At 68.6% G+C, this 56,764-nt stretch carries 55 protein-coding genes (1 of these 55 cut by a window edge); 34 read left to right on the top strand and 21 right to left on the bottom strand.

The genetic code is table 11. The features are described from left to right. On the top strand, positions 1-1,074 hold the 3' portion of the coding sequence (locus MOQ72_RS31125) for a DUF885 domain-containing protein (protein WP_242189320.1). 606 nt of this gene lie to the left of the window's left edge; 1,074 of the gene's 1,680 nt are visible here — the last part of the coding sequence; the start codon falls outside the window, past its left edge; its stop codon occupies positions 1,072-1,074. Between the two features lie 68 nt (positions 1,075-1,142). Here MOQ72_RS31125 and MOQ72_RS31120 read toward each other — a convergent pair whose 3' ends face one another. Then, positions 1,143-1,769, bottom strand: coding sequence for a GNAT family N-acetyltransferase (locus tag MOQ72_RS31120; protein WP_242189319.1), 627 nt, complete (start codon positions 1,767-1,769; stop codon positions 1,143-1,145). 318 nt (positions 1,770-2,087) lie between these two features. Here MOQ72_RS31120 and MOQ72_RS31115 point away from each other — a divergent pair, with 318 nt between their 5' ends. The 3 genes from MOQ72_RS31115 (at position 2,088) to MOQ72_RS31105 (ending at position 3,961) form a co-directional block, all read left to right on the top strand. Further along, entirely contained in the window at positions 2,088-2,534 is a 447-nt protein-coding gene (locus MOQ72_RS31115; RefSeq protein ID WP_242189318.1) for an SAV_6107 family HEPN domain-containing protein, read from the top strand. Beyond that, on the top strand, positions 2,531-3,301 hold the full coding sequence (locus MOQ72_RS31110) for a maleylpyruvate isomerase N-terminal domain-containing protein (RefSeq protein ID WP_242189317.1): 771 nt from the start codon (positions 2,531-2,533) through the stop codon (positions 3,299-3,301). The genes MOQ72_RS31115 and MOQ72_RS31110 overlap by 4 nt, the downstream gene beginning before the upstream one ends. Positions 3,302-3,442: 141 nt before the next feature. Next, on the top strand, positions 3,443-3,961 hold the full coding sequence (locus tag MOQ72_RS31105) for a GNAT family N-acetyltransferase (RefSeq protein WP_242189316.1): 519 nt from the start codon (positions 3,443-3,445) through the stop codon (positions 3,959-3,961). Here MOQ72_RS31105 and MOQ72_RS31100 read toward each other — a convergent pair. After that, positions 3,948-4,160, bottom strand: a complete 213-nt coding sequence (locus MOQ72_RS31100) for a hypothetical protein (RefSeq protein WP_242189315.1) — start codon at positions 4,158-4,160, stop codon at positions 3,948-3,950. The two genes, MOQ72_RS31105 and MOQ72_RS31100, sit on opposite strands and share 14 nt — an antisense overlap. A 78-nt stretch (positions 4,161-4,238) precedes the next feature. Further along, complete coding sequence (locus MOQ72_RS31095; protein ID WP_242189314.1) at positions 4,239-8,810, bottom strand: ATP-dependent helicase; 4,572 nt, start codon at positions 8,808-8,810, stop codon at positions 4,239-4,241. A gap of 155 nt (positions 8,811-8,965) precedes the next feature. Between MOQ72_RS31095 and MOQ72_RS31090 the strand changes: the two genes are divergently transcribed. After that, a complete protein-coding gene (locus MOQ72_RS31090) occupies positions 8,966-10,780 on the top strand; it encodes an Hsp70 family protein (RefSeq protein ID WP_242189313.1) in 1,815 nt (604 codons plus the stop codon). Between the two features lie 4 nt (positions 10,781-10,784). Here MOQ72_RS31090 and MOQ72_RS44725 read toward each other — a convergent pair whose 3' ends face one another. Then, the gene (locus MOQ72_RS44725) at positions 10,785-10,916 is read right to left on the bottom strand and encodes a hypothetical protein (RefSeq protein ID WP_277954949.1); all 132 of its coding nucleotides are present in this window, start codon (positions 10,914-10,916) and stop codon (positions 10,785-10,787) included. Between the two features lie 37 nt (positions 10,917-10,953). On the opposite strand from MOQ72_RS44725, the gene MOQ72_RS31085 reads away from it, so the two are divergent. Continuing rightward, positions 10,954-11,148, top strand: coding sequence for a DUF3046 domain-containing protein (locus MOQ72_RS31085; protein WP_242189312.1), 195 nt, complete (start codon positions 10,954-10,956; stop codon positions 11,146-11,148). A 33-nt stretch (positions 11,149-11,181) separates the two neighbouring features. Here the strand turns inward: MOQ72_RS31085 and MOQ72_RS31080 are convergent, their stop codons facing one another. Continuing rightward, positions 11,182-11,928, bottom strand: coding sequence for a DUF4383 domain-containing protein (locus MOQ72_RS31080; RefSeq protein ID WP_242189311.1), 747 nt, complete (start codon positions 11,926-11,928; stop codon positions 11,182-11,184). Positions 11,929-12,171: 243 nt separating this feature from the next. Between MOQ72_RS31080 and recA the strand changes: the two genes are divergently transcribed. Both recA and MOQ72_RS31070 read left to right on the top strand, forming a co-directional pair. Further along, a complete protein-coding gene (gene recA / locus MOQ72_RS31075; RefSeq protein ID WP_242189310.1) occupies positions 12,172-13,212 on the top strand; it encodes a recombinase RecA in 1,041 nt (346 codons plus the stop codon). A 19-nt stretch (positions 13,213-13,231) separates the two neighbouring features. After that, positions 13,232-13,852 (top strand): regulatory protein RecX, encoded by a 621-nt coding sequence (locus tag MOQ72_RS31070; protein ID WP_242189309.1) that lies wholly within the window; start codon positions 13,232-13,234, stop codon positions 13,850-13,852. A 199-nt stretch (positions 13,853-14,051) separates the two neighbouring features. Here the strand turns inward: MOQ72_RS31070 and MOQ72_RS31065 are convergent, their stop codons facing one another. Next, positions 14,052-14,561, bottom strand: a complete 510-nt coding sequence (locus MOQ72_RS31065) for a nuclear transport factor 2 family protein (RefSeq protein WP_242189308.1) — start codon at positions 14,559-14,561, stop codon at positions 14,052-14,054. On the opposite strand from MOQ72_RS31065, the gene MOQ72_RS31060 reads away from it, so the two are divergent. After that, positions 14,535-15,191 carry an HAD family hydrolase gene (locus MOQ72_RS31060; RefSeq protein WP_242189307.1) on the top strand — a complete coding sequence of 219 codons (657 nt, stop codon included), beginning with the start codon at positions 14,535-14,537 and terminating at the stop codon, positions 15,189-15,191. The genes MOQ72_RS31065 and MOQ72_RS31060 overlap by 27 nt on opposite strands. Positions 15,192-15,386: 195 nt before the next feature. On the opposite strand, the gene eda is transcribed toward MOQ72_RS31060, so the two are convergent. Together eda and edd are read right to left on the bottom strand one after the other, a co-directional pair. Beyond that, entirely contained in the window at positions 15,387-16,010 is a 624-nt protein-coding gene (gene eda, locus MOQ72_RS31055) for a bifunctional 4-hydroxy-2-oxoglutarate aldolase/2-dehydro-3-deoxy-phosphogluconate aldolase (RefSeq protein WP_242189306.1), read from the bottom strand. Between the two features lie 67 nt (positions 16,011-16,077). Continuing rightward, positions 16,078-17,925 (bottom strand): phosphogluconate dehydratase, encoded by a 1,848-nt coding sequence (edd, locus tag MOQ72_RS31050; RefSeq protein WP_242189305.1) that lies wholly within the window; start codon positions 17,923-17,925, stop codon positions 16,078-16,080. Between the two features lie 180 nt (positions 17,926-18,105). On the opposite strand from edd, the gene MOQ72_RS31045 reads away from it, so the two are divergent. Beyond that, on the top strand, positions 18,106-18,723 hold the full coding sequence (locus MOQ72_RS31045; protein ID WP_242189304.1) for a transporter substrate-binding domain-containing protein: 618 nt from the start codon (positions 18,106-18,108) through the stop codon (positions 18,721-18,723). Positions 18,724-18,840: 117 nt separating this feature from the next. Here MOQ72_RS31045 and MOQ72_RS31040 read toward each other — a convergent pair whose 3' ends face one another. Then, positions 18,841-19,572, bottom strand: coding sequence for a TetR/AcrR family transcriptional regulator C-terminal domain-containing protein (locus tag MOQ72_RS31040; protein ID WP_242189303.1), 732 nt, complete (start codon positions 19,570-19,572; stop codon positions 18,841-18,843). A 37-nt stretch (positions 19,573-19,609) separates the two neighbouring features. Between MOQ72_RS31040 and MOQ72_RS31035 the strand changes: the two genes are divergently transcribed. Beyond that, a complete protein-coding gene (locus MOQ72_RS31035) occupies positions 19,610-21,073 on the top strand; it encodes an FAD-dependent oxidoreductase (RefSeq protein ID WP_242189302.1) in 1,464 nt (487 codons plus the stop codon). A 196-nt stretch (positions 21,074-21,269) separates the two neighbouring features. Beyond that, positions 21,270-22,730, top strand: coding sequence for a DHA2 family efflux MFS transporter permease subunit (locus MOQ72_RS31030; protein WP_242189301.1), 1,461 nt, complete (start codon positions 21,270-21,272; stop codon positions 22,728-22,730). 110 nt (positions 22,731-22,840) lie between these two features. Here MOQ72_RS31030 and MOQ72_RS31025 read toward each other — a convergent pair whose 3' ends face one another. The 4 genes from MOQ72_RS31025 to MOQ72_RS31010 all read right to left on the bottom strand — a co-directional run bounded on the left by MOQ72_RS31025 (position 22,841) and on the right by MOQ72_RS31010 (position 26,171). Beyond that, positions 22,841-23,713: an amino acid ABC transporter permease gene (locus tag MOQ72_RS31025; protein WP_242189300.1), complete on the bottom strand. Its 873-nt coding sequence runs from the start codon at positions 23,711-23,713 to the stop codon at positions 22,841-22,843. After that, positions 23,710-24,360, bottom strand: a complete 651-nt coding sequence (locus MOQ72_RS31020) for an amino acid ABC transporter permease (protein ID WP_242189299.1) — start codon at positions 24,358-24,360, stop codon at positions 23,710-23,712. The genes MOQ72_RS31025 and MOQ72_RS31020 overlap by 4 nt, the downstream gene beginning before the upstream one ends. 153 nt (positions 24,361-24,513) lie before the next feature. Next, positions 24,514-25,413 carry a glutamate ABC transporter substrate-binding protein gene (locus tag MOQ72_RS31015; protein ID WP_242189298.1) on the bottom strand — a complete coding sequence of 300 codons (900 nt, stop codon included), beginning with the start codon at positions 25,411-25,413 and terminating at the stop codon, positions 24,514-24,516. Positions 25,414-25,442: 29 nt separating this feature from the next. After that, positions 25,443-26,171 carry an amino acid ABC transporter ATP-binding protein gene (locus tag MOQ72_RS31010; RefSeq protein WP_242189333.1) on the bottom strand — a complete coding sequence of 243 codons (729 nt, stop codon included), beginning with the start codon at positions 26,169-26,171 and terminating at the stop codon, positions 25,443-25,445. Between the two features lie 249 nt (positions 26,172-26,420). Between MOQ72_RS31010 and miaB the strand changes: the two genes are divergently transcribed. From miaB to MOQ72_RS30995, 3 genes are read left to right on the top strand one after another with little or no spacing between them, the layout of a single operon-like run. Beyond that, positions 26,421-27,896 carry a tRNA (N6-isopentenyl adenosine(37)-C2)-methylthiotransferase MiaB gene (miaB, locus tag MOQ72_RS31005; RefSeq protein ID WP_308198000.1) on the top strand — a complete coding sequence of 492 codons (1,476 nt, stop codon included), beginning with the start codon at positions 26,421-26,423 and terminating at the stop codon, positions 27,894-27,896. After that, positions 27,893-28,363 (top strand): Rv2732c family membrane protein, encoded by a 471-nt coding sequence (locus tag MOQ72_RS31000; protein WP_242189297.1) that lies wholly within the window; start codon positions 27,893-27,895, stop codon positions 28,361-28,363. The genes miaB and MOQ72_RS31000 overlap by 4 nt, the downstream gene beginning before the upstream one ends. Continuing rightward, the gene (locus tag MOQ72_RS30995) at positions 28,333-28,551 is read left to right on the top strand and encodes a hypothetical protein (RefSeq protein WP_242189334.1); all 219 of its coding nucleotides are present in this window, start codon (positions 28,333-28,335) and stop codon (positions 28,549-28,551) included. Before MOQ72_RS31000 ends, MOQ72_RS30995 begins: the two co-directional genes overlap by 31 nt. Before the next feature lie 21 nt (positions 28,552-28,572). Here MOQ72_RS30995 and MOQ72_RS30990 read toward each other — a convergent pair whose 3' ends face one another. Further along, a complete protein-coding gene (locus tag MOQ72_RS30990; protein WP_242189296.1) occupies positions 28,573-29,898 on the bottom strand; it encodes a DUF349 domain-containing protein in 1,326 nt (441 codons plus the stop codon). A gap of 358 nt (positions 29,899-30,256) precedes the next feature. Between MOQ72_RS30990 and MOQ72_RS30985 the strand changes: the two genes are divergently transcribed. The 5 genes from MOQ72_RS30985 to MOQ72_RS30965 all read left to right on the top strand — a co-directional run bounded on the left by MOQ72_RS30985 (position 30,257) and on the right by MOQ72_RS30965 (position 35,577). After that, positions 30,257-30,967, top strand: coding sequence for a class III extradiol ring-cleavage dioxygenase family protein (locus MOQ72_RS30985; RefSeq protein ID WP_242189295.1), 711 nt, complete (start codon positions 30,257-30,259; stop codon positions 30,965-30,967). An 87-nt stretch (positions 30,968-31,054) separates the two neighbouring features. Next, positions 31,055-31,966, top strand: coding sequence for a tRNA (adenosine(37)-N6)-dimethylallyltransferase MiaA (gene miaA / locus MOQ72_RS30980; protein WP_242189294.1), 912 nt, complete (start codon positions 31,055-31,057; stop codon positions 31,964-31,966). A gap of 9 nt (positions 31,967-31,975) precedes the next feature. After that, positions 31,976-32,818, top strand: coding sequence for a diaminopimelate epimerase (gene dapF, locus MOQ72_RS30975; RefSeq protein WP_242189293.1), 843 nt, complete (start codon positions 31,976-31,978; stop codon positions 32,816-32,818). A 330-nt stretch (positions 32,819-33,148) separates the two neighbouring features. Further along, on the top strand, positions 33,149-34,516 hold the full coding sequence (hflX, locus tag MOQ72_RS30970) for a GTPase HflX (RefSeq protein WP_242189331.1): 1,368 nt from the start codon (positions 33,149-33,151) through the stop codon (positions 34,514-34,516). Beyond that, a complete protein-coding gene (locus MOQ72_RS30965; RefSeq protein WP_242189292.1) occupies positions 34,513-35,577 on the top strand; it encodes an NHL repeat-containing protein in 1,065 nt (354 codons plus the stop codon). Before hflX ends, MOQ72_RS30965 begins: the two co-directional genes overlap by 4 nt. A gap of 61 nt (positions 35,578-35,638) precedes the next feature. Here MOQ72_RS30965 and lexA read toward each other — a convergent pair whose 3' ends face one another. After that, positions 35,639-36,361 carry a transcriptional repressor LexA gene (lexA, locus tag MOQ72_RS30960; RefSeq protein WP_242189291.1) on the bottom strand — a complete coding sequence of 241 codons (723 nt, stop codon included), beginning with the start codon at positions 36,359-36,361 and terminating at the stop codon, positions 35,639-35,641. A gap of 217 nt (positions 36,362-36,578) precedes the next feature. Between lexA and MOQ72_RS30955 the strand changes: the two genes are divergently transcribed. From MOQ72_RS30955 to MOQ72_RS30945, 3 genes are all read left to right on the top strand, one after another. Next, positions 36,579-37,043, top strand: a complete 465-nt coding sequence (locus MOQ72_RS30955; RefSeq protein WP_242189290.1) for a LysM peptidoglycan-binding domain-containing protein — start codon at positions 36,579-36,581, stop codon at positions 37,041-37,043. Positions 37,044-37,303: 260 nt separating this feature from the next. Continuing rightward, positions 37,304-37,798 carry a transcriptional regulator NrdR gene (nrdR, locus tag MOQ72_RS30950; protein WP_242189289.1) on the top strand — a complete coding sequence of 165 codons (495 nt, stop codon included), beginning with the start codon at positions 37,304-37,306 and terminating at the stop codon, positions 37,796-37,798. A 163-nt stretch (positions 37,799-37,961) separates the two neighbouring features. Then, on the top strand, positions 37,962-40,781 hold the full coding sequence (locus tag MOQ72_RS30945) for a vitamin B12-dependent ribonucleotide reductase (RefSeq protein WP_242189288.1): 2,820 nt from the start codon (positions 37,962-37,964) through the stop codon (positions 40,779-40,781). Positions 40,782-40,953: 172 nt separating this feature from the next. Here the strand turns inward: MOQ72_RS30945 and MOQ72_RS30940 are convergent, their stop codons facing one another. Then, positions 40,954-41,991, bottom strand: a complete 1,038-nt coding sequence (locus MOQ72_RS30940) for a saccharopine dehydrogenase family protein (protein WP_242189287.1) — start codon at positions 41,989-41,991, stop codon at positions 40,954-40,956. A gap of 102 nt (positions 41,992-42,093) precedes the next feature. Here MOQ72_RS30940 and MOQ72_RS30935 point away from each other — a divergent pair, with 102 nt between their 5' ends. Continuing rightward, positions 42,094-43,005, top strand: a complete 912-nt coding sequence (locus MOQ72_RS30935; RefSeq protein WP_242189286.1) for an AraC family transcriptional regulator — start codon at positions 42,094-42,096, stop codon at positions 43,003-43,005. Between the two features lie 7 nt (positions 43,006-43,012). Here the strand turns inward: MOQ72_RS30935 and MOQ72_RS30930 are convergent, their stop codons facing one another. Then, a complete protein-coding gene (locus tag MOQ72_RS30930; RefSeq protein WP_242189285.1) occupies positions 43,013-43,945 on the bottom strand; it encodes an NAD-dependent epimerase/dehydratase family protein in 933 nt (310 codons plus the stop codon). A gap of 164 nt (positions 43,946-44,109) precedes the next feature. On the opposite strand from MOQ72_RS30930, the gene MOQ72_RS30925 reads away from it, so the two are divergent. The 7 genes from MOQ72_RS30925 (at position 44,110) to MOQ72_RS30895 (ending at position 49,728) form a co-directional block, all read left to right on the top strand. Beyond that, complete coding sequence (locus tag MOQ72_RS30925; protein WP_242189284.1) at positions 44,110-44,838, top strand: nucleotidyltransferase domain-containing protein; 729 nt, start codon at positions 44,110-44,112, stop codon at positions 44,836-44,838. Between the two features lie 51 nt (positions 44,839-44,889). Further along, positions 44,890-45,486: a TetR/AcrR family transcriptional regulator gene (locus tag MOQ72_RS30920; RefSeq protein ID WP_242189283.1), complete on the top strand. Its 597-nt coding sequence runs from the start codon at positions 44,890-44,892 to the stop codon at positions 45,484-45,486. Positions 45,487-45,560: 74 nt separating this feature from the next. Beyond that, positions 45,561-46,760: an MFS transporter gene (locus tag MOQ72_RS30915; RefSeq protein ID WP_242189282.1), complete on the top strand. Its 1,200-nt coding sequence runs from the start codon at positions 45,561-45,563 to the stop codon at positions 46,758-46,760. 483 nt (positions 46,761-47,243) lie between these two features. Next, the gene (locus MOQ72_RS30910) at positions 47,244-48,272 is read left to right on the top strand and encodes a methyltransferase (RefSeq protein ID WP_242189281.1); all 1,029 of its coding nucleotides are present in this window, start codon (positions 47,244-47,246) and stop codon (positions 48,270-48,272) included. Between the two features lie 29 nt (positions 48,273-48,301). Next, the gene (locus tag MOQ72_RS30905) at positions 48,302-48,496 is read left to right on the top strand and encodes a hypothetical protein (protein ID WP_242189280.1); all 195 of its coding nucleotides are present in this window, start codon (positions 48,302-48,304) and stop codon (positions 48,494-48,496) included. A 51-nt stretch (positions 48,497-48,547) separates the two neighbouring features. After that, complete coding sequence (locus MOQ72_RS30900; RefSeq protein WP_242189279.1) at positions 48,548-49,309, top strand: SDR family oxidoreductase; 762 nt, start codon at positions 48,548-48,550, stop codon at positions 49,307-49,309. Between the two features lie 2 nt (positions 49,310-49,311). Then, positions 49,312-49,728, top strand: coding sequence for a hypothetical protein (locus MOQ72_RS30895; protein ID WP_242189278.1), 417 nt, complete (start codon positions 49,312-49,314; stop codon positions 49,726-49,728). Here the strand turns inward: MOQ72_RS30895 and MOQ72_RS30890 are convergent. Next, on the bottom strand, positions 49,673-49,975 hold the full coding sequence (locus MOQ72_RS30890; protein WP_242189277.1) for a hypothetical protein: 303 nt from the start codon (positions 49,973-49,975) through the stop codon (positions 49,673-49,675). The genes MOQ72_RS30895 and MOQ72_RS30890 overlap by 56 nt on opposite strands. A 154-nt stretch (positions 49,976-50,129) precedes the next feature. Here MOQ72_RS30890 and MOQ72_RS30885 point away from each other — a divergent pair, with 154 nt between their 5' ends. After that, positions 50,130-51,911, top strand: a complete 1,782-nt coding sequence (locus tag MOQ72_RS30885) for a Xaa-Pro dipeptidyl-peptidase (protein WP_242189276.1) — start codon at positions 50,130-50,132, stop codon at positions 51,909-51,911. Positions 51,912-52,114: 203 nt separating this feature from the next. After that, positions 52,115-53,230, top strand: coding sequence for a DUF4192 domain-containing protein (locus MOQ72_RS30880; protein WP_242189275.1), 1,116 nt, complete (start codon positions 52,115-52,117; stop codon positions 53,228-53,230). 38 nt (positions 53,231-53,268) lie between these two features. On the opposite strand, the gene galE is transcribed toward MOQ72_RS30880, so the two are convergent. The 3 genes from galE to MOQ72_RS30865 all read right to left on the bottom strand — a co-directional run bounded on the left by galE (position 53,269) and on the right by MOQ72_RS30865 (position 56,174). After that, on the bottom strand, positions 53,269-54,231 hold the full coding sequence (gene galE, locus MOQ72_RS30875; RefSeq protein ID WP_242189274.1) for a UDP-glucose 4-epimerase GalE: 963 nt from the start codon (positions 54,229-54,231) through the stop codon (positions 53,269-53,271). 72 nt (positions 54,232-54,303) lie between these two features. Continuing rightward, positions 54,304-55,482 carry a galactokinase gene (gene galK / locus MOQ72_RS30870; RefSeq protein WP_242189273.1) on the bottom strand — a complete coding sequence of 393 codons (1,179 nt, stop codon included), beginning with the start codon at positions 55,480-55,482 and terminating at the stop codon, positions 54,304-54,306. Next, positions 55,479-56,174 carry an iron-dependent transcriptional repressor DtxR gene (locus MOQ72_RS30865; RefSeq protein ID WP_242189272.1) on the bottom strand — a complete coding sequence of 232 codons (696 nt, stop codon included), beginning with the start codon at positions 56,172-56,174 and terminating at the stop codon, positions 55,479-55,481. Before MOQ72_RS30865 ends, galK begins: the two co-directional genes overlap by 4 nt. Before the next feature lie 122 nt (positions 56,175-56,296). On the opposite strand from MOQ72_RS30865, the gene MOQ72_RS30860 reads away from it, so the two are divergent. Continuing rightward, positions 56,297-56,764, top strand: a 468-nt coding sequence (locus MOQ72_RS30860) for a sulfurtransferase (protein WP_277954929.1), incomplete at its 3' end; no start/stop codon positions are given.

Below are 56,764 nucleotides of genomic sequence, written 5' to 3'. Positions count from 1 at the left end.
GCGGCCGAGGCATACGCCGGACTCGCGGACTTCCTGCGCAGCGAACTGTTGCCGAAGGCACCGCAGCAGGACGCGGTGGGTGAACAGCGGTACCGGTTGTGGTCGCGGTACTTCACCGGCGCCCGGCTGGACCTGCGGGAAGCGTACGAGTGGGGCTGGCAGGAGTTCTCCGGCATCGAGGCGGAGATGAAGCAGATCGCGAACCGGATCAAGCCGGGCGCGACGCTGGCCGAGGCCGCCGCGGCGCTGGACGCCGACCCGCGCTACCAGGTGCACGGGCAGGACGCGTTCCAGGCGTGGATGCAGCAGCTGTCCGACCAGGCGTTGCAGGACCTGCGCGGCAGTCACTTCGAGATCCCGGATCCGCTGATGCGGCTGGAGTGCCGGATCGCCCCGCCCGGTGGTGGCGTCGGTGCCTACTACACCGGCCCGACCGACGACTTCTCGCGGCCCGGCCGGATGTGGTGGTCGGTGCCCGCCGACCGGCAGGACTTCCCGACCTGGCGCGAAGTGTCCACTGTGTACCACGAAGGGGTGCCGGGCCATCACCTGCAGGTCGCCACCTCGGTGCACGAGGCGGAGCGGCTCAACAAGTTCCAGCGGCTGGCCTGCTTCGTCTCCGGGCACGGCGAGGGCTGGGCGTTGTACGCCGAACGCCTGATGCGCGAACTCGGCTACCTCGAAGACGACGGCAACCTGCTCGGCATGCTCAACGACCAGCTCTTCCGCGCGGCGCGCGTGGTGGTCGACATCGGCATGCACCTGGAGCTGGAGATCCCGACGGGCACCGGGTTCCACGAAGGCGAGCGCTGGACCCCGGAACTGGGCCTGGAATTCATGCTGAGCCGGACCATCACCGACCCGGCCCAAGTCCGCGACGAGATCGACCGCTACCTGGGCTGGCCGGGGCAGGCCCCGTCCTACAAGCTCGGCGAGCGGCTCTGGCGAGCGGCCCGCGACGAGGCCAAGCAACGCCACGGAGCGGACTTCGACGTGAAGGAATTCCACACCGAGGCCCTCAAGATGGGCGGCATGGGCCTGGACACCCTCCGCGAACAACTCGCCCTGCTGTGACGGCGCGCTGATCAACAAGTGAAGGGCACCTTCGACCGACTTACTCGGTCAGAGGTGCCCTTCACTCGTCACCCGTCCGTGTTTCGGGCCCGGTAGTTGCGACCGGACGATTCAGCTGGTGCGGAATCAGCGGGTTCCAGGGGCAGCGGACGGCCGAGGACCGCGAACGGGCGCGGGTCGCCGGTGAAGCGGTAGTTGCGCAGGACGTCCGCGAAGCCGACCCGTCGGTACAGGCGCCAGGCCCGCGTCGGGCCCTCCGGCGTGGACAGCAGGACCTTGCTACCCGGTGCTTCCGCGAGCAGGCGGCGCAGGATCTCCTCACCGAGCCCGGCGCCCTGGCTGCCCGGGTACACGTGCAGTTCGGTCAGCTCGAAGTAGTCGTCCAGCCAGCCTCCCGAGTCGCCGCCGCTGGCCAGCAGGCCGCGGCGGACCTGCTCGTGCCACCACTGGCCGGGGGCGCCCAGGTAGCCGTAGCCGATGCCGATGAGCTCGTTGTGGTCGCTGAACGCGCCGATGCAGCGCCAGCCCGCGCGCAGCATGTGCGCCGACCACATCGGGGCGCGCTGCTGGGCGGTCGTGGGCGGGTACCCCATCGCGGTCACGTAGATCTGCAGGGCCTCCGGAAGTCGTGCCCGTAGCTGGTCGGTGGTCAGCTCGGTGATCCGGTCACATCGAGGGGATGGCGCGGCGGTCACGGCCCGAACACTAACCCGTTTGCGGCGCGAGGTCTTTCCCGCAACCGATCCACCGATCGCACCGGCGCCGACGGATGCCGGATTCGGCCGCCCGAGTGATCATCTGCCCTGGTCATGACTCGAACAGGTGAGCTACGGCGCATTCCTTGAGTCGATCGCGCGGGCGCGCTAATCTGAAGGTGTTCGAACGCGAGTTCGACGAACTCAAGTTCGATCGTCGAGTCCGGCGGTGGGGTGGGGGAAGCACCCTGCCGCCGGACCTGCCGGGCTTCCCCCGCGGCAGGCGTGGACGGCTTCGTCGTGCAGAGGAGAACGCCGATGTCTTTTTCCACTGATCTCTCGATTCCGGCTCCGCGGCGCTCGGTGGAGAACCACGAACCGACGCCCGAGGCCGAGACGCCTGCTGGCGCACTGTCGTTGCTGCTCCACGCCCGAACCTGCCTGCACGAAGCGGAGGAGGCAGACCGGCCGGGCGACCGGTTCGTGGCGGCGCACATCGCCGCGTTACGTGCCGCGACCGCGGTCGTGGTGTCGCGCTCCTGGCAGCTGGAATCCAGCCGCCCGGCCAGCGTGTGGACGTTGTTGACCGAGGTCGCGCCAGAACTGCGGGAATGGGCGGCTTACTTCGCGGCGCGTTCGGACCGGCGGGCTGCCGCGGAGGCCGGGGTGCCAACGATCACCTGGCTGGCCGCCGACGCGTTGCTGGCGCGCAGCAGGGAGTTCATCGACATCGTGGGACGGAGCTTGTTGGGGTTGGCGGGATGAACGGTACTGAAGTGGGGCTGGACTACGGCCGGATGCTGGACTTGCTCGGCATCGAGGCCCAGCTGCTCACCGCGGCGACCCATGATGCGCATACCGACGCACCGGTGTGGGGCGCTTCCGGGCGGACCCTGGGGCAGACCGTGCGGTATTTGGGTGATCTCTGCGAGGACACGCTGTCCTGGTTGGGATCGGTCGAGGCGGAACGGCGTTGGGACCTGCCGGACCAGCCCGAACTGCGCGAAGTGACCAACCGGTTCGCCGTCCGGCTGGCCGACCTGCTCGCCGAGTTCAACTCCCGACCACCGCACGATCCGTGTCCGACGTGGTGGCCGGAGCAACACACCGTGCGGTTCTGGCTCCGCCGAATGCTGCACGCCACTACGGTGCACCGGGTGGATGTGCAGGCCGCTGCCGGGGTCGAGCCGACTCCGATCGAGCACGACGTGGCGGCCGACGGCATCGACGAGGTGCTGCGGTTGTGGTTCGGCTACCGGCTGCACGCGCTCGGCATCACCGCGACGCGCCCCTGCTCGGTCGGGGTCTACGTGGCCGGCCGGAACTGGTTGGTCACCGCTGATCCGAATGGGGCTGCGGTGGTCAGCTCGGACGACGTGTCGACCACGACGCCAGACGCCGTGGTCGGTGGTGACGCGACCGCGGTCTACCTGTGGATGTGGGGGCGGCTGCCGGACCGCGCCGTGGAGACCAGCGGTGATGCGGATGCGATCGCGCAGCTGTGGGGGCTGCTCCAGCTGGCCACCCGCTGAGCGCAGCTCCGCGGGATGACTGGCTGGGGGCGGGGAAGTGGCGATTTCGCGAGAAATCGCCCGTCCCACCCGTCGTGGGATCAGCCGGGCGGTCAACACAAATCGTTTGCGCTGCCGGGTCGGCTGGGACAACGTGGGCACGTGCTGATCCGACGTGAGAACTCCGCCGATGCTGCCGCCATCCGCGCGGTTCATACCGCCGCGTTCGCGAAGACCGCCCAACCGGGGCAGGTCCCGGTCGAAGTGGGCTTGGTCGACGCGCTGCGGGCGGGCGACGCCTGGTTGCCCGAGTTGTCCTTGGTAGCCGAGCGCGACGGCGAAGTCGTGGGGCACGTGGTGTGCACCCGAGGCCACGTCGCCGAGACCCCGGTGCTCGCACTCGGCCCGATCGGGGTGCCGCCGGAGTTGCAGGGGCAGGGAATCGGTGCGGCGTTGATGCACGCGGTGCTCGGCGCCGCCGACGCCCTCGGCGAGCCGATGGTAGTGCTGCTCGGACACCTGGATTACTACCCGATGTTCGGCTTCGAACCCGCCGAGAAGTACGGCATCACACCGCCGGTGCCGGACTGGGCCTCGCATTTCCAGGTCCGCACCCTGGTCACCTACCGGCCATCGATCCGGGGCGAATTCCGCTACGCCAAGCCGTTCATGGAGCTGTAGCGCCGAGCGTCCAGCTGAGGCCCACTAGCACGCCGAACACGCCGTAGGTCGCGAAGAACGCCACCACCGCGACCATCGCGGACGTGCTGACCAGTCCGGAGAAGTGCCAGATGCCGCGCCACGGCCGGTCCCGCCGCCACAACCAGTGCAGCGACAGCCCGCCACAAAGCAGGGCAACGGCGAACTGGATCCAGATCATCATCCACATTCTGCCCCGGCTCGGGCAGATCGTGAGTGCGAAACCGGCCTCCACCCGGTTTCGCGCTCACGACCCGGTTCAGGCGCGCAGTCGCAAGCCCTTGGGAGTGGCTCGGAAACCCGCCTCGGTGAGCACCGCCGCCAGGCGAGATCCCCACGCGCCTTCGCCGTCGGCGCGCTGCACCGCGAGCTGGTCCAACCAGCCGTCCCGGACGATCCGAGCCAGCCCGGCAGCAGCGGTGCGCAAGGCCGATTCGTCGTCGGTGAATGACAGCAACGACTTGCCACCGCGCTCGACGTAGAACACCGCTCCGCCCGACACGAGCACCACGAGCGCACCGGCCTTGCGGCCCGGTCGATGCCGTGTTTCGCCCATCACCGCAGGCCATTCCAGCGCACCGCCGTAGGGCTGGGCCGGATCGGCGGCGGCCAGCACCACCGCTTCGCCGTCGTTGTCGTCCCGGGACGTCGCGCGCAGGCGGTCGATCGCACCGGGCACCGCGAACTGCGCGGCTCCAAGACCCTCGACGACGTATCCGCGTCGGCACCGACCGGATTCCTCCATGGCCCGAAGCACCTTGTACACCGCGGAAAAACCGCCGGTGACCCGTTCGATGTCCAGCGCCCCACGTGTCAGCACGCCGTGCCGTTCCAGGAACGCCTCGGCCCGCGCGTGCGCCCGGCGCGTCGGGTCGCCGGACGGCTGCGGCGCCAACGACCAGCGTCCGGACACCGCGGGCGGGCCGCTGCGGCTCGGCATCGACGGCCGACCAGCGCGCAACCGCGCATAACGGCCGCGCGGTGCGCTGCGGCGCGGCTTGTGCGCAGCCCCGCGCCCGGACACCAACGCCCGCAACGGCGCCAAGGTGTCGTTGGTGACCGTGCCGGACCACGCCAGGTCCCACAACGCCGAAGTAACCATGTCGTCCGCGGGCGCAGACTCGTCTTGTTCCAGCAGAATCGCGCCCGCACGATCGGCCAGCTGCCGGAAGAACAACGCCCCACCGTCCAATGCGGACACCACGGCTCGATGCAGCGGGGAATCCGTGCCCGGTTCCTCCGGCAGGTCCGGCAACAGCAGGTCGGCGACATCGGTGGGCGCCAGCGCGATCCAACCGTCACCACCGGCCAGGGAACCCGAGCCGACCCAGGTGACCTCGCCGGTCGCGGTCAGCTCGTCGAGCAACGCGGGGGAGTAGCCGGGCAACCGGGCGGGCAGGACCAGCGACTCCAACCCGCTCGCCGGGACTGGAGCCCCCGCGAGCTGCTCCACGACGGCGTACACGTCATCCACGGTGGGCGCGGTGCGCAACCGCGCGCCGATCCCGTGCCAAACAGGCAGGAAACGCCCCAGCGCGGCTGGTTCCACCGGTTCGACCTCGGCGCGCAGCCGGGCCAGCGACGCCCGCCGCAGCCGCCGCAACACCTCGGCGTCGCAGTGCTCCAGCGCCGCGCCACCACCGGCTTCCAGCGGCCGCAGCTCGCCGCGCACCAGCCGTCCGGTACCGGTGAGGCGGTCCAGCACGCCGTGCACCACCGCAACCCCCAGCCCGAACCGGTGCGCCGCGGCGTCGGCGGTGAACGGCCCGCGACAGCGGGCGTAGCGGATCAGCAGGTCACCCAACGGATCGGCGACCGGCTCGGTGAACGCCTCCGGCACGCCGACCGGCAGCGCGACCCCCAGCGCATCGCGAACCCGGCCCGCGTCCTCGATCGCAAGCCACCGCTGATCCCCGGCGATGCGCACCCGCAGCACTCGGCGCTGTTCCGCCAAGTCCGCCAACCACTCCGCCCGCACGCCACGGGCCTCGGCCTCCTCGGTCGAAAGATCACCCAGGAACCGCAGGAGGTCCATTGTGGACTCGGCATCTCGGGCATGCCGGTCCGGGGCGAGTCGCTGCAACTGCTGCTCGATCTCGTCGAGCGCCTCGGGATCGAGCAGCTCCCGCAGCGCCTCCGAACCCAGCAGTTCGGCCAACAGCGTCGAATCCAAGCTCAACGCCGCCGACCGGCGCTCCGCCAGCGGCGCGTCCGTCTCGTACAGGAACATGCCGATGTAGCCGAACAACAGGCTGCGCGCGAACGGCGACGGCGTCGGGGTCTCGACCTCCACGACCCGCACCTTCCGCGCCGCGACCTGCGACATCAGCTCGGTCAACCCAGGCAGGTCGTAGACGTCCTGCAAGCACTCCCGCATCGCCTCCAGCACGATCGGGAACTGCTCGTACTGCGCCGCCACCGCCAGCAACTGCGCGGCCCGCTGCCGTTGCTGCCACAGCGGCGTGCGACGCCGCGGATCCCGACGCGGCAGCAGCAGCGCCCGCGCCGCGCATTCCCGGAACCGAGCCGCGAACAGCGCCGAACCGCCGACCTCATCGGTCACCACCTGCTGCACTTCCTCGGGCGGGAGCAGCACGTCCTCAGCGGTCGGCAACACCTCCGCCCCCGAATCGTCCAACGCGTCCGCCAGTCGCAGCACGATCCCGTCGTCGGAGGAAGCCACCTGCGGCTCGACGCCGCGCCGCTCCCGGATCCGCGCACCGATCGCCAGCGCCCACGGCCCGTTCACCTTGGCGCCGAACGGTGAATGCACGACCAACCGCCAGTCGCCGAGCTCGTCGCGGAACCGCTCCACCACGATCGTTCGGTCGTCCGGAACGTGCCGGGTCGTCCGCCGTTGCTCGTCCAAATAGGACAGCAGGTTGTCCTGGGCCCACTCGTCCAGCCCGGCAGTCGCGATGCGGGACCGCGCCGCAGCGCTGTCCGCGCTGGTCAGCTCCCGGACGAAGGCGCCCAGCGCGCGCCCGAGCTCCAACGGCCGACCCGGCTGATCACCCTTCCAGAACGGCATCCGGCCCGGCTCACCCGGCGCCGGTACCACCACGACCCGGTCGTGGGTGATGTCCTCCACCCGCCAAGCCGACGTGCCCAGCAGGAAGACGTCGCCGACCCGCGACTCGTAGACCATCTCCTCGTCGAGCTCACCGACCCGCACCCCGCCCTTGCCCGCCGCATCCTCGCCCGGCGTGGTCACGGTGAACAGGCCGCGATCCGGGATCGTGCCGCCAGAAGTCACCGCGAGCCGCTGCGCACCAGGCCGTGCGCGCAACTCGTCGTTCACCCGATCCCAGACGATGCGGGCCCGCAACTCGCCGAACTCCTCGCTGGGATAACGGCCTGCCAACATGTCCAACACCGCGTGCAGCGCCGAGTCCGGCAGCCCCGCGTAGGGCGCGGCCCGACGCAGCACAGCCGCCAACCGCGGCACGGTCCACGTGTCCATCGCGACCATCGACACGACGTGCTGCGCCAACACGTCCAGCGGATTGCGCGGGAAGGCGATCGACTCGATCAGCCCGTCGGCCATCCGCTCGGAAACCACCGCGCAACCGACGAGATCACCCCGGAACTTCGGGAACACCACACCTCGCGACACCGCGCCGACCTGGTGCCCACCACGACCGATTCGCTGCAACCCGGAAGCCACGCTCGGCGGCGTCTCGACCTGCACCACCAGGTCCACCGCGCCCATGTCGATGCCCAGCTCCAGCGACGAGGTGGCCACCACGCAAGCCAGCCGCCCGGACTTCAGCTCCTCCTCGACGACCGCCCGCTGCTCCTTCGACATCGAGCCGTGGTGCGCCTTGGCCACGATCGGCGGGGCGCCACCGCCGATCCCGGAACCACCCACCGCCTCGGCCGGGAACCGCTCCATCGACACCGGTTCCTCGGCGGCGAGCTCGTTGATCCCGGCCGTCAACCGCTCGGCCAACCGCCGGGAATTGGTGAACACGATGGTCGAGCGGTGCTCCCGGATCAGCTCCAGGATCCGCTCCTGCACCGATGGCCAGATCGACGTGTGCTGCTCCGCGCCCGCCGCCGGACCGTCGACCTCGCCGGTCGACGCGCCCAACTCGGCCATGTCCGGCACCGGCACCTCAACCCGGACCTCGACCTCCTTGGGGTGCGCGGGCTGGATCGTGCGCACCGCCCGACCACCGGCCAGGAAGGTCCGCACCTCCTCCACCGGGCGAACCGTCGCCGACAACCCGACGCGCTGCGCGGGCTGCGGCAGCAACTCGTCCAACCGCTCCAGCGAAAGCGCCAGGTGCGCCCCGCGCTTGGTGCCCGCCACCGCGTGCACCTCGTCGACGATCACGGTCTCCACACCGCGCAACGAATCCCGCGCCGCCGAAGTCAACAGCAGGAACAGCGACTCGGGCGTGGTGACCAGCACGTCCGGCGGTGTGCGGGTGAACGAACGCCGCTGGTCGGCGGGGGTGTCCCCGGTGCGGATGCCGACCCGGATGTCCGGTGGCGCGCTGCCGCGGCGCTGCGCGGCCTGCCGGATTCCCGCCAGCGGCGCGCGCAAGTTGCGTTCCACGTCGACCGCCAGCGCCTTCAGCGGCGAAACGTAGAGCACCCGGCAGCGCAGCTTCGGCTCCGCCGGTGCGCCTTCGGCGGCCAGCTTGTCCAACGCCGACAGGAACGCCGCGAGCGTCTTGCCGGAGCCGGTCGGTGCTACGACCAGGGCGTGCTCGCCGTCGGCGATCGCCTCCCACGCCCCGCGTTGCGCCTCGGTGGGCGCGGCGAAGGCCCCGCGGAACCAGTCGCGGGTCGCCGGGGAGAACCGGTCCAACACATCGCTCACCCCTACATGCTGGACCAACGCCCTGACACCAGGCCCGTTCTGACGCCGTGAGCACCGCCACCGGTCGCGCGACGAATCCGGGGGATCTCTGCAAACCGACGCGCCGGACGTGGCAGCATTCGACCCCAGAAGCGTCAACAGTGGGAGGGAGACGGGTGCGCGTCCTGTCAGTGGATCTCGGCACCTCGAACACCGTCGCGGTGCTGTCCGCGCACGGCCGACCACCACGAGTGGTCGAAGTGGACGGCTCGGCGACCATGCCGTCCGCGGTGTTCGCAGCTGAGGACGGCGCCATCATCGTCGGGCGCGACGCCGAACGCCGCGCCCGGCTGGACCCCTCCCGCTTCGAACCGAACCCGAAGCGCCGCGTCGACGAAAGCACCCTGCTGCTCGGCGACAACGTCATCACCGTCACCGACGCGATGGCCGCCGTGCTGCACCGGGTCGCGGAGGAAACCGCCCGGCAACTCGGCGGCGCCCAACCCGACGAGGTTCGCCTGACCCACCCCGCCCAGTGGGGCACGGTCCGGCGCAACGTGCTGCTGTCCGCCGCCCGGCTCGCCGGTTTCAACTGCAACCTGGTGCTGGTCCCGGAACCGGTCGCCGCCGCCGCGCACTTCACGTCGTTCCCCGACCGCACCCTCAGCACCGGCCAGGCACTGGCCGTCTACGACCTGGGCGCGGGCACTTTCGACTGCGCGATCGTGGGCGCCACCCAGAACGGCTTCGCGGTGCTGGCCGAAGACGGCTTGGCCGACCTCGGCGGGCTGGACGTCGACCAGGCACTGCTGGAGCACGTCGGACGACAGGTCTCCAACAAGGACCCGCAGCGCTGGCAACGACTGCTGCGCCCGGAAACCACCGGCGACCGACGAGCCCAACGCGCCCTGCGCGAAGACGTCCGCGCCGCCAAGGAAGCCCTCTCCCGGCACCCGCAGACCGAAGTGCCGATGCCGGAACCCTTCGAAGACGTGCTGGTCACCCGCGCCGAACTGGAAGCACTGGTGCGGCCCAGCATGCTTCGCAGCGTCGAGTTGCTGGCCTCCGTGCTGCGCTCCAACGGCATGGGACCGCAACACCTCGCCGGGATCTACCTGGTCGGCGGCTCCAGCCGGTTGCCGCTGGTCGCCAGCCTCATCGGCGAGCAACTGCGGATCGTGCCGACCACCCTCGACCAGCCGGAAACCGCAGTCGCGCTCGGCGCGCACCACGTGTCCCGCGACGGCGCCGCGATGTGGACGCAGGACTTCCGGACGAACCCGCCGTCGGCCCCGGTCGGAATCCCCTACGCCGGGCAACCCCAGACCGGGTACCGGGAACCCGACACGATCCGCACCCACCCCGTGGTCGCACCACCGCACTACCCGCAACCGACCGCCAAACCCGACTCCCGCCGCAACCTGCTGATCGGCCTCGGTGCGGTCGCCGCCGTCGCGGTGCTCGTCGCGATCGTGGCGATCGTGCTGCGCACCACCGGAACCGCGAACGTGCCCAGCGCGGCGGAATGCCAGCAGCCCGGCACCAGGGACGCCAAGGGCTTCACCGCTTGCCTGCGCAACCTCGCCGGAGACGTCCCGGAGCACTCCAACTGCGCGCCCGGCTGGCAGCGGATCATGCCCGGCCTGCGGGAACTCGACGGAACCGTGGTCTCCTGCTCGATCGGCAACCCCAACGAGGGCACCCAGATCATCTACACCCAGCTGGACTCGCAGGAAGCCGCGCAGCAGCGCGCCGACCTGCTGCTGAACTTCAACGGGGTGACCAGCGACCAGGTCGAGGCGGATTGGAGCGGCAACGGCCTGTCCGGCACCTACCGCGCGGTCACCAGCAGCACCTTCGGCACCCTGGTGTTCACCGTCGACGACCGGCCGCTGGTGGGCATGGTGCTCAAACCCAACGACGACCAGCAGCTCGACCCGAACAAGATGGCCGACGACTTCGAGGACACGATCCAACCCGGCACGGCCTGATCGCTCACTTGCGGTTGCGGTGCTCCCAGAGGAACCGCACCGCGAGCACCACCACGGCCAGCAGCCCGGCAGCGATCGCCGCCTGTCCCAGCGGGGTGGACAAGCCGGTCGGGTCGGTCTGCAGCAAGAGCAGCACACCACCAGGGTACGGGCGGCGCGTAGGCTGGTCGCCGATGCGCCACACAGCTTTCCGCCAACGCATGGCCGAGGAGTTCGGCCGGGTCCGCGCCGAGATGTTGGCCCAGGACCACGTGTTCTCGTCCCTCGGTGGGCGCACCGTCGACCAGGCCCTGGAAGCCGGGGCGTCGACGAAAGAGGTCTGGCAGGCGGTCTGCGAAGCCTTCGAGGTACCCACCGAACGGCGCTGAGGGCGGCTCGGTTCGTGCGGCGGTTCCGCGGGATCAGGACTCGGGCTCTTCCGAGCGCTTCCGTTGCGGTGGTTCGAAATCCGCCCACAGGTTCTGCGCGCTGACCTGCTGTTCGGCAGTGCGCCCGGCCGCCAGGTAGTGCTCGTAGGCCCGGCGCCGTTCCGCCACCAGGTGCCGCCACGCCTCGGCCCGCACCAGCCGGTCCTGCTGCGGCGTGGGATGGCCTTCGGCGACGGCGACCTCGGCCTCGCAGAGCGGTTCGAGTTCGGCGATGCGCTGTTCATCGGCCAGCCGCTGCTCCGGAACATCTTCGGCGGGCGGTTCGTGGTGCCGGTAGCGCACGTAGGGGTTGTCCTCCGGCAGCCCACCGCTGACCCGCCCGTAGAACCCGAGGAACATCAGCAGCATGCCCGCGATCAGGCTGAACACCACGTTCTCCAGCTTGAAGGCGAACAGGTTCCAGGGGGTGTTCAGCAGGCCCAGGTTGATCAGCCCGGAGAGGAAGAACAGCACCCCGATCACGGCGGTGGTGGTGGAGGCGACCGGCCCGCCCCAGGCCGCGGCGCCGACCAGGATCACGCCGACCACGACCGAGATCACCGCCAGCAGGCCGTTGCTGGACAACCCGAGGATGTCGATGCCGTGGGTGGTGAACAGCGGTACCTGGTTGGCCAGGCCCAGCACGCCGAAAGCCAGCAGGCAGGCCCCGAAGATGGCCGCCCCGACGCGGTAGAACCGGCTCAGCGGATGGTCCGGCGGAAGGTATCGGTCCATGCGCATGATCGGCACCTCCTCGGCGCCCGCGGCGATTTCTCCTTCGAGTGTCCACCCCGGCATCGGTGATCGCACCGTTACACGGTCGGGTGACGGTGCTGGCGTGTCGGGAGGTAGATCGAACATCCGTTCGTCTAGGATGGGGCGCACGGGACTGAGCCGTCCGCACACCCCGCAGCCGGATTGTCGGTCCCTGCCCGTAGCGTCTGAAACGACGACGAAGCTCGATTCGACTGAGGTGGACCCCCGATGGCAGCGACACCGGACAAGGGCAAAGCGCTGGAGTTGGCGCTCGCCCAGATCGACAAGCAGTACGGCAAGGGGTCGGTCATGCGACTCGGCGACGAGTCGCGCGCACCGATCGAGGTCATCCCGACCGGTTCCATCTCGCTGGACGTCGCGCTGGGGATCGGTGGGCTGCCACGGGGCCGCATCGTGGAGATCTACGGCCCGGAGAGCAGCGGTAAGACCTCGGTGGCGCTGCACGCCGTGGCCAACGCGCAGAAGTTGGGCGGCACTGCGGCGTTCATCGACGCGGAGCACGCGCTGGACCCGGAGTACGCCAGGGCGATCGGGGTGGACACCGACGCGCTGCTGGTGTCGCAGCCGGACACCGGTGAGCAGGCGCTGGAGATCGCGGACATGCTGATCCGCTCCGGCGCGCTGGACGTCATCGTCATCGACTCGGTGGCCGCGCTGGTGCCGCGCGCCGAGATCGAGGGCGAAATGGGCGACAGTCACGTGGGCCTGCAAGCCCGCCTGATGAGCCAAGCCCTCCGAAAGCTGACCTCGGCGCTCTACAACGCCAAAACAACAGCGATCTTCATCAACCAACTCCGCGAGAAGGTCGGTGTCATGTTCGGAAGTCCTGAGACGACGACCGGTGGTAAGGCGTTGAAGTTCTACTCTTCGGTGCGGTTGGACGTGCGGCGGATCGAGACGTTGAAGGACGGCTCGGACGCGGTTGGCAACCGGACTCGGGTCAAGGTGGTGAAGAACAAGGTCGCGCCGCCGTTCAAGCAGGCGGAGTTCGACATCATCTACGGGATCGGCATCAGCCGCGAGGGCTCGTTGATCGACATGGGTGTCGAGCAGGGCATCATCCGCAAGTCCGGTGCCTGGTACACCTACGAAGGCGATCAGCTCGGTCAGGGAAAGGAGAACGCCCGCAAGTTCATGCGGGAGAACCCGGACGTTGCCAACGAGATCGAGAAGCGGATCAAGGAGAAGCTCGGCATCGGCGCGACGCTGGATGCGGAGAACGCCGAGCCAGCACCAGTTGACTTCTGAGCCTCGGACGTTGGTTCGGATGAACGGTGACGGCACGCGTCGGGGCAGCGCTGCACAGGGCCGCTTCCCCGACAATGCCCGCCCGATGGACGAGGTCTCGGATGGCGCGGCGGGCGCGAAGCCGCCGCGCAAGCCTGCCGACGACCCCGAGCAGTTGGCGCGCGACACGGTTTACCGGCTGCTGGCGGTCCGTGCGCGCAGCCGTTCGGAGTTGCGACAGGCATTGCTACGCAAGGGGATCGACGAGGACATCGCCGACGGCGTGTTGCAGAAGTTCGTCGACGCGGGGCTGGTCGATGACGCCTCGTTCGCCGAGGAGTGGGTGCATTCGCGCCAACAGCACCAGGGGCTCGGCCGCAAGGCGCTGGGCTTCGAACTGCGTCGCAAGGGCGTCGACGAGCAGCTGGTGGCAGCGGCCTTGTCCACTGTGGATGGCGATGCGGAGGTCGAGCGGGCACGTGAGTTGGTGCAGCGCAAGCTCCGGACGATGACGACCTTGGACCAGACCGCGAAGATGCGTCGTCTGGTGGGCATGCTGGCCCGCAAGGGCTACTCCGAGGGACTGGCTTTCCGCGTGGTGCGGGAGGAAGTCGAACAATCCGGCGGCGGTGCTCCGGACCCTGATCTCGAATCATCGTGACGGGACACGAGAAGGTGCGATTCGGCCAGCGTTGATAACTGCGCGCGGTCGGCGATGCATCGTTGGCTGCCCGTGGTCACTCAGCGTCGTGGTGTCGGTGGTCGGGCGGTGTGGCTGTGCGTTGGGGCAGCCGTCGTCCAGTTCGCCGACTCGGAGTTGTTCTTCGGGGCCGACTAGACCGCGGCCAGGTCGAGGATGCCTACTGCTGAACATCGCCGAAGATCATTCGCTGCCCGCGGGCTGTGTCCATGTACTCGCGGACCTGGCGGATCAGGCCGTCCTGGAGCTCGAAAACGAAGCAGTAGTCGTTGGCGTAATGGTTGCCGTTGGCCAAAGTCGCCGTCATGGTCTCCTCCACGATCACCCCTTCGCCGTCGGCGTGGAACCCGTGGAAGGTGACTGCGACGTCAGCCACGAACAAACGTGGGAAATCCTCTGCGAGGAAGCGCACGATCGCCTTCTTGCCGACCATGTGGCTTGGGGCCTCCAGCGCGACGGCAGTAGCGTTCCCCGGAGGCGCGAGCCACTCAGCGTCCTCGGTGAAGACTGCGGCGATCCGATCAGCGTCGGCTCGACCGCTAACTATCAACCGTAAATCCGTGGCTTGCCCGATCTGTGCGTCGTCTCTCAGATTGGGACGTGTGTACTGGAATGTTGTCTCCAGCTCGTAGAGTCGCCAGCCATGACGACTCTTGCTGGCGCGCGGCACATCGTGTGGGACTGGAATGGGACGATCTTTTCGGATAACCACGCCGTGGTATCGGCGGTGAACGAGGTCTGCACCGCCTTCGATCGAGAGCACATCGACCTCGACGAGTGGCGGTCCGTTTTCAGCCGTCCGCTTTTGCGGTGCTACGAGCGGTTGCTGCGCCGTTCGCTGAGTAACGAGGATTGGGCACGCATCGATGTGCTGTACCACGAGGCGTACCGGGATCTCCTGCACACCTGCGGTCTGGCCGATGGAGTCCCCAAGGTGTTGGAGGAGTGGCGCGGCAACGGCCGGACTCAATCCTTGCTCTCCATGTGGTTCCACGACGAACTGGTACCGATGGTGGCCGAGTTCGGGTTAGCCGAGCTTTTCGAGCGGGTTGACGGCCTGCGCGCGGAGATCGGCGGCGGGCCGAAGGCCGAACACCTCGAACGGCACCTGGCCGAGCTACGTGCTGTCCCGAGCGAAGTCGTTGTGATCGGTGATGTGGTCGATGACGCTGACGCAGCAGCACACGTAGGAGCGGGCTGCGTTCTGGTGACCACTGGGGTGATGAGTCGCGGAAAGCTGGCGGAGACGGGCATGCCCATCGCTGAGTCCATCGAGGAAGCCGTCTCCTGGCTCTCGTAATCCTGTATGGGTCAGGGTCGGCGGTGAACCTGGTCTGCACGGCCTTCGATCGCGCTGACCATGATCTTGGTCTTCGACGCGGTGCGGGCCGCAGCGCCGAGGGAGTTGGCCATTTCGCGCGAAATCGCCAACTCCGTCACCCGGTTCCGCCGCGCGCGGAGCAAGTTCCAGGACCGGCGAACGGCCTGGCGGGGTTCAGCGCAGCGCGGCGGCTTCCCTGGCGAGCTGTTCGATCTGCGCCCAGTCACCGGCGGCCAGCAGGTTCTTCGGCGTGAGCCACGATCCACCGACGCATCCCACGTTGGGCAGTGCGAGGTAGCTCGGCGCGTTCTGCGGGCTGATCCCACCGGTCGGGCAGAACCGCAGGTCCGGCAGCGGTCCGGCGATCGCTTTCAGGAACGGCACACCGCCGCTTTGCTCAGCCGGGAAGAACTTCATCGCGGTGGCCCCGCGTTCGGCCAGCCGCATCGCTTCCGACACCGTGCCCGCTCCGGCCAGGTAGGGCACCCCGGATGCGTCGATGTCGTCGAGCAGCCGGTCCGTGGTTCCCGGTGTGACCAGGTAACGAGCTCCGGCATCGGCGGCCCGCTTGGCCTGACCCGGTTCGGTGATCGTGCCCGCTCCGGTGACCATGTCGGGCGCCTCGGCCGCGATCCGTTCGATCGAGGGCAGTCCGGCCGGGGTGCGCAGGGTGACCTCGATGGTGCGGATTCCGCCCCGCAGCAGGGCTTCGGCCAGCGGCACCGCGTGCGCGACGTCGTCCAATGCCACGACCGGCACCACTGGAGCGAGTTCCAGCACGTCAGCTGCAGTGTTCATGGGGTGGTTCATCCGTTCCTAGTGCTTGTCGAGCGCCCTGCGGAATTCGCCCGGTGGTCCTCGACTGTCATGCTGGCACGTCGGCCGGTTGCGGTTGCAGCGGTGTGAACACGCTGGCGCCGCGATCGGCCCGTCCGACCGCCTGCCGGAACGCCGCGAACAGCTCGCGGCCGGTGCCGAACTGCGGGCCTCGCGCCGTGGGTGCGTCCTCGCGGGCCGCCAGTTCGTCGTCGGGTACCAGCACTTCCAGCGTGCCGCGGTCGGCGTCCAACCGGATCACGTCGCCGTCGCGGAGGCGGGCCAGCGGCCCACCCGCGTTGGCTTCCGGGGTCAGCTGGATGGCCGCTGGGATCTTGCCGGAGGCACCGGACATCCGGCCGTCGGTGACCAGCGCGACCTGATGGCCGCGGTCCATCAGCACGCCCAGTGCGGGCGTCAGCCCGTGCAGCTCGGGCATTCCGTTGGCTTGCGGGCCCTGGTTGCGGATCACCACCACGACGTCGTGGTCGAGCTCACCGGCCTGGAACGCGGCGGTGAACTCGTGCTGATCTTCGAAAACCCGCGCCGGAGCTGTCACGGCGCGGTGTTCGTCGCTGACCGCGGACACCTTGATCACCGACCGGCCGAGGTTGCCGTCCAGCACCCGCAGGCCACCGTCCGGTGCGAATGGGTCGTCGACGCCGCGCAGCACGTCCGGGTCCAGGCTCCTCGCGGGTGCGTCGCGCCACACGAGCTCGCCGTCTTCGAGGAACGGCTGCTGCCGGTAGCGGTCGAGTTCGGGGCCAGCGACCGTCTTGACGTCGCGGTGCAGCAGGCCCGCGTCGAGCAGTTCGCCGACGAGGGTCTGCACGCCTCCGGCGGCGGCGAAGTGGTTGATGTCGGCCGAGCCGTTGGGGTAGACCTTGGCCAGCGACGGCACGACTGCGGACAGGTCGGAGAAGTCGTCCCAGGTCAGCTCGATACCGGCGGCCGCGGCGACGGCGACCAGGTGCAGCGTGTGGTTGGTGGAGCCGCCGGTGGCCAGCAGCGCGATCACGCCGTTGACGATGGCGCGCTCGTCGATGATCTCCCCGATCGGTGTGTAGTCCGCGCCGCGACCGAGTTGGACGACGCGGCGGGCGGCTTCCTCGGTGAGCGCTTTGCGCAGCGGGGTGTCCGGCGGCACGAAGCTCGACCCCGGCAGGTGCAGGCCCATGACCTCGACGACTAGCTGGTTGGAGTTGGCGGTGCCGTAGAAGGTGCAGGTGCCGGGCGAGTGGTACGAGGCGGACTCGGCTTCCAGCAGGTCCTCGCGGGTGGCCTTGCCTTCGGCGAACAACTGCCGGATGCGGCTCTTCTCCCGGTTCGGCAGCCCGGAGGGCATCGGTCCGGCCGGTACCAGCACGGTCGGCAGGTGGCCGAAGGACAGCGCGCCGATGAGCAGGCCCGGCACGATCTTGTCGCATACTCCGAGCAGCAGCGCGCCGTCGAACATCTCGTGGGAGAGCGCGATCCCGGTGGCCATCGCGATGACGTCGCGGGAGAACAGCGACAGTTCCATGCCGGTGCGCCCCTGGGTGATGCCGTCGCACATGGCGGGCACTCCACCGGCGAACTGCGCGACGCCACCGGCTTCCCGCACCGCGTCCTTGAGCCACGCCGGGAACTCGGCGTACGGCTGGTGCGCGGAAAGCATGTCGTTGTAGGCGGACACGATCGCAACACCTGGCTTGGTGGCGCCGCGCAGTGAGAGGCGATCCGGGCCGTTGCACGCGGCGAAGCCGTGCGCGAGGTTGCTGCAGGGCAGTTCGGTGCGGGCCGGGCCGACGGCTGCGGCGGCTCGGATGCGGTCGAGGTAGGCGGTGCGCGTCTCGGCGCTGCGGTCCGCGATGCGCTGGGTGACCTGCTCGACGACGTGCTGCCTTGGCGGCGCCATGAATCGCCTCCGAAAGGATTGCCTGGAATGCGGGCGACGACGTTGGCGCCTGATGACGGCAGTCACACTAATAGGTGTGGTCTGGATTTCACAATCGATCCAGTTGAGCGGCAATCCGGTCCCGAGCCCGTTGCTGGGTGCGCGATCATGGGTGCTGGATCGAGAGTGAGGAGAGGGGCCATGCGGATTCGCGTGCTCGCTGCGGTGGTGTCGGCGCTCGCCGTGTTGTCGGGTTGCGCGCCGGGTTCGCCGACCGAGCCGAATGCGGTGCCGCCGCAGAACCGGCCCGCGCCGACCGCGCCCGCGCCCCCGAGCCCGGCCCCGCCGGTCGGGAACTCGGTCGAGCTCGACACCTCGCCGACCTTGGCGCAGATCAAGCAGCGGCGGCTGCTCCTGGTCGGGGTGCGTGCGGACGAGCCGCAGTTCATCACCCGCGACCCGGCTGGTGAGTACCAGGGTTTCGATGTCGAGATCGCCCGAGACCTGGCCAAGCGCATCGGCCTCGACCCGATGAACCAGGTGCAGTTCCGGCGGCTGCCGCCGACGCTGCTGCGGGACGCGGTGACTGCGGGCAACGTGGACGTCCTGCTCGGCGGCACGGCTGACACGCCGCAGGTGGCCGCGGTCGGGCCCTACGTGGTGACCGACAGCGAACGCTTCCTGGTGATCAGGTCGGACGATCGGATGCTGGCCCAGGAGCTGCAACGAATGCTGGACGCCGCGGTCGCCGACGGCTCGTGGCAGCGCGCCTACGACGCAACCCTGGGAGCAGCCGGAGTCAAGGCCACCCCGAGGTAGAGCCAGGCGCGAAATCGCCAGAGGCTCGGCGCAGCACGCCGCTTCAGCGCGCTGCGAGCCCTTCGGCGATGGGCTCCCACACCTGGCCTGTGCTGTCGATTGGCGGGGTCGGCGGCGCTAGCGGTCTTCCCGCCTGGTGTTGGCGAGGCTTTGCAGACCGTCGAGCTGCCACTCCAGTTGTTGCTCGAAGGTCACCACTTCGGCCAGGCAGTCCGGCTCGTTGACCCACCGGATGTAGTGCGGGTACTTGCCTTCCGCAGTGATCCTCGCCAGGTAGGGCCGCGCCGCTGCGGCCATCTCGTCCTCGGACGAGATGCCGGTCCGGGCCCGCATCGCGCGTTCCTCCAACAGTGCGAGCCCGGAGCCCAGCACTTGTCCGAGCACCGTGTTGATGAAACCGATGCGGGTTGCGGCGTCCAGGCCCAGTTCGTCAACTGCGGCCAGGGCGGCGTCGTAGAGGCGCAGCGCGTGCGGTCCCAGCGGTGGTCGGCTGAACGCCAAGCGCGCGAACCATGGGTGCCGTTGCACGGCTTCCCAGGCCGAGACTCCCATTTCTCGCAGGCAGGTTCGCCAGTCACCGGGCGGCGGCACGGTGATCTCGCGGTAGATCTCGTCGACCATGAGATCCGTCAACCCGTCCTTGCTGCCGACGTAGCGGTACAGGGCCATCGGGCTGCGCGAACCGAGACGGCTCGCAATCGCCCGCATCGTGACCTCGCCGCGCACGCTCTCGTCGGCGAGCGCTATCGCGGCGGCAACGACCCGTTCCCGGCTGAGCTGTTCGGTGGCCGGTGGGGGCGGTGGCTCGTCGAACCAGACCAGGCCGCCCGGACGTTTCGCGGAAGTCATTTGCTCCGGATCCTAGCTTGCGTGTACAACGTACACCATGGATGTACAACGTACACGAGACGTGTTGGTCGTCGGCGGCGGACTCATCGGGCTGACGACAGCCCTGGTGCTGCGCCACCACGGTGTCGACGTGACGCTCGTCGAGAAGCGGGCGACGACCTCGCCGCAGCCCAAGGCGCGCCGCTTCAACATGCGGAGCTTGGAGGTGTTCCGCGAGATCGGCCTGGCCGCGACCGTCCACGAAGCAGCGCGCGATCTCGCCCAACACGACCACATGGCCACCGGGCGCACACTCGCGGAGGCCGAGCAGTTGCCGCTGTGGCGGCCGCCCGGTTCGGGCGCATCGATGGAGGTCAGTCCGGAGTTGCCCTGTTTGGTGGCACAGGACGTGCTTGAACCGGTGCTGCGCGCGGCAGCCGAGGGCGCGGGAGTGGACGTGCGGTTCAACACCCCGCTCAGATCGTTCACGCAGGATGCCGATGGTGTGGTCGCCGAGCTGGATGGCGCAAGGCTGCGGGCGGCATACCTCGTCGGGGCCGACGGCGCGCACAGCACCGTGCGCACAGCGCTCGGCATCAGCCGATCCGGGCGCGGTGCCATCGGCGAACCCAATGTGAACGTCTACTTCCGCGCGGACCTCGCGGATGTGGTTCGCGGGCGGGAGTTCAACATCTGCCAGCTCGACCACCCGGAAGCACCCGGCGCGCTGGTCTCAGTGGACGGTCGGACGCGGTGGGTGTTCATGGCGCCGGGCGACGAGGTCGATCGCGACTGGTCGACACTGCTGCGAATCGCGCTCGGTGTGCCCGCCCCGGACCTGGAGATCTTGAGCGCGCTGGCCTGGCAACCGGAGATGCGCGTCGCCGACCGCTACTCGCAAGGACGGGTGCATCTGGCCGGAGATGCCGCGCACGTCATGCCGCCGTTCGCCGCGAGCGGTGCCAACACCGGCATCGTCGACGCGCACAACCTCGGCTGGAAGCTCGCCGCGGTGCTGTCCGGAGCCGCCACGCCCGAGCTGCTGGACAGCTACGACACCGAACGCCGCCCGGCGGGTTGGTTCGCGGCCGACCAGTCGAGCAGGCGCTCGCGGGACCTGGCAGCCGCACCCGATCCGACGTTGGCGCACCCGTTCGTGCTGGCCGCAGGCGGATTCCAGTACCCGGCCGGAGCTTTCGTCGGCGGACCAGCAGAGGGCGGGGAAGTCGAGCCGGTCACCGAATTCGCACCGGCCGGACGCGTCGGCACCCGAATCCCGCACCGCTGGCTGGACGCCGACCGCACATCGTCCACGGTGGATATCGGCGGCCCCGGTTGGGCGCTCGCGGTGGCCGACGATCCGCGGCGCTGGCAGGACAACGGCCTCCCGGTCCACCGGCTCGACGTCGACTTCCTGCGGGCCGGGGAAGGACTCCTGCTCCGCCCCGACGATGTGGTGGCCTGGCGCGGCACCGATCCCAGCGCACCGGCCGCCGTCCAGGAGAAGCTCCTGCACCCCTGATCCCGCGGAAGAATGCCGAGTGGTGCAGCGCCCTTCGCCGGTGTGGCCACCGCGCTGTCGGTGTGAGCCTGCATGCTCTCCGCGAAAAGCACGTGCCGACTCGTCGGCGGGTGAGCAGACTCGGAATGTCAACCCCGTGCTCGACGGCGGGCCGCGCCCGCGGTCGAGCCGACCCAACTGCGAGGTGCGCTCCACCATGATCGACTCCGCGAGTACCGCGACTGCGGACTCGGACCGCGACACCACACCACCGCAAGCCCCCGTGCTGATCGGTGTGCTGGTCGCCTCGGCCTTCGTGATGATCCTCAACGAGACGATCCTGAGCGTGGCACTTCGCGATCTCACCGTCGACCTCGGCGTCTCGACGGCGACCGTGCAATGGCTCACCAGCGGTTTCCTGTTGACGATGGCAGTGGTCATCCCCATCACGGGCTTCCTGCTCGAACGCTTCACCCCGCGCCAGGTCTTCCTCGCCTCGTTGACGCTGTTCAGCGCGGGAACGCTGATCAGCGCGCTCGCCCCGGGCTTCGTGGTGCTGCTGGCGGGGCGGGTGGTGCAGGCGTGCGGCACCGCAGTCATGATTCCGCTGCTGATGACCTCGGTGATGCGCCTCGTGCCGCCCGAGAAGCGCGGCGCGACGATGGGCACGATCACCATCGTCATCGCCGTCGCTCCCGCCGTGGGCCCGACGATCGGCGGCGCGGTGTTGGCCTTCCTGGGCTGGCGCTGGATGTTCTGGATCGTGCTGCCGCTGGCGGTTCTCGCGCTGGCGATCGGGGCGGTCCTGATGCGGTTGGCCAGCGACACGCGGTCGGTGCCGCTGGACCTGGTCTCGGTGCCGCTGTCGGCTGTCGGGTTCGGCGGCGTCCTCTACGGCCTGTCAGCCATCGGGGAGTCCGGCGGGCAGCACCAGGTGGCACCGTGGGTCCCGATCGTGATCGGGGTCGCGTCCCTTGGTGCGTTCGTGGCGCGCCAACTCCGCTTGCAGCGCTACGACCGCGCGCTGCTCGACCTGCGCCCGTTCACCTACCGCGACTTCATCGTCGCCCTGGTCTTGGGCGCCTTGCTGTTCATGTGCCTGATGGGTGCCGGGGCGATCCTGCTGCCGCTGTACCTCCAAACCGTCCTGCACGCCAGCACCTTCGTCACCGGGTTGGCCGTGCTACCCGGCGGATTGGTGCTCGGACTGCTCGGGCGGCCGGTGGGACGGCTGTACGACCGCTTCGGCGCCCGCCCGCTGGTGATCCCCGGCGCACTGGCCATGGCGGTTTCGCTGTGGCTGTTCGCCGCCCTCGGACCGGGATCGCCGCTGGCCGTGGTGATCGGCGTCCACGTCCTGCTCATGGCCGGGCTCGGTCTCATGATGACCCCGCTGATGACCGAGTCTCTCAGTGCGCTGCCCAACCACCTCTACTCCCACGGGAGCGCGGTCCTGGCCACCCTCCAGCAGGTCGCGGGTGCGTTCGGTATCGCCGTCTTCGTCACCGTCGCCTCCCTTGCTGCCGCCGACCCGTCCGGCGCCCCCGACAGCGCGGGTCTGCGCACCGCGTTCGTGGTCGCCGGTGGTATCGGCTTACTCGCGTTCATCGCATCGCTGTTCGTCAGCAGGCGTTCGAAGCCCGCGGCACTGCTGTCCGCCGAGGTCGATGTGCGTTGACCCAGTCGCAGGTCACGGCCCGGTCCCGGTATTGCTGGGACCGGGCCGCGTGCTGTTGCTCGGCTGATCGGCGTTCGTAGTCCGCAGCGAGCCGGTTGCTGAACGCGCCCCTAGTCGCCTGCTGCCGCGCCTGTTCGTTGGAGTTCGACCGTCGCGAGCTTGCCCTTGCGGGCGCGGCTGAGGCGGCGCTCGGTGTAGATGGCCAGCCTGCCCAGCGCGTAGTTGATCAAGATGAACAGCACCGCGACCACGAAGTAGGTCTGGATCGGGTTGTTCAGGTTCTGGATGATCACCTGCGCCTGCCGCACCACGTCCACGTACGCCACGATGAAGCCCAGCGAGGTGTCCTTCAAGATCACCACCAGTTGGCTGATCAACGCGGGCAGCATGGCCCGGAACGCCTGCGGCAGCAGCACCGACGCCATCACCTGGCTGCGCCGCAGCCCGATGGCGTAGGCGGCCTCGCTCTGCCCCTTGGGCAACGCCAGGATCCCGGCCCGCACGACCTCGGCGATGATCACCGAGTTGTACGCGGTCAGGCCGATGACGAGGAACCACAGCGGGGACAGCTCAAGTCCGAGCGAGGGCAGCACGCGGAAGGCGTAGAAGACCGCGATGACCACCGGGACGCCGCGCAGCAGCTCGACGACGCCGACCACGCCCCAGCGGTACCAAGGCGCGCTCACGATCCGGGTCATGGCCAGCAACGTCCCGATGACCAGGGAGAACACCATGGCCAGCACCGCCGCGGTGAGCGTGCCGACCAGCCCTTCGCCCAGCAGGTTCCACACCGGCCCGAAGGTGTCGTTGGTCGGGTCGAGCAGCGGGGCCCACTTCTCGGCGGTCAGCTGGCCCTGCGCGCCCAAAACCACCAGCACCCAGGCGACAACCGCGAGCAGCAAGGCGCCCACGACCAGGCTGGACAGCAGCGAACGACGCTTCGCCACCGGGCCGGGCGCCTCGTAGAGCACCGAGTTCGTCATCGGGCGATCGCCACCTTCCGCTCGACCACGCTGAGCAGCAGCCCGGCTGGGATGGTGATCACCAGGTAACCGAGGACCACGCCGGTCAGCACCGGCAACGCGGACAGCCCGCGCGCCGAGGTGAGGGTGTCGCCGACCGCGAACAGGTCACCGCCGACGCCGAAGGCGCCGACGATCGCGGAGTTCTTGATCATCGCGATGATCACGTTGCCCAGCGGCGGGACGACGGTGCGCACCGCCTGCGGCAGCACGATCAGCGACAGCGACTGGCCGAAGGTGAGTCCGACGGCCCGCGCGGCCTCGGCCTGCCCTGACGGCACCGCGTTGATGCCGCTGCGGATCGCCTCGCACACGAACGCCGAGGTGTACAGCGCCAAACCGATGGTGCCGAACCAGAAGTACGAGCCGTTGATGCCCAGCTCGGGCAGCCCGAAGGCCATGAAGAACAGCACCACGGTCAGCGGGCAGTTGCGCAGCACGTTGACCCAGCTGGTCCCGGTGGCGCGCAGCGGTGGCAGCGGGGATACCCGGAAACCGGCCGCGATGGTCCCGATGACCAGCGCGAGCACCCCGGCGTACAGGCAGATGCTCAGCGTCCGCACGAGTCCGCTGAGGTACAGCGGAAGGTTGTCGATGATGACTTGCACGATTCACTCCGGCCAAGCGATGAGGGTGCCGTCCTGCGCGGTCGGCACCCTCTCCGTACCTGTCTTTGGTCTTGCTTTGAAGCGGCGCCAGCCGCTTAGCCCGCGTACGCCACTCAAAACGAGTTCAGATACAGGTCCTTCTCTCGCGATCGGTCAGCTGCAGGTGTCCAGCTGCGGTAGTGGTGGGGTCTGCGGGGCGACCTTGCCCGCCGTCGACTGCCACGCCTTCGCGTAGGAACCGTCCTGGCTGGCCTGGGTGAGCGTCTGGTCGATGAACTCGCAGAACTTCACGTCACCCTTCTTGATGCCGATGCCGTACGGCTCCTGGGTGAAGGGCTTGTCCACCATCTTGAACTGGCCACCGCTCTGATCCACCAGCCCCAGCAGGATCACGTTGTCGGTGGTCACCGCTTGCACCTGGCCGGTGCGCAGCGCGTCGGCGCACTTCGAATACACGTCGAAGAGCACCAGGTTGGCCTCGTCGACGTACTCCTTGATCTTCTCGGCCGGGGTGGAGCCGGTCACCGAGCACACCTTCGCACCGGTCGGCCGCAACGACTCCGGCCCGGTGATCTGGGTGTTGTCGGACTTGACCATGATGTCCTGACCGGCCTGGTAGTACGGTCCGGCGAAGCTGATCCGCTGCTTGCGGGCGTCGTTGATGGTGTAGGTGGCCACCACCATGTCCACCCGGTTCTGCTCGATCACCTCTTCGCGGGTCTTGCTGGGCGCCTCGACCCATTCGATCCGCTCCGGTGCGATGCCGAGCTTGCCCGCAATGATCTTGGCGATCTCCACGTCGAAGCCCTGCGGCTTGCCGTCCAGGCCCTTCAGCCCGAACAGCGGCTGGTCGAACTTGGTACCGATGCGGATGGTGCCCGCTTGTTTGAGGTTGGCCATCGTGGTGCCCGGCTCGAACTGCGCGTTCTGGTCGACCTGCACCTCGTTGCCACCACCGCTCAGCTGGTTGCCCCCGCCACCGCCGCAGGCGGTCAGTGCCAGTGCCAGCGTCGCCGTCAGCACCGTGACCAACCGGATCCCCTTGCCTTGCATCTCGCTTTGCCCCTCTCTTAAGTGGGTCCTTAGTGGGTGAGGATCTTGCCGAGGAAGTCCTTGGCGCGGTCGCTGCTCGGCGCGCTGAAGAACTTCTCCGGCGCGGCGTCCTCGACCACCTCGCCGTCTGACATGAAGAGCACGCGGTGCGCAGCACGGCGCGCGAAGCCCATCTCGTGGGTCACCACCAGCATGGTCATGCCTTCGGCCGCGAGGTCGGTCATGACCTCCAGGACCTCGTTGACCATCTCCGGGTCCAGCGCCGAGGTCGGCTCGTCGAAGAGCATCACCTTCGGCTTCATCGCGAGCGCGCGGGCGATGGCGGCCCGCTGCTGCTGGCCGCCGGAGAGCTGCGCCGGGTACTTCTCGGCTTGGTCGGTGATGCCGACCCGCTCCAGCAGCCGCATCGCGTCCTCGCGGGCGGCGTCCCGGCTCTGCTTGCGGACCTTGATCGGGCCCAGCGTCACGTTCTCCAGGATCGTCTTGTGCGCGAACAGGTTGAACTGCTGGAACACCATGCCGACATCGGCGCGCAGTTCGGCCAGCGCACGTCCCTCGGCGGGCAGCGGCACCCCGTCGATTTCGATCCGGCCGGAGTTGATCGGCTCCAGGCGGTTGATCGCGCGGCACAGCGTCGACTTGCCGGAACCCGACGGCCCGAGCACCACGACCACCTGGCCCTTGGGCACTTCGAGATCGATCGCCCGCAGCACGTGCAATGAGCCGAAATACTTGTCGACCGCGGACATCCTGATCATCGGGACGTCCGTGGAAGCTGCGGCCATTCGTTCTCCCCTGAACGCCTCAATTTGTATTCGTTGGCCGAAACCTAAGCCCCCGATGGGGGATAGTCCAGACGCAACAGACGAACACATGTTGCAAGTGGGTTACGCACCGGAGTCAACAACCCGGCTGGTGCCGATCTTTCCGCGCTGCGGAACCACCTCGCAACCGCTGCCCGTCCAGGCGGGTGAATCCGGGATCTGACCAGGAGCTACCGTGGAACGGTGCGCACCAGGACCTACGAGATCCGAACCTTCGGCTGCCAGATGAACGTGCACGACTCCGAGCGGCTCGCGGGCATGCTGGAGGACGCCGGGTACGTGCGCGCCGACTCCGACACCGCCGATGTGGTCGTGTTCAACACCTGCGCGGTCCGGGAGAACGCCGACAACCGCCTCTACGGCACCCTCGGTCACATGCGTCCGGCCAAGGACCAGAACCCGAACATGCAGATCGCGGTCGGCGGCTGCCTGGCCCAGAAGGACCGCGACACCATCGTCAAGCGGGCCCCGTGGGTGGATGTCGTGTTCGGCACCCACAACCTCGGCTCGCTGCCCACGCTGCTGGAGCGCGCCCGGCACAACCACGAGGCCGAGGTCGAGATCCTCGAATCGCTGGACGTCTTCCCGTCCACGCTGCCCGCGCGCCGCGAGTCGGCCTACTCCGGCTGGGTGTCGGTTTCGGTCGGCTGCAACAACACCTGCACGTTCTGCATCGTGCCTGCGCTGCGCGGCAAGGAGAAGGACCGCCGACCGGGCGAGATCCTCGCCGAGGTGCAGGCGCTGGTCTCCGAAGGTGTCCTCGAAGTGACGTTGTTGGGGCAGAACGTCAACGCCTACGGCGTCGAGTTCGGCGACCGCTTCGCGTTCGGCAAGCTGCTGCGCTCCTGCGGCGAGATCGACGGCCTGGAACGGGTCCGCTTCACCTCGCCGCACCCGCGTGACTTCACCGACGACGTGATCGAGGCGATGGCCACGACGCCGAACGTGTGCCCGCAGCTGCACATGCCGCTGCAGTCAGGATCGGACCGGATCCTCAAGGCGATGCGCCGCTCCTACCGCAGCGAGCGGTATCTGAACATCCTTCGCAAGGTGCGCGAGGAGATGCCGACGGCGGCCATCACCACCGACATCATCGTCGGGTTCCCCGGCGAGACCGAGGCGGACTTCGAGGCGACGCTGGACGTGGTGCGGCAGGCCCGGTTCTCCAGCGCGTTCACCTTCCAGTACTCCAAGCGGCCCGGCACCCCCGCCGCGGAATTGCCCGACCAGTTGCCCAAGGAAGTCGTGCAGCAGCGCTACGACCGGCTGGTCGCGCTGCAGAACGAGATCTCCTGGGAGGAGAACAAGACGCTCGTCGGCCGCCCGGTGGAGCTGCTGGTAGCCGAGGGCGAAGGGCGCAAGGACGCGGCGACCCACCGGCTGTCCGGTCGGGCCCGCGACGGACGGCTGGTGCACTTCACCCCGACCGGCGCGATCAACGGCGAAATCCGGCCCGGCGACATCGTGCACACCACGGTCACCCGCGCCGCGCCGCACCACCTGGTCGCCGACACCGACGTCAGCGACCACCGCCGCACTACCGCGGGTGACCACTGGGAGGCGGGCGTGCGGCCCAAGACCTCCGGCGTCAGCCTTGGACTGCCCTCGTTCGGGAGTCCTCCGGTGCAGCCCGTCGCGCAGCAGGGATGTGCGTGTTGAGCGGCGCGGAGGAACCCGACGAGATGTCGCGCCGCGAGCTGGCCAGAACCGAGCGGGAGGTTCTGCGCCGGATCGATCCGGGTTCGCGCGCATTGGTGATCGCCTCGGTGATCCTGGTGCTCGTGCTGTGCTCGGTGCTGCCGTGGGTCGACGGCGTGGTGGGCTGGCAAGTGCTCACCGGGGAGGCCGATCCGCAGTTGAACATCGGCCTGCTGCCACGACTGTTCGCGATCAACTCGACGATCGTCGGCATCGGCCTCGGTGCCCTGGCCCTGATCACCCGACGCTGGGTGATCGCGCTGCTGGCCGGGCTGGCGGGTGTGGTGGTGTCCTTCGAAGGCATGATCGCGATCTGGTCGCGGCAGACCAGCGGAAACGCGGGCCCGTCGATCGGCCTGGTGCTCGCGGTCGTCTGCATGATCGTGCTGGCCGTGCAGTGGATGCGGATCGTCTGGTCCCGCACCTGAGCTTTCCCTGGCACTACCGACCGTTCCTGGACCGCTGCCCAGAACGCACCGCCATCGCGCGTGCCGAACCCGGCGGGTCCTCGTGCACTGCAGCGCGGGCCACGCTCGACGCCGAGGAGTACTTGCGTTCCGGCGGCTGCACCGACGGCGATCTCACCGCCCTGCGGACAGGCTGCTCGTACTGCTGAGCTGATGCGCTCGACGTCGAGCTAGCGGCTGGCGATGGCCTGTTCCGCAGCGGCCAGCCACTCCCGCCACTGCGCGGCCTGGTCCTCGGCCTGCTTCGCGCGGCGATCGTCACCGGCCGCGCGCGCCTTCTCGGCCTGCGCCTCGAACTGCTCCACCCGGTCGCGGAACTGGTCGACCCTGGCCTGCGCCTCCGGATCGGTGCGCCGCCACTGCGCGTCGGCGGCGGACCGCACCCGGTCGGCCACCGCGCGCAACCTGCCCTCCAACTCGCGCATCCGCTCCCGCGGCACCTTGCCGATCTCGTCCCACCGCTCCTGGATGCGCTGCAGCTGGGCCTGCGCGGCCTTGAGGTCGGCGGACGGATCGATCTGGTCGGCCTCGGCGAGCAGCTCCTCCTTCAGCTTCGCGTTCTCCGCGAACTCGGCGTCACGCTCGGAGAACGCCTCGGAGCGGCGGCTGAAGAACCGGTCCTGCGCGCTGCGGAAGCGCTGCCACAGCGCCTCGTCGCTGTCCTTCGGCGCGCGACCGGCGGCCTTCCACTCCGCCATCAGCTGCTTGTAGCGGTTCGCCGTTTCGCCCCAGTCATCGGACTCCGTCAGCGCCTCGGCTTCCTCGACCAACTCCTGCTTGCGGGCCTTGGACGCCGCGCGCTGCCGGTCGAGCTCGGCGAAGTGCGAACCCCGGCGGCGGCTGAAGGCGTCCCGCGCCTTGGAGAACCGGCGCCACAACACCTCGTCGGTCTTGCGGTCGACGCCGCGGATCTTCTTCCACTCGTCGAGGATCTCGCGCAGCCGATCGCCAGCGTTCTTCCAGTGCGTGGACTCGTTGGCGATCTGCTCGGCCTCGGCGACCAGCGCCTCCTTGCGCGCGACCGCGTCGGCCCGAGCACGTTCCTTCTCGTGCTTGGCGCCCTCGACGGCCTGCTCGGCCTGCGCCACCAAGTGCTCGATCCGGGCGCTCAACGCCGCCAAGTCGCCGATCACCGCGGCCTCGGCCAGCGACTCGTGCAGGTGTTTGGCGCTGCTCAGGGTGTGCTTCGGCTCGCCAGCGTGGGTGCTCAGCCGGGTCTCCAGCAGCTCGACCTCGGTCAGCAGGTCGTCGAACTTGCGGGCGTAGAGCGCCAACCCCTCGGCGGGATCACCGGCCTGCCAGGAGCCAATCGCCCGTTCGCCGTCGGCGGTGCGCACGTACACCATGCCGTCGGCGTCCACCCGACCCCACTTGGCGGGATCGGCGGAAGCAGTCGGTACTGCGGGCGCAACCGTGCGTGACCCAGCGGTGCTGGTGGTCGAGTCCTCGGCTGCCTTGTTGGCGACCGCCTCAGGGGTCGTGTCCTGGTGCGTCATGGCCGGCTTCCTCCTTGCGTGCCCGCTCCGATGCCCGTGTCCGGCACGGGCGCCCCGCATCGGCGGGGCCCAGCAAGCGTCGGCCCGAACCGTTCGGCGGTCCGGCCTCCGCTGGCGCATTCAAACAGGTCAGGGCGCGAATCGGTACTCCGTCGCGAAATCGACGCGCCGATGGGTCGGCGACCACCACCGCGCGGCGCCTGGAGCGAACGCGTGCCCTGCACGACTTCATTGTCATCAGGCAGCTGTTCGGGTGCAGCGGGCAGGGGTCGGCGACGCCCGCTCGCCATCTCCTGCCGCTGCTGGTTGCGGCTCCCTGCTCCAGACAACTCGCCCGTGACCTCTACCGTGCACAGGTGTGATCACCCGTGTCGCTGTGGTGCCGTACCCGCCGTTGCTGGTTCCCGCGTTGACCGTGCGTGCCGACGCGGAAACCGAACGTCTGCGGGGCGCCTGTCTGCGCGCCGTGTCCAGTCTGACTGACTCTGCCGCCGAATGGGTGGGCGTTGGCGTAGATCAATCGGGACCAGCGATGCTCGGACCTAACACTGCGGGCACTTTTGACGGATTCGGTGTCGACGTTCGGGTGACGCTCGGCGGTACGGTCGCGAGCCGTCCGGACCCGTTGCTGCCGTTGCCAGCGCTGATCACCGGTTGGTTGCGCGAGCAAGCAGGTGCGCGTGTGGCCACGGTGCACCTGTTGGCCCCGGACACCCCGACGGACGAATGCCAGCGGCTCGGCGCGACGTTGGCGGCCAAGGACGTGGGCCTGCTGGTGCTGGCGGACGGCACCAACCGCTCGGACGCGCGTTCGCCGTTCCCGCCCGACGCGCGGGCCAGGACGTTGGACGAACGGATCCGCACCGCGCTCGCCGACGCCGGCCTGGCCGGGCTGCGCGCCCTGGAACCGGAGTTGTCCGCGGAGCTCGGGGTCGCGGGCCGAGCCGCGCTGCAAGTGCTACCCGGCGTGGTGGCGGCCTCCGGCGGCACTTGGCGCGGCGAACTGCTGTACTCGGCCACGCCGTTCGGCGTCACCTACCACGTGGCCATCTGGACCAGAACGACCTGACCGCCGCTGCGGTGGGCCGATTTCGCGGAAACCGACGTCGGTTGAGCGCCGCGCGGCCGCCGCGAAGACAAGCTCTAAGGTCGAAGGGTGCCGTCCCTTTCGCATCTGGTGGCGATCGTCGGTCCCACCGCCACCGGCAAGTCGGACCTCGCCATCGAGCTCGCTGCGGAGTTCGACGGCGAAGTGATCAACGCCGACGCCATGCAGCTGTACCGCGGGATGGACATCGGCACGGCCAAGCTCTCCCCAGCGCATTGCCGCGGCATCCCGCACCACCTGCTCGACGTCCTCGACGTCACCGAAACCGCCTCCGTCGCGGTCTACCAGCAGCAGGCGCGCAGCGTCGTCGAGGACGTGCTCGCCCGTGGCCGAACCCCGGTCCTGGTCGGCGGCTCCGGGCTCTACGTGCAGGCGGTCGTGGACGACCTGACCTTCCCCGGCACCGATCCGCGGGTGCGGCACAAGTACGAACGGGAACTGGTGCAGGTCGGCCCGGCCGAACTGCACCGGCGACTGCGGGACCTCGACCCAGCGGCCGCGGAAGCGATCCTGACCAGCAACGGGCGCCGCATCGTCCGGGCGCTGGAGGTCATCGAGATCACCGGCCGACCGTTCTCGGCGAACCTGCCCAAGCCGGGACCACCTCGTTACGGCGCGGTGCTGATCGGCCTGGATCGCCCGGCCGAGGACCTCGATGACCGCGTCGACCGGCGGGTCACCCAGATGTTCGACGCCGGGCTGGTCGACGAGGTCCGGCGGCTGGCCGAGGAGGGACTCCGGCACGGCCGCACCGCCAGCCGGGCGCTGGGCTACCAGCAGGTGCTCGCCGAGCTCGACGGTGCGGGCGACATGGTGGCCGCCGCGGCCGAGACCGCGAAGCTCACCCGCCGCTTCGTCCGGCGGCAACGCTCCTGGTTCCGCCGCGACGCACGCATCCACTGGTTCGACGCCGCCGACCCCGACCTGGTGTCCAACGTTCGGGCGCTGCTGACTACGTAGACTGGCCCCGTGCATTCCTTCCAGGGGCCCGAGTTCGTCAAGGGCCACGGCACCCAGAACGACTTCGTCATCTTGCCCGACCCGGACGGCGCGCTGGCGCTCACCGACGAACGCGTGCAGGCGCTGTGCGATCGGCATCGCGGGCTGGGTGCGGACGGCGTGCTGCGGGTGATCCGCACGGGTGCGCTGGAGGATGCCCCGGCCGATGTGCCAGCGGACGTGTGGTTCATGGACTACCGCAACGCCGATGGTTCGATCGCCGAGATGTGCGGCAACGGCGTGCGGGTGTTCGCCCGCTACCTCGTCGACGCCGGGCTGGCGACATCCGGCGAGATGCTAATTGGAACTCGCGCGGGCGTTCGGGCGGTCCGGATCCACGACGACGGTCGGGTCACGGTCGACATGGGTCCCGCCAAGATCTTCGGCGAGTCGACCACCAGCGCCTCCGGCCAGTCCTTCGCCGGGATCGCCGTGGACGTCGGCAACCCGCACCTGGCTTGCGTGAGCGCCGTCGAACTCGGTGCGCTCGACCTGACGACCGCGCCGCCGCACGACCGCCACCTGTTCCCGAACGGCGTGAACGTCGAGTTCGTCCGGCCGCTCGAAGACGATCACGTGCAAATGCGCGTCCACGAACGCGGCGTCGGCGAAACCCGTTCCTGCGGTACCGGCACGGTCGCGGCCACGGTGGCCGCGCTGCATGCGGTCGGTGTGGACACCGGCCGCCGGGTGGTGCACATCCCAGGCGGCACCGTCGAGGTGGAGATCACCGCGACGAGTTCCACCCTGACCGGACCTGCCGTGCTCGTCGCCCGAGGCCACCTGGACCCGACCTGGTGGCAGCACCCGTAGCGGCCCAAAGCGCCGATCGGCGCCGCCGTGCCCGTCCTGATTCCGTTCCCGTGGCCTGGTGGAACTGGCGATTTAGCGCGAAATCGCCGCTTCCCACGTCGCCGGACTTCATTTGACGCCGCGAACGCGTCGCTTCCCGCTTCGTCTGGTGCACGTCATACCAGCGCAAACGGGGCATGGCGCGCGCGAGGCGTGAAATTCGGTCGCTGCGCGTGGGACAATGGGGTCGATATGAAAAATTCTTTGACCTCATCCGCCGAGCTCGACCGCGTCGCGGTCGATGCCGACGAATTCGAACCCATCCTCACTGCGGAACCGTCCACGGGCGAGATGGAACTCGCAGACCGCGCGTCGCTGCGGCGGATCGCCGGGCTGTCCACCGAGCTCGCGGACATCACCGAGGTCGAATACCGCCAGCTCCGCCTGGAGCGCGTGGTGTTGGTCGGGGTCTGGACCGACGGCGACGCGGCGCACGCCGACGCCTCGCTGGCCGAACTCGCACGGCTGGCCGAGACCGCTGGCTCGCAGGTGTTGGAAGGCATCATCCAGCGCCGCGACCGACCGGACCCCGGTACCTACGTGGGCTCCGGCAAGGTCCGCGAGCTGCGCGACATCGTCGTGGCCACCGGAGCCGACACCGTCATCTGCGACGGCGAGCTCTCGCCCGGCCAGCTGCGGCAGCTGGAGGAGAAGCTGAAGGTCAAGGTGGTCGACCGGACCGCCCTGATCTTGGACATCTTCGCCCAGCACGCCCGGTCGAAGGAGGGCAAGGCGCAAGTCGAGCTCGCTCAGCTGCAGTACTTCCTGCCGCGCCTGCGCGGTTGGGGTGAGGCGATGTCCCGGCAGGCCGGTGGCCGAGCTGGTGCGAACGGCGGCGTTGGTACCCGCGGTCCCGGTGAGACCAAGCTGGAGACCGACCGGCGTCGCATCCACAAGCGAATCAGCAAGCTCCGCAAAGACCTCGCCTCGATGCGCACGGTGCGCGGCACCAAGCGCGGCCGTCGGGAAGCCAACGAGGTCGCCGGGGTGGCCATCGCGGGCTACACCAACGCGGGCAAGTCCAGTCTGCTCAACGCGCTGACCGGTGCGGGAGTGCTGGTGGAGGACGCGCTGTTCGCCACCCTGGACCCGACCACCCGACGGGCGAGCACCCCGGAAGGCCGGACCTACACGCTCACCGACACGGTCGGTTTCGTCCGACACCTGCCGCACCAACTGGTCGAGGCGTTCCGCTCCACGTTGGAAGAGGTCACCGGCGCGGACCTGCTGGTGCACGTCGTGGACGGCTCCGAACCGGCACCGCACGAGCAGGTCGCCGCGGTGCGCGAGGTGCTCACCGAGATCGCCGCGGACCACAAGACGGCGATGCCGCCGGAACTGCTGGTGGTCAACAAGATCGACTCGGTGGACGCCACTCGCATAGCGGAACTGCGTCGGTTGTTGCCCGGTGCGGTGTTCGTCTCGGCGCACAGCGGCCAAGGCATCGAGGCGCTGCGCGAGGTGATCGCCGAACGGCTGCCGCGACCGGACGTCTTCGTCGACGCGCTGGTGCCCTACACCCGAGGCGAACTGGTCGCGCGAGTGCACGCCGAAGGCGAAGTGGTCGACGAGGAACACACCCCGGACGGCACCCGAGTACGCGCCAAGGTCCGATCCGACCTGGCCAGCGTGCTCCAGCCGTTCGCGGGAACCGGGTGAGCACCGCCGGTGCGGGCGGCGTGGCGGCGGCCGCGCTGCTGCTGACGGTGGCCTCGGGAACGGCCTCGGCGGCACCGAGGGCCGCTGCCCAGCAGTTGCCCGCACCGGTTGACCAGTGCCGCGTCGACGACGATCGACTCGCCGAGTTGTCCGGGCTCGCGTCGGACGGATCGGCCTGGTATGCGGTTGGCGACGGCGGCAGCTCGCTGCGGGTTTTCGTCCTCGATCCGGCCGACTGCTCGGTCCGCGACGTCCGGACGGCGTCGAACAACCCGTACGACATCGAGGACCTTGCGTTGGGGCACGACGGCTCGTTGTGGCTCGCCGACATCGGGGACAACAGTCAACGGCGCGAAGACGTCGCACTGCACGTGATGCCCCCCGGTGGCGGCGCGAGGCTGTACCGCCTCTCCTACCCGGACGGCCCGCACGATGCCGAGGCACTGCTGCTCGATCGGGCCGGTGTTCCGCACATCGTCACGAAGGAGCCGCTGGGCTTGGCGGGCATTTACCGCCCCAGCGGGGCACTCGCGGCCGACCGCACCGTGCCGTTGGAGAAGGTCGGCTCGATCGCGCTGCGCTCCACCCGAACTCCGGGCGGCCCGATGAGCGGCGTGCTGGGTTCGGTCCTGGTGACCGGCGGATCGGTGAGCCAGGACGGCACGGTCGTCGCCATCCGCACCTACACCGACGCGTACCTGTACAACGCCCCCGATGGCGACCTGGTCGCAGCATTCCAGCGGGAACCGCTGCGCATCCCGCTGCCGAACGAGCAGCAGGGCGAGGCCATCGCGTGGGAACCGGACGGCGCCCTGTTGTCCGCATCCGAAGGCAACCAGCCGGTCCGCCGGATTTCCGGCGCGGCGGCAGCGGCCGCGGGAACGACTGGTGCGCCGAACGAAGGCACCGGATCGGCTCCGCCACCGGGTGGTGAAGCCGACCAGGCGCAACCGCAGACCGAGCAGACCGGGATGTCCACCGGGCAAGCGCTGCTGCTCGCCGCTGCGCTGGCCGGATTGCTCGTCTTCCTCGCCGGTCGGTTCCGCCGCCGAACCCACTAGCGATTGCTTCGGGAGTGGGGACCGCTTGCCCGACTCGGGTTCGGAGCCGGTCCCCGCACCGTCAGAGACGTCGCAGCACTGCGACGACCTTGCCCAAGATCGCGGCGTCGTCACCGAGGATGGGCTCGTAGGCCGAGTTGTGCGGCAGCAGCCAGACGTGCTCGTCGGTTCGCTTGAAGGTCTTCACCGTCGCTTCGCCGTCGATCATGGCCGCCACGACGTCGCCGTTGTCCGCGTCGGGCTGCTGGCGCACCGCCACCCAGTCACCGTCGGTGATGGCGAGATCGACCATCGAGTCGCCTACCACCTTCAGCAAGAAGAGCGTGCCGTCGCCGACGATCTCCTTCGGCAGCGGGAAGACATCTTCGATCGATTCCTCGGCCAGGATCGGGCCACCAGCCGCGATGCGACCCACCACCGGCACGTATGCCGGTTTGGTCTGCCCAGCCAGTTCCGCGGTGTCCGGCTCGCCGCCGACCAGCACGCCGACGGTGCGTGGTCGGTGCGGGTCCCGCCGCAGGTAACCCTTCCGCTCCAGCACGCGGAGCTGGTAGGCCACCGACGAGGTCGAGGTGAGTCCGACGGCATCACCGATCTCCCGGACGCTGGGTGGATAGCCGTGTTCCCGCATCCACTTCCGAATGGCCTCCAGCACTCTGAGCTGGCGGTCGCTGAGTTCTTCGGCCCCGCTGGCCTGTTCGGGCAGGGTGTGCACATCGGCCTCGGAGTCGTCCTTGACGTCCATCACACGGCCCTTGATCGAGCCGGTCGCATTCCTCGCCACCGCTGCCTCCTGTCCGTCTGAACTGCGGTCTGGTCTGGTCGCGGGGGACTTCAGTCCGCCCGGTTTCCACAGTAGACGGGAGAAACGTAGAGATCAAACACCTGTTCGAGTTAATTTTCAGCCACGGGTCTCGCCTTGTGGTGTGGTCGTGGTACACAATCGCACGCAGGTTCGATCGAACATCCATTCGATCATGATTCGCGGTGCGGGAGGCATCATGACCACGTTCATCGATGCGGCGGGACTGGCACGTCCGGCCGAGCGGGAGGTCGCCGCGCGGCGACCGGTGGGCGATCCGGTCGCGATGCCCCGGCCGAGCGGGGGCATGCGGCGGACGTCCGGTCGCATCATCTCGCGCGGCTCGGGTGTGCGGGCGAGGCAGGCGGTCGCCGGATGCGGCCGGGCACGCCGGAGCGGCGAGTGGCTCTGGCTGACCTCGGTGGGGATCTTCACTTTCCTCATTGTCATGCTGGTGGGGCTGTTCGGGCTCGGCGATGCGCCGGTGTCGGGTGGTACGGCTGTGGTGGAAGTGCACGCGGGGGACACGCTCTGGGAGATCGCGGGCCGGGTGGCGCCGGACAGCGATCCGCGCGCCGTGGTTGCGCGGATCGTCGAGCTCAACGGGCTGGACAAGACCGCGGTGGAGGCTGGTCGGTTACTGCTGGTGCCCAGCGGCGCCTGATCGAGTGCTCGTTCGGTGGCGACCTGGGGGTTTCTGCCGTCGCCGTGAAGTCGGTGTCATTCGGTCGTGCCGCGCCGGTGTGTCGAGTTTGCGTAGCGGTGCGGTGCGGATTAGAGTCAACCACAACATCTAGTAGTTACGTCCGTGTATTTAGTCCACAGGTTGGGCTTTTAGGTGTTTGCGCACCCACGGAGCGTGAGTCGGTCGTTGGCTGCCTGCGGGCCAGTCGCGACAAAACTGGGGAAGGGGGGTGAGGGCCGGTGCGGTGCCCGTTCTGCCGCGGCGAGGACTCCCGGGTCGTCGACTCGCGCGAGGTCGAGGAAGGCCAGGCGATCCGGCGCAGGCGGTCGTGCTCGACGTGCGGTCGGCGGTTCACGACCATCGAGGAACTGGTGCTTTCGGTGGTCAAGCGTTCCGGCGTCACCGAACCCTTCAGCCGCGAGAAGGTGGTCCGCGGCGTGCGCCGCGCCTGCCAGGGGCGGCCGGTCGAGGAGGACGCGCTGCAGCAGCTCGCGCACCAGGTCGAGGAGACGGTCCGGTCGCTCGGCGTGTCCGAGCTGCCCAGCCACGAGGTGGGGCTGGCGATCCTCGGGCCGCTGCGCGAGCTGGACGAGGTCGCCTACCTCCGCTTTGCGAGCGTATACCGGGCGTATTCCTCGGTGGAGGACTTCGAGAAGGAGATCGCCGACCTCCGCGCGGCGCGGCACGCCGCGCAGGCCGGTGCGGAGCAGAACGCGGAGGGCAGCCGTGAGTAAGTCGCGTCGGCGCGCGTCCCGCCGCGGCGCCGGAGGCACAAAACGTCAGCCGACGTCCCGGGGTGGGGCGCCGCTGAGGACAGGGTCACGACCGAACCGGACGGGGAGCCCGGACGGGGCCGACGAAGCACGACGAGCGAGCGACAAGGAAGAGGGTCAGGTCATGACAGAGACCGTCGGTAGCCCGGCCGGCGCATCGGGGGAGCCGGAAACAGATGCCCGCAAGGGCATCCGGGTGCAGCGCGTCTACACCACGGAGGGGGTGCACCCCTACGACGAGGTCAAGTGGGAGCGCCGCGATGTGGTGATGACCAACTGGCGGGACGGTTCGATCAATTTCGAACAGCGTGGGGTGGAGTTCCCCGACTTCTGGTCGCTGAACGCCGTCAACATCGTCACCAGCAAGTACTTCCGCGGCGCGGTCGGTACCGATGACCGCGAGAACAGCCTTCGGCAACTCATCGATCGCGTGGTGTCGACCTACGTCGCCGCGGGTGTCGAGCACGGCTACTTCAGCACCGACACCGACGCCGAGATCTTCGAGCACGAGCTGACCTGGATGCTGCTGCACCAGGTGTTCAGCTTCAACTCGCCGGTGTGGTTCAACGTCGGTACCAGCTCCAAGCAGCAGGTGTCGGCATGCTTCATCCTGTCCGTCGACGACACGATGGAGTCGATCCTCGACTGGTACAAGGAAGAGGGCCTGATCTTCAAGGGCGGATCCGGTGCCGGGTTGAACCTGTCCCGCATCCGTTCCTCGCGGGAGCTGCTGTCCTCCGGTGGCACCGCTTCCGGTCCGGTGTCGTTCATGCGCGGCGCGGACGCGTCCGCGGGCACCATCAAGTCCGGCGGCGCGACCCGTCGCGCGGCGAAGATGGTCGTGCTGGACGTCGACCACCCGGACGTCGAGGAGTTCATCGAGACCAAGGCGCGCGAGGAGCACAAGATCCGGGCGTTGCGCGACGCCGGTTTCGACATGGACCTCGGCGGTGCCGACAGCAATTCGGTGCAGTACCAGAACGCCAACAACTCGGTGCGCGTCTCCGACGAGTTCATGCGCGCGGTGGAAAGCGACGGCCGGTTCGGGCTGCGCGCCCGGATGTCCGGCGAGGTGCTGGACACGGTGCAGGCCAGGGACCTGTTCCGCAAGATGGCGAAGGCCGCCTGGGAGTGCGCGGATCCGGGCATCCAGTACGACGACACGATCAACGACTGGCACACCTCGCCGGAGACGGGTCGGATCACCGCGTCCAACCCGTGCTCGGAGTACATGCACCTGGACAACTCCAGCTGCAACCTGGCCTCGTTGAACCTGCTGAAGTTCCTGCGCGACGACCTGACCTTCGACGCCGAGCTGTTCGAGAAGGCCGTCGAGTTCGTCATCACCGCGATGGACATCTCGATCTGCTTCGCGGACTTCCCGACCGAGGCGATCGGTGACACCACCCGGAAGTTCCGGCAGTTGGGCATCGGCTACGCCAACCTGGGCGCGCTGCTGATGGCGACCGGCCACGCCTACGACTCCGACGGCGGCCGGGCGCTGGCGGCGGCGATCACCTCGCTGATGACCGGCACCGCCTACAAGCGGTCGGCGGAGCTGGCCGGGGTGGTCGGTCCGTACGACGGCTACGCCCGCAACGCCGAGGCCCACCAGCGCGTGATGCGCAAGCACGCGGCGGCCAACGACCTGGTCCGCACCTACCACCGAAACGACGCCGCAGTGCACAAGCTGGCGACGCGGGTGTGGCAGGACGGCCTGGAGATCGGTGCCCGCAACGGCTGGCGCAACGCGCAGGCGTCGGTGCTGGCCCCGACCGGGACCATCGGTCTGATGATGGACTGCGACACCACCGGGATCGAGCCGGATCTGGCGCTGGTCAAGTTCAAGAAGCTGGTCGGCGGCGGTTCCATGCAGATCGTCAACCAGACGGTGCCGCGGGCGCTGCAGGCGCTGGGTTACCAGGAAGAGCAGATCGAGGCGATCGTCGAGTACATCGCCGAGCACGGCCACGTGATCGACGCTCCTGGGCTGCGGCCGGAGCACTACGAGGTCTTCGACTGCGCGATGGGCGAGCGGTCGATCGCGCCGATGGGCCACGTTCGGATGATGGCCGCGGTGCAGCCGTTCATCTCCGGGGCCATCTCCAAGACGGTGAACATGCCGGAGGAGGCGACCGTCGAGGAGGTCGAGCAGCTCTACTTCGAAGGCTGGAAGCTGGGCTTGAAGGCGCTGGCGATCTACCGCGACAACTGCAAGGTCGGCCAGCCGTTGTCGGCGGGCAAGGGCGACAAGGGCGAGCAGGACAAGGCGGTCGAGAAGCAGATCGAGTACCGTCCGGTCCGCAAGCGGCTGCCGAAGAAGCGCCCGAGCCAGACGGTGTCGTTCACGGTGGGCGGTGCCGAGGGCTACCTGCACGCGGGTTCGTACCCGGACGACGGGCTGGGCGAGATCTTCGTCAAACTGGGCAAGCAGGGTTCGACGCTGGCCGGTGTCATGGACGCCTTCTCGATGTCGATCTCGGTGGGTCTGCAGTACGGCATCCCGCTGGAGTTCTACGTTTCGAAGTTCCAGAACCTGCGCTTCGAACCGGCCGGGATGACCGACGACCCGGACATCCGGATGGCCAGCAGCGTGCTGGACTACCTGTTCCGCCGACTCGCGCTGGACTACCTGCCCTACGAAAAGCGGGCCCAGCTGGGTGTTTTCACGGTCGATGAGCGGGAAGCACAGGTCAACGGCACCGAGGAGACGCCGAGCCAAGTCAGCGATGTCGATCTGGACACCATGCGCTCCACAGTGGACTACGCGAAGATCGAGGGCAAGGGCGATGAGCAGCGGGCGGGTAGCTCCACGGAGCTGTTGGAGCTGCGACTCGGCAAGGCCGCGGACGCGCCGCTGTGCATGACCTGCGGTACGAAGATGCGCCCGTCGGGCTCGTGCTACCTGTGCGAGGGCTGCGGCTCCACCTCGGGCTGCAGCTAACCGGCGGATCCACGATGTAGCGCGGAATCGGGGAGCTGGGTCTTTGGATCAGTTCCCCGATTCCGCGCTATCGCCCGGAAGTCGAGCACGGAGACAGGCTCTAAATCCGCCCATCAGACCTGTGCGGGTCGCGGATCCTGTGCAGCGCGTCACCCCGGAGCGCATGCGGCATTCAGTGCGGCTCGATGGACCAGGTCACTCCGAACGGCGCCAGGAAGTCGAGGAAGTCCGCCGGATCGAATGCCTGGGCCGGGGCGAGCACTCCCGGTTTCGCCCCGTCCACGACGAGGCGGCGCGCTCCTTCGACCGCGATAACAGCGGTCGTTCGGTAACCGTCAACGCCCTTGGCCATGCCGGTCGTGCGTTGCCCGTCGGTGCTGACGACCTCGACCGCCATCAGCCACTGCGCGCCACGGCGGACGTCTTCGGCAGGTCCTTCGGGCATGGCGTCGACCAGCTCCGGAGTGATGCTGCGGAACGCCTCGGCGACCTCGGCGCGGAGCGCGCTGGTCGCCCGCCGAACTCCGACATGCCTGGGGATGGTGATGACTCCGGGCAGGGCGAACTCGATCGTCGGGACTGCCTCGGGCAGGCCCGGTACCGCGATGGACGATCGGCTCGCCGATCTGGTTCGCACCCATTCGCCGTCTCGGTAGGAGAGGCGATCTTCTCGGGAGACCGAGAGCATGGAGCGCGCTGTGCCGCGCGTGGCTCCGGAAGGGGAGCGCAGGTCGGCGATGGTCAGTTCGTCGACCTGCGCGACGCGCTCGGCTGTGAGGTGTGCGATGAGGTCGCCCGGTCCGCCGTCGTCGGCTAGGCCCGGGATCACGGTCACCCCGCCGCGCTCGGCCGCCGCCGAGAAAGTGTCGAAGACCTGCTTGAGGTAGCCCTGCTCGCCAGCTGTGTCGACGTAGTGGACGCCAGCGGCGATGGCGGCGCGGATGACCGGCTCACCCCACAGCGAGAAAGGTCCGGCGGCGTTGATGACGGCCGCGTTGCCGCGCAACGCTTCGGCGAGTGCATCCGGGGCATCCAGTGGCGCGACTCGCAGTTCAGCGTTGGGGATTCCGGCGGCGGTCGCGGCTTTGCGGAGCCGCTTGATGTCGCGGCCGAGCAGCACCACGGGAATGCCGCGCCGGGCCAGTTCCGCCACCACCAACCTGCCGGTGAACCCGCTCGCGCCGTACACAGCGATGTTCTGATCTGTCATGCATCGGACCGTATTTCGGCTTGCTGAGACGGCCAATGTCCAGAAGTCCAGCAGCCATATCTGATCGTCTTCCAACGCCGATATCGTCGATACCATGGCTGCATGGACGTGCTCAGTGACGCGATCTTGACGATGCGGGTCGGCAAGCCGCATTCGTCGCGCACCCACAAGAACGCGCCCTGGGGATTGCGTTTCAGCGCCTTCGCCGGGGCGGGCTTCCACGTGGTGTTGCAGGGTTCGTGCTGGCTGTTCCCGTCCGAGGGAGCACCGATCGCGATGAACGTCGGAGATGTGGTGTTCCTGCCGCGCGCAGGCGTGCACGGGCTGGCCGACCATCCCGAAACCCCGCTGGAGGACAAACGTGCGCTGTCGCTGGTGGACATCGAGGCCGAGCGGACGACACCGGATGGGCAGGGCGCAACCACGGTCCTGCTCTGCGGTGCGTATTTGCTGGACCAAGCGAGGATGCATCCGCTGCTGACCGAGCTTCCCGAGTTCGTCCACCTTCCGGCCAGGATCGGTGGAAATCCGTCGCTGCGCGCTGCGGTGGACCTGCTCGGTGCGGAGCTCAGCGACCCGCGTCCAGGCGCGGACGCGATCGTCCCCGCATTGCTCGACACGCTGCTGCTCTACATCCTGCGGAGCTGGCTGGACGAGCAAGCCGGACACGCGCACACGGGGTGGGCCGCGGCGTTGGGCGATCGAGCAACTGCCGCGGCATTGCGGGCCATGCACCACGAGCCCGCGCGGCGGTGGACGGTGGCGGAGTTGGCCACGCAGGCCGGGCTGTCCAGAGCCGCCTTCGCTCGACGATTCGCCGCCTTGGTAGGGGAAGCGCCGCTGGCCTATTTGACGTGGTGGCGAATGACCACTGCGGCACGCCTGCTTCGAGAATCCGACGCGCCGTTGGGCTCGGTTGCCGCGCGGGTCGGCTACGCCTCGGAGTTCGCGTTCGCCAAGGCATTCAAGCGCGAGTTCGGAGTGGCGCCTGGCCGTTACCGGCAACCCGAATAGGTCACTGTCAACGCAGCGCGGCGGCTGCCGACGCCAGACCCTCGCGGTAGGTCGGGTACTTCGGGGTCCAGTCCAGCTCGCGCTTGGCCTTGCTGTTGTCCAGGCGGATCTGCGTCCGAACCAGAATCGAGTGCAGGTAGGGAGTGGCGCGCAACAACCAACCGGGGATGCGCCGCGGGGTCGGCGCGCCTGCGGCGGCGGCCAAAGCGTTGAGGTAGTCGGCCATTCCGACAGGTTGGTCGTCGACGATGTTGTATGCGTGACCGGCACGACCGCGATCGAGCGCGGCGATGGTGGCCGAGGCGGCGTCGGCGACGTGTATGAGGTGCATGGTCGCCGCCGGGCGTGGCACGGGCAGTTGCCGTCGCCGCGCCAGGTTCATCATCATGAACGTCGAGCGTTCGGGTCCGTAGAACAGCCCGTAGCGCAGGGCTACGCCATGAATGCCTTCCGCTCCTAGCACTTGGTCCTCATTGGACCGAAGCGACCGCAGGTGGTGGTCGAAGGGGCCGTGGCCGAGTTCGGCGAAGGGGTGGTCTTCGGTGAGGTAGGCCGGGCCGTGGTCCCGCCAGCCGTAGCCGAGGAAGAACGACTGCGTGATGAAACGACGTGCGCCCAAGTGGTTCGCGGCGCGCAGCAGGTTGCGGGTGCCTTCGTCGCGCAGTGCGTCGGTGGCGAACAGGTGGCGGTGGAACCTCGGAGTGCGCGTGATCGCGGTGGCCTGGTGGATAACGCCGTCCGCGTGGTGCCCGTCGAGAGCGGCCAGCAGCGCATCGGCGTCCATCAGGTCGGCTACCACCGGTTGGACCCCGGCGGCCTGCAGTCGCTCGGCGCTCCCGGCACTGCGGGTGAGCCCGATTACCGAATGCCCGGCGGCGTGCAGTTGGGGGAGCAGTTCAGAACTGATCGTCCCGGTGGCCCCGGCGAGCAGGATTTTCATCTCTCACACCTCCGTCGTCGTTTGTCGATCGGGCGGCGCAGCAGCCGCCCGTGTACCAGACGGATTTCGCTGGGACGACGTGACAGACTCGGGCGATCAGTGTCCAATAGCAATACCGGTATTGTTATTGCTGAGATTGGTGGATTTGGAGTGAGATGTTCACGGTGGATCGACGTCAGGACGTGCGGATGAAGCTGCTCGCGCGAGCTCGTGCGGACGAGCGGATCGTCGGCGCGGCGATCACCGGTTCCGCTGCGCGAGGGGCCGAGGACCGCTGGTCGGACGTCGATCTCTTCTTCGGTGTGGGCGACGGCGAGGTAGCAGATGCGTTGCGCGACTGGAGCGCGTTCGTCTACCGCGAACTCGGCGCAGTGCACCACTTCGACCTCCAGGCGGGTGCGGCGTCCTATCGTGCCTTCCTGCTCCCCGACCTGTTGGAGATTGATCTAGGCTTTGCTCCCGCTGCCGAGTTCCGGCCGCTCGGTGACGGCGAATTCCAAGTCGTCTTCGGCGATGCCGCGCGGCGGCAATCCGTATCAGTCGACGCCGGACACCTGATAGGGCTGGCCTGGCACCACGTCCTGCACGCCCGGATTTCATTGGAGCGGGGTGCGGTATGGCAGGCGGAGTACTGGATCAGCGGTGTGCGCGATCACGTCTTGGCCCTCGCTTGTCTTCGGCTCGGTCTACCGGCGGCGCACGCCAAGGGTGCGGACCAGTTGCCTCCCGAGATCACGGCACCGGTGCTTGAAACGCTGGTCAGCGGTCTGGACTCCGGCGAGCTCGCCCGCGCCCTCCGCGCGATGACCCTTGCGCTCCTCGGTGAGCTGCGCGAAACCGCCCCCGAACTCGCCGCGGTCCTGGAACAGCCGCTGCGCGAGTTGGCCTCCTGATGTCCTGGTCAATATTGGACAGGTCGTTCCAAAAGCTGTTAGGGTCGCTGCATGGCACGACCGAGGTTGTTCGACGAGGAACAGGCGCTGGAAGCGGCGATGCGGACCTTCTGGGCAAACGGCTACGAGGCCACCTCGACGCAGGACCTGTGCGAGGCGACAGGTCTCGGTCGTAGCAGCATCTACAACACCTTCAGCAACAAGCACGACCTCTTCATGAAAGCGCTGGCCCGCTACATCAACACCACCACGGCCACCCAGCTCGCCATCTTGGAGGACTCCACGCTGTCGGGACTGGAGCGGATTCGAGCGTTGCTCGCCACGATCGTCGACGCCGAACTGGAGAACCGTCGAGATGGGCGCAGTTTTGGTTGCCTGACGGTGAACTCCACCGTCGAGTTGGCCGGGCGTGACCCAGAGGCCGCCAAATTGCTGGATCGTGATAGCCGGCGTCGGCTGGCCAGCCTGCGGGCGGCGATCGGGGTCGGGCAGCGCGACGGCGGCATCACTTCCACGCGCGACGCGGAATCGTTGGCCCGCTTCGTCAACGCGGTGATCGGCGGGATGCGGGTCTCCGGTCAGGCTGGCGCCGATCGTGCCGTCCTGGAGTCGATCGCGGCGCCAGCGCTCGATGCCTTGACCTCCTGAAGCAAGCCGAACATAGCGTCCGGGCCTTTTCGTGCCCGAATTATGAACTGATCAATACAAAACTGGGAGCGTCAATGCCACGCGCCGTATACCTCCTCGCCTTGGGCATCTTCGCCATGGTGACCAGCGAATTCCTCGTCGCCGGACTGATGCCGCAGATGGCCGACGGACTGGGCGCCACCATTCCGCAGATCGGCTACCTCATCACCGCCTTCGCCGCGGCGATGGCCCTGGGTGGGCCGTTGTTGACCGTCGCGTTGCTCAGCGTGCGCCCGAAGCCAGCCCTGTTGGCGCTGTTCGCGATCTTCCTGGCAGGCAACCTGCTGGCGGCCACCGCGTCCGGGTACGGCGTCATGCTGGTGGCTCGGATCATCACCGGCGTGGCATCGCAAGCGTTCTTCGGGATCGCGATCTCCCTGTGCGCCCAGCTGACGCGTCCGGAAATGCGCGGCCGGGCTATCGCGGTGGCGATGAACGGGCTGATGCTGGGCACCTTGCTGGGCATGCCCTTGTCCACATTGGTCGGTGAGCGGTTCGGCTGGCGGGCCGCCTTCTGGGCCATCGCCGTGCTCGCGGTGGTCGCCGCGCTGTGCACCAGCGTCGGCGTGCCACCACTGGAACGTGCTGGCGACAGCGGGAACTTCCGGCAGGAACTGGGGGTCTTCCGCAAGCCCAAGCTGTGGCTGGTGCTGGTCACGAGCACGCTCATCATCGGAGCGGCGTTCTCCGCCTTCAGCTACTTCAACCCGATCCTCACCCAGATCAGCGGGTTCAGCTCCGACGCCGTCCCACTGCTGCTGGTCGCCTACGGCGCCGCCACCGTGGTCGGCAACACCGCCGTTGGACGTTTCGCCGACCGCCACACGATCTCCGTCCTGCTCGTCGGCCTGGTCCTGAACCTCGGTTTCCTGGTCGGGTTCGCGCTGCTGGCGCACCTCAGCCTCCCGGCGGTGATCTTCATGCTGGGCATCGGCCTGGTCGGCGTCACCATGAACCCGGCGATGATCACCCGCGTGCAGCGCACCGGCAACGCACGGCCGCTGGTCAACACGGTGCACTCCTCCTTCATCACCTCCGGTGTCATCATCGGGTCCTGGATCGGCGGACTGGCCATCAGCAGCTTCGGTCTGCGAGCTCCGCTCTGGTTGGGAGCTGCCCTGGCTGCGATCGGGGTCGTCACGCTGCTGCCCGACCTCGCCCGTCGCCGGACCGGCAGCGCAACGCAACCAGCTCCGGTTGAGCCAAGCCTCGGCAGCCACGGGGCAAAGGCGTAAGGCGACAGGGGAGTCGATCTCGCTGGCCGACTTCCCAGGTGGTTTCAGAAACCTTTTTGGGTACTGGCGCTGAATTCGTCAAGATTCCAACAAGTCCGCGCCGAGGAATACCGCGATCCAGTGATGGAGCACTAGACTGCCGGACGTGACGACACCCGTTCATGCTGCTGCGGTCGGTTAGTTTCGAACTCCGGCCCTTAACAGCGGATTGACGCTGCCCGCAACTGATTTCACAGTTCGCCAGGAGCATTCGCGTCGCGTCGGCAGAACTGCTGATACCGCCGCTAGCCGGGCCCAGGCTGTCGCACCCTGCGCAGGAACGCACATCTGCGTTCGGCCGCATCACCTGGAGCGGGATTCATGATTCCTCCGGATTTCAACGCTGCCGACACCCAGCAAATCGTGTCGCAGCAAGGTGTTTTTCGCTGGCTGTCGGCGAACGGTTCCCGGCCGCCAACGCGTGTCGTGGACGCGGACGATCGGATGTCCGCGGATGAGGCGTACCGGTTGGTGTCGCGCGGAACCGGTTTGTTGTGGCGCGGCGACTTCCACAACGCGCGCCAACTCCTCAGCGCGGTTTCGCGCCGCCTCCAGTTGCCCCGACGACAAGCCGGTTCGTCGCCCGCGGAGGCTTTCCGGTTGCATCGTCAAGAGCAGTCGCACCGAGCACGGACGCTGGCGCTGGTTCTCGTTCCGCTCGACCCCGGTCACGTGGTGCCGCTGGGGCGCGCGCCTGACGTTCGGTCGGCTTGCCACGACGTCTACGGCCCAGCAGACACCCCATGCGTGGTTCCGCTGCGCGAGCTGCTGGGAATCATCGGTGCAGCTCAGTGGCGGAAGAAAGGCATTCCTATCGCTGCGCTGGGCGCGCGCATCCATCCGCACTACGGCGTTTTCGCCCCCACCCGCAGCGAATACGTCGACCTGGTCGCCGGATGTCCGTTGGCCCCGACGTCAGTGGCCTTCGACATTGGCACCGGGACCGGCGTGCTCGCCGCGGTTCTCGCTCAACGGGGTGTCGAACGCGTGGTGGCAACGGACAGTTCGGCGCGTGCGATCCGGTGCGCTCGGGAGAACATCCGACGTCTCGGGCTCACCGGGCGAATCGAGGCTGTGCAGACCGATCTCTTCCCCGCTGGGCGGGCGCAACTGATCGTGTGCAATCCACCTTGGCTCCCGGCGAAGCCCCACACGCTGCTGGACCAGGCCATCTACGACCCCGGAAGCCGGATGCTGCTGGACTTCCTCGCTGGTTTGGCGGCCCATCTGCAACCTGGTGGGGAAGCCTGGCTGGTCCTGTCGGATCTCGCCGAGCGCCTGGGACTTCGCGCCCGAACGGAACTGCTCGCCGCGATCAGCCAGGCCGGGCTCGGCGTCGTGGCGAGGTCGGACGCTCGGCCCAGCCATCCCCGAGCCACCGATCCGACCGACCCGCTGCACGCAGCCCGCGCTGCGGAGATCACGTCCTTGTGGCGGCTCGTGGTGGTCGGGGATGGTATTGACCGGACGTAACTCCACGGCGACCGGAGGAGGCGGCGGGCGTGCGCACATCCAGTGCTGCCATCGGCAGCGCCTTGTTCTTCGTGATCGCACCGGGAACCGTCACGGTCCTGATCCCGTGGCTGATCACGGGCTGGCAGTGGCGGCAGCCGCTGCCGTACTGGTGGCCAGCACGGGTGCTAGGCGCATTGCTGACCGTTGCTGGGACAACCGTGTGGCACCCGCCAGGCGGGTGATTGTCACACCGGGCTGGTTCGTCTCGTCGTACCTGTGAGAGGGGTGGGCGAGTGAAGAAGTCGATCTTGGTCACGGGTGGCACGGGCACGCTGGGGCGTGTTGTCGTGCGGCGGTTGCTCGATGCTGGTCATGACGTGCGAGTCCTCAGTCGGCGCCCGGCGCCCGCGCAGCTTCCGCACGGGTGGACGACCGGAGACCTGCGCACCGCCGTGGGTATCGATGCCGCAACGTCCGAAGTGGATGTCGTAGTGCACTGCGCCACCACGCTGGGGCGCAAGGACGTGCTGGTGACCCGACGTCTGATCGACGCGGCTCGCCGCAATGGCGATCCGCATCTGGTTTACCCCTCGATCGTGGGTATCGATCGAGTGCCGTTCGTCTACTACCGGGCCAAGCTCGAAGCGGAGCGGCTCGTGGCGAACTCGGGGTTGCCGTGGACGGTCCTGCGAACCACGCAGTTCCACGACATGGTCGCGCTGATGACCTCGGTGCAGCGCCGGTCGCCCGTGATTGGAACGCTGTCCGGAGTCGATTTCCAACCAATCGACGTCCGGGACGTCGCCGACAGGTTGGCCGAACTCGCCGGAGGCGAACCGGCAGGCCGCGTCCCCGACATGGGCGGGCCGGAGATCCGCCGTCATCGCGACCTGGCACGGGCCTACCTGAACTCGGCCGGACTGCGCCGATTCGTGCTGCCGATCTGGCTGCCCGGCGCGACGTTCAGCGGCTATCGCGGCGGTGAGCACCTGGCCCCGGACCGGGCGGTGGGTCGCATCACGTTCGACGAGTTCCTGGCCGAGCGGGAGCGGTGAAGATGCACGTTTGGCTGAGATCAGGCCTGTTCTTCCTGACGTTCGTGCACACCGCTGTGGGTTTCTGGACGCTGCTGTTCCCGCGTTCGTTCTACGAAGACGTTCCGACCGTCGACGCGTACCCGCCGTTCAACGAACACCTCTTCCGCGACTACGGCGCGATGAACCTAGCCATGGCCGTCGTACTCGGTGCCAGCGCGGTCATCCTGGAACGGATCCTGGTCTACGTCGCTTTGACGTCGAACCTGGTTTGGGCTGTTTCACACCTGGTTTTCCACGCCACGCACCTGCCGCACGCCGCCGCTGCGGTACTGGTGGTGGCGCTGAGCATCACCGCTGCGATCCCGGCGGTACTGCTCACTTTCAGTCGCGGCGGCGCCTGGTCAGCAGGTGCGCGGCGGCAGCCGTCGCGCCGGTGACGGTGAACACCGACGGCCAGGCGCCGATCTTCTTGGCCAACGGGTGCGAGCCGGTCAGCGCGGCGGCGTAGGTGGCGCCGAGGGCGAGAGCCGGAATCACGCCGGTCCGACGGCGGCAAACCTCCATCGCGCCTAGTCCCGCGCCCGCGGCCACCACTCCGCCCCAGTGCCGGTGCTTGGTCGCACGGGCCACCGCGAAGCCACCGATCAAACCGGCCGAGGTCAGCAGGCTGGACGGAATGGACATGCTCGCTCCTAGCAGTTCGGTGCCGAATCCCGCTTCGACTCTACTGCGTCGCCCGGAGCGGGTTCTGGCGCAAACCTGCCGAGTAGGTGATTGACTTCGCGTTCCGCGCTGAGAAAAGTGCTGGTGTCGAATCCCTTCGGTCCCGGGAGACTGCATGCGGCGCGTTCGGATGGGTTTGTTGGCGGCGGTGTTCGTCCTTCCGCTGACCGGGTTGCCAGCAAGTGCGGAACCGCCGCAGGGGCCGGTTTTCGAAGATGGCGAGGCGCAGCCGGTGTTCGACCCGGCGCAGGCGGTGCGCGAGGACCTGTTCGTAACCGCGCCGGTGGACAGCGACCGCGACGGGCAGGACGACCGGGTGCACGTCCAGGTGGTGCGGCCGAAGGAAACCGCGCAGGGACTGCGGGTCCCGGTCGTCTACCAGGCCAGTCCCTACTTCTCCGGTGGGAACGACGTGCCCAACCACAACGTCGACACCGAGCTGTACGTTCCCGAGCAGCCGGGCAACCAGACCGTCCGCACCGCCGAGCGCGACGAACGGATGGCGGTTGCCGCCGAAATAGACTGGGCGTACGAGGAATACCTGCTGGCCAGGGGGTATGCCGTGGTGTACGCCGAGTCGCTGGGCACCGGTCTGTCCACCGGGTGTCCGACCACCGGCGCGGCGAACGAGACGATCGGTGCCAAGTCGGTGGTCGACTGGCTGAACTCGCGCGCACCCGGTCAGGACGCCGCTGGCAAACCGGTCGAGGCGCGGTGGGCGACCGGCAAGGTCGGCATGATGGGTGTGTCCTACAACGGAACCCTGCCGAACGCGGTGGCCAGCACGGGGGTCGAAGGGCTCGAGGCGATCGTGCCGATCGGCGCGATCTCGAACTGGTACGACTACTACCGCACCGACGGCGCGATCGTGGCGCCCGGTGGCTACCAGGGTGAAGACGCCGACGTGCTGGCCAAGTACGTGCACACCCGCGCCGATCGCGAGCCGTGCCGCGAGGTGATCGACCAGCTCACAGCGGACCAGGACCGGCTCACCGGCGACTACAGCTGGTTCTGGGACGAGCGCAACTACCTCAACGACGTCGACAAGGTCCGTGCTGCGGTGCTGTCCGTGCACGGGCTCAACGACTGGAACGTGAAAACCCGGCAGGCGGCGCAGTGGTACGCGGAGCTGCGGGAACACGACGTGCCGCACAAGATCTGGTGGCACCAGGAAGGGCACACCGACCCGATCCGGCTGCGCGAGCAGGAGTGGCTGCGCACGCTGAACCGCTGGTTCACCCGCTATCTCTACCAGGTGCCCAACGGTGTCGAGGACGAACCGAAGGCCACCGTGCAACGTGAGGACGGCAGCTGGGTCGAGGAAGCCGAATGGCCAGCGCCGGAAGCGCGCGACGTGACGCTACTACCTACTCCGGGCGGCACCGAACGAGGTGGACTCGCTGCGGCGCGGGTCTCCGGTCGAACGGTCGAGGCGCTGCACGATGACGCCAGCCAGCTGGCGGAAGACCTCGCGGCGGCACCGAGTTCACCGAACCGGCTCGCCTATTTCAGCGCTCCGCTGACCGCTCCGGCTCGGGTCAGCGGCACGGTGCGCGCCGAGTTGGCACTGACCTTCGACCGGCCAGCCGCCAACGTGACGGCGTTGCTGGTGGACCAGGCTCCGGACGGCACCGTCTCGGTCATCACGCGTGGGTGGGCGGATCCGCAGAACCGGCACGCGATCGACCGGACCTCGCCTGTTGAGCCTGGGAAAAACTATTCGATCGACGTGGCGATGCAGCCGGACGACTACGTTTTCGCACCAGGACACCGGCTCGGGATCGTCGTGCTGTCCAGCGATCACGACTTCACGTTGCGCCCGAAGCCCGGAGTTGGGCTGGAACTCGACCTGTCCCGCACCCGGATCCAGCTCCCGCTGGTCGGATCCATCGGGTAGGTCAGCTGTGACGAGAATTCGCGTTTGCGGGATGCAAACGGAGAGTTAGCACCGATGGGATGATCAATATGGACCGGCTGATCGTCACTCCATAGTGGATTTTGTGGCTCTCTTCGGTTGAGTTGTCCACAGCGGACGGGTCAGTCCACAGATTCCGAAAATGCCCTTTCGCCGGTGCCGGTTCGGCGTCGATCGTTTGCGGCATGACAACACGACTCAACACCACCATTTCGCTGACCGACCCCGCCGATGTGCTGGCCGCCGTGCCGCACATGCTGGGGTTCCACCCGGCAGATTCGTTCGTGGTGCTCACGATGCACGACTTGGCCAGCACGCCGCGGTTCGGCGTGACACTGCGCACGGACCTGCCCTGCCCGATGCGGATCTGCGAGTTCGCCGAATACCTGCTCGCCGGTCCGCTGGGCAGGCAGCACGCCGAGGCCGTGATCCTGGTCGTCGTCGGTGAGAAACCCAACATCGAAGCGTGCAGCGACACATGTGCTGGCGCATGCCAAGGACCACCGCCCAAGAAGTCCACTGTGGATGAATGTGATACCGGGCCGCCGCACGCCGAGCTGATCGACGTGATCAGCGACGCCTTCAGACGGGTCGGGATCGCAACGGCCCATGCGCTGTGGGCGCCGGAGATCCGTGCCGGAGCCCAGTGGCGGTGCTACAGCGACCCCACGTGCGTCGGTGAGATCGCCGACCCGCAAGGCTCGGCGGTCGCGGCTGCGATGGCCGCGGCCGGATCGGTGACCTTCGGCAGCAGGGATGAACTCCGGGCGCTGGTCGCGCCGGAGTCCGACGAGACCGTCGAGCGTTGCGCGGCGAAGCTCGACGTGCTTACCGAGGAACTCGCCGACGGCTACGACCCGAACAAGGTGACCGGAGACCTGCGGATCGTGTTCGCGGCCGTCCAACGGACCGCCAACGGCGCCGCGTTGACCGAAGACGATCTGGTGCGCGTGCTGCTCGCGGTGTCCGACACCAGAGTGCGCGACATCGCCTTGTGCACTGCCCTCGGCGATACGGCCAGGGCAGCCGAAGAACTCTGGCTGACCCTGGTCCGCAAAGCGTCCGACCCGGAATTGGCCGAGGTCGCCGCACTGTTGGCGTTCTCGGCCTACCTGCGAGGCGAGGGAGCGCTGGCTGGCGTCGCACTGGAGCGAATCGAGCAGATCCAACCCGACCACCGGTTCGGGTACCTGCTCCGACAGGCCATCGAGGCGGGCATCCCGCCGACCGACCTGGCTGTCATCGCCCGCGACGCCGCCGAAGAAGCCCAAATGATGCTCGAAGAGGATGGAGCTTGGTGATGATGTGCCACGAGATGAGCAAAACGCCTTGGCGGCGTTCAGGATTCCTGGCGACGTCGGGTGAATTCCCAAGCGTCGCGGACGATCACGTCGAGGTCGGCGCGCTGCGGTTGCCAACCCAGTTCATCCCGCGCGCGCTGGCTCGACGCCACCAACGTCGCCGGATCACCCGCCCGGCGCGGAGCCACCTTCGCCGGAATCGGGTGGCCGGTCACCTTCCGGCAGGTGTCGATCACCTGCTTGACCGAGAAACCGGTGCCGTTGCCGAGGTTGTAGATCCGGTGCTGGCCGGGGGCGGCGTGGTCCAGCGCCAGCAGGTGGGCATCGGCCAGGTCGGTGACGTGGATGTAGTCCCGGATGCAGGTGCCGTCCGCGGTCGGCCAGTCCTCGCCGAAGATCTGCACCTGCTCCCGCTGGCCGAGCGCGACCTGCAGCACGATCGGGATCAGGTGCGTCTCGACCGTGTGCCGCTCGCCGAATGCGCCGTGTGCACCGGCGACGTTGAAGTACCGCAGGCTGACCGCGCCGATGCCGTGGGCGCTGGCGTACGACGTGATCGCGTGGTCGATCGCCAGCTTCGTCGCGCCGTAGGTGTTGGTCGGGCGCGTTGCGGTGTCCTCGGTGATCGGCGTGACCTCCGGCTCGCCGTAGGTCGCGGCGGTGGAGGAGAACACGAGTCGCGGCGTGCCGTGCTCGCGCATCGCGTCCAGCAGCCGCAGCGAGGTGACCACGTTGCCCTGCCAGTACTTCTCCGGATCTTGCATGGATTCGCCGACCAGCGACTTGGCCGCGAAGTGCAGCACACCGTCGAACGACTCCGCGAGCAGGCTGCTGGCCGCCGTCGCGATGTCGGCGTCGACGAACTTGCAGCCGTCCGGGACCGCGTCGGCGTGCCCGGTGGACAGGTCGTCGACCACGACGACCTCGTGGCCAGCTTCCACCAAGCGTGCCGCGCACACGCTTCCGACGTAGCCTGCGCCGCCTGTGACGAGGAGCTTCACCTGCGTACTGCCTTCCTTGGGAGAACTTCTTCGGTCGCCGTCAATCGGCGGGCGGCCGAAGTGACCCGGTGGTCACCGGTCCCGCCCCGCACCGGCGGAGGGTACCGCTGTGAACAGCCGGGGTGCGCTGAGGTGCTCCCGGTCGAACGCGTCCCGGACGGCCTGCTCGATGCGGGACCGGTCCGCGACCAGGACCAGCGCGATCGCCGAACCGCCGAAACCACCGCCGATCATCCGGGCCCCCAAGGCACCGGTGTCCAGCGCGGTGTCCACCGCGAGGTCCAACTCGGGGCTGGAGACCCGGTAGTCGTCCCGGAGGCTGGCGTGCGAAGCGGTCAGCAGCGGGCCGATCTCGGCGTACCGCCCGGCGCGGAGCCGGTCCACAGCGGCCCGCACCCGGTCGTTCTCGGTGACCACGTGCCGCACGAGTGGCCGGAGTTCTTCCGGAAGCTTCGGCAGCGTCGCCGCCAGTTCATCGCTGGCCACGTCGCGAAGTGCTTTGAGCTCCAACAGCTCCGCCGCCCGTTCGCAGCCCCGCCGCCGTTGTCCGTAACCGGATTCGCTGTGCGAGTGCTTCACGCGTGTGTCGATCACCAGCAGTTCAAGCCCAACGCTGCGGGGGTCGAACGGGATCTGCTCGGCGTCGCCGGTTCGGACGTCGAAGAACAGCACGTGCGCTGCCGCGCAGGCCAGCGAGGCGGTTTGGTCGAGCAGGCCGGTGGGCGCACCGGCGAAGTCGTTCTCCGCCCGCTGCACCAGGCGCGCGATCTCGCCAAGGCTCGGCGCGTTCGGCTCGCCAGGCGCCTGGTGCACGGTGTCCAGCAGAGCCAGCGCCACCGCGCATTCCAGGGCGTGCGAGGAGGACAGACCAGCACCGGTCGGCACTTCGCCGACGATCATCAGGTCGGCGCCGCCGAGCTCGAACCCGGCGTCGCACAGGGCCCACGCGACACCGGCCGGGTAGGCGGCCCAGCCGGTCGGGTTCCCGGGGCGCAGCTCGTCGAGGGCTGCGACGGGACCGCTGTGCACCTGTCCGTCACTACCGAGGGTTGCGGTGGACAACAGCCGGTCGGTGCGGGGCCGGATCGCGACGGCAGTGCGGTGCGGCAGGGCGAACGGGAGTACGAACCCGTCGTTGTAGTCGGTGTGCTCCCCGATCAGGTTCACGCGACCAGGCGCAGACCAGACCGCGCTCGGCCCGCCGCCGTGTTCCTCGGCGAACAACACCGCCGCGCGGTCCGCCGCCGTCACTTGGCGCGCACCATGACCGCGTGTGCGATGCCGACCGACAGCTCGGTGCTGCCCTTGTCGCCGCGGACCTCGATCGGCTTGTTCGGCCCGACCACCGACAGGATCTCCACCTCGTTGCCCGGCACAACGCCGACCTGCTTCAACTCGGTCATCAGGTCCGGGTCGAGCTGGACGTGCTCGGCGATGCGGCGGATGACCGCACGACCCCCGCCGTTGCGGGCGATCTCGTCGACCCGCTGCAGCTCACCGTCGGCCGGTACGTCGACGTGGTCCACGCCGAGCTCGTCGAGGCCCGGGATCGGGTTGCCGTAGGGCGAGGTGGTGGGACCACCGAGCAGCTTGACGAGCTTGCGCTCGACTGCTTCGCTCATCACGTGCTCCCACCGGCACGCTTCATTGTGGACGTGCTCCCATTCAAGACCGATCACGTCGACGAGAAGCCGTTCGGCGAGGCGGTGCTTGCGCATCACGCTGATGGCGCGGGCACGACCGGCCTTGGTGAGTTCGAGGTGGCGATCTTCGGCGACGGTCAGCAGCCCGTCGCGTTCCATCCGGGCGACCGTCTGGCTCACCGTGGGGCCGCTCTGCTCCAACCGTTCGGCGATCCTGGCCCGGAGCGGAACCACGCCCTCTTCTTCGAGGTCGTAGATGGTGCGGAGGTACATCTCAGTGGTATCGATGAGATCGTTCACGTCGGCTCCCCATTCAGTCCCAACCACGATGCTAGTCGCCCCAGGCGACAGCGGTCAGTGGTCGAGGAGTTGACTTCCAGGATTTCCGACAGACCTCGTCGCCGGGCTACGAAAGGGCCGTCATGCATCCTTTGATCAGCACCGATGATCTCATAGCCGCCCTGCGGCAGGAGCCGCACCCGACGCTTCTCGACGTCCGTTGGTCGCTGCTCGGGCCACCGGGTCGGGAGGACTACGAGAAGGGGCATTTGCCCGGTGCGGTGTTCGTCGATCTGGACACCGAATTGGCCGCCGAACCGGGCCCGGCCGGTCGCCATCCGCTGCCCGACCCGAGCGACCTGGAAGCGGTGCTCCGCCGGGCGGGCGTCGACGCCGAGCGTCCGGTCGTCGTCTACGACGCCGACAACGGTTCAGCCGCCGCCCGCGCCTGGTGGCTGCTGCGTTGGGCGGGGCACGAGTCGGTGGCGGTGCTCGACGGTGGCTACGCGGCGTGGGGGGGGGGGGGGCCCGCCGCCCCCCCCCCCCCCCCCCCCCCCCCCCCCCCCGGCCGCCGCGGGGGGGGCGGGGCGCGGGGGGGGGGGGGGGGGGGG

This window comes from Saccharopolyspora soli, from assembly GCF_022678645.1.
Lineage (GTDB): Bacteria > Actinomycetota > Actinomycetes > Mycobacteriales > Pseudonocardiaceae > Saccharopolyspora > Saccharopolyspora soli.
This window is presented reverse-complemented; position numbering and strand designations above follow the sequence as displayed.

Bases quoted from the DNA above. Each gene is read 5' to 3' on its own strand.
- eda (WP_242189306.1), bottom strand. From the start codon at position 16,010: ATGAACACTGCAGCTGACGTGCTGGAACTCGCTCCAGTGGTGCCGGTC.
- recA (WP_242189310.1), top strand. From the start codon at position 12,172: ATGGCAGCGACACCGGACAAGGGCAAAGCGCTGGAGTTGGCGCTCGCC.
- MOQ72_RS30885 (WP_242189276.1), top strand. From the start codon at position 50,130: ATGCGGCGCGTTCGGATGGGTTTGTTGGCGGCGGTGTTCGTCCTTCCG.
- MOQ72_RS31015 (WP_242189298.1), bottom strand. From the start codon at position 25,413: ATGCAAGGCAAGGGGATCCGGTTGGTCACGGTGCTGACGGCGACGCTG.
- MOQ72_RS30880 (WP_242189275.1), top strand. From the start codon at position 52,115: ATGACAACACGACTCAACACCACCATTTCGCTGACCGACCCCGCCGAT.
- hflX (WP_242189331.1), top strand. From the start codon at position 33,149: ATGGAACTCGCAGACCGCGCGTCGCTGCGGCGGATCGCCGGGCTGTCC.
- MOQ72_RS31035 (WP_242189302.1), top strand. From the start codon at position 19,610: ATGGATGTACAACGTACACGAGACGTGTTGGTCGTCGGCGGCGGACTC.
- MOQ72_RS31110 (WP_242189317.1), top strand. From the start codon at position 2,531: ATGAACGGTACTGAAGTGGGGCTGGACTACGGCCGGATGCTGGACTTG.
- MOQ72_RS30990 (WP_242189296.1), bottom strand. From the start codon at position 29,898: ATGACGCACCAGGACACGACCCCTGAGGCGGTCGCCAACAAGGCAGCC.
- MOQ72_RS31100 (WP_242189315.1), bottom strand. From the start codon at position 4,160: ATGATCTGGATCCAGTTCGCCGTTGCCCTGCTTTGTGGCGGGCTGTCG.
- MOQ72_RS30890 (WP_242189277.1), bottom strand. From the start codon at position 49,975: ATGTCCATTCCGTCCAGCCTGCTGACCTCGGCCGGTTTGATCGGTGGC.
- MOQ72_RS30935 (WP_242189286.1), top strand. From the start codon at position 42,094: ATGGACGTGCTCAGTGACGCGATCTTGACGATGCGGGTCGGCAAGCCG.
- MOQ72_RS31030 (WP_242189301.1), top strand. From the start codon at position 21,270: ATGATCGACTCCGCGAGTACCGCGACTGCGGACTCGGACCGCGACACC.
- edd (WP_242189305.1), bottom strand. From the start codon at position 17,925: ATGGCGCCGCCAAGGCAGCACGTCGTCGAGCAGGTCACCCAGCGCATC.
- MOQ72_RS30945 (WP_242189288.1), top strand. From the start codon at position 37,962: ATGACAGAGACCGTCGGTAGCCCGGCCGGCGCATCGGGGGAGCCGGAA.
- MOQ72_RS30940 (WP_242189287.1), bottom strand. From the start codon at position 41,991: ATGACAGATCAGAACATCGCTGTGTACGGCGCGAGCGGGTTCACCGGC.
- MOQ72_RS31010 (WP_242189333.1), bottom strand. From the start codon at position 26,171: ATGATCAGGATGTCCGCGGTCGACAAGTATTTCGGCTCATTGCACGTG.
- MOQ72_RS31060 (WP_242189307.1), top strand. From the start codon at position 14,535: ATGACGACTCTTGCTGGCGCGCGGCACATCGTGTGGGACTGGAATGGG.
- MOQ72_RS30955 (WP_242189290.1), top strand. From the start codon at position 36,579: ATGACCACGTTCATCGATGCGGCGGGACTGGCACGTCCGGCCGAGCGG.
- MOQ72_RS30895 (WP_242189278.1), top strand. From the start codon at position 49,312: ATGCACGTTTGGCTGAGATCAGGCCTGTTCTTCCTGACGTTCGTGCAC.
- MOQ72_RS30915 (WP_242189282.1), top strand. From the start codon at position 45,561: ATGCCACGCGCCGTATACCTCCTCGCCTTGGGCATCTTCGCCATGGTG.
- MOQ72_RS31085 (WP_242189312.1), top strand. From the start codon at position 10,954: ATGCGCCACACAGCTTTCCGCCAACGCATGGCCGAGGAGTTCGGCCGG.
- MOQ72_RS30930 (WP_242189285.1), bottom strand. From the start codon at position 43,945: ATGAAAATCCTGCTCGCCGGGGCCACCGGGACGATCAGTTCTGAACTG.
- MOQ72_RS31045 (WP_242189304.1), top strand. From the start codon at position 18,106: ATGCGGATTCGCGTGCTCGCTGCGGTGGTGTCGGCGCTCGCCGTGTTG.
- MOQ72_RS31070 (WP_242189309.1), top strand. From the start codon at position 13,232: ATGAACGGTGACGGCACGCGTCGGGGCAGCGCTGCACAGGGCCGCTTC.
- MOQ72_RS31080 (WP_242189311.1), bottom strand. From the start codon at position 11,928: ATGCGCATGGACCGATACCTTCCGCCGGACCATCCGCTGAGCCGGTTC.
- MOQ72_RS31040 (WP_242189303.1), bottom strand. From the start codon at position 19,572: ATGACTTCCGCGAAACGTCCGGGCGGCCTGGTCTGGTTCGACGAGCCA.
- MOQ72_RS31025 (WP_242189300.1), bottom strand. From the start codon at position 23,713: ATGACGAACTCGGTGCTCTACGAGGCGCCCGGCCCGGTGGCGAAGCGT.
- MOQ72_RS30910 (WP_242189281.1), top strand. From the start codon at position 47,244: ATGTCCGCGGATGAGGCGTACCGGTTGGTGTCGCGCGGAACCGGTTTG.
- MOQ72_RS31115 (WP_242189318.1), top strand. From the start codon at position 2,088: ATGTCTTTTTCCACTGATCTCTCGATTCCGGCTCCGCGGCGCTCGGTG.
- MOQ72_RS30920 (WP_242189283.1), top strand. From the start codon at position 44,890: ATGGCACGACCGAGGTTGTTCGACGAGGAACAGGCGCTGGAAGCGGCG.